Source organism: Mucilaginibacter sp. A5337, from assembly GCF_059690695.1.
This window is the reverse complement of record NZ_JCAWEC010000002.1, coordinates 980,415-1,038,085: the sequence shown is the minus strand read 5'-3', so window position 1 is coordinate 1,038,085 and position 57,671 is coordinate 980,415. Positions and strand designations below refer to the sequence as shown.

40 protein-coding genes and 1 other RNA gene (2 of these 41 cut by a window edge) are annotated in these 57,671 nt (G+C 42.3%); 14 read left to right on the top strand and 27 right to left on the bottom strand.

Features of this window, described 5'->3' with window-relative positions; genetic code table 11:
• The 4 genes from AC59JO_RS09125 to AC59JO_RS09110 all read left to right on the top strand — a co-directional run.
• On the top strand, nucleotides 1-1,163 hold the 3' portion of the coding sequence (locus AC59JO_RS09125; protein ID WP_413667780.1) for a TolC family protein. Its footprint begins 163 nt before the window's first position; the window shows 1,163 of its 1,326 coding nt (coding positions 164-1,326); its start codon lies beyond the left edge, outside the window; the stop codon is at nucleotides 1,161-1,163.
• A gap of 181 nt (nucleotides 1,164-1,344) precedes the next feature.
• The gene (locus AC59JO_RS09120; RefSeq protein ID WP_497304832.1) at nucleotides 1,345-1,932 is read left to right on the top strand and encodes a porin family protein; all 588 of its coding nucleotides are present in this window, start codon (nucleotides 1,345-1,347) and stop codon (nucleotides 1,930-1,932) included.
• Nucleotides 1,933-2,180: 248 nt separating this feature from the next.
• On the top strand, nucleotides 2,181-3,947 hold the full coding sequence (locus tag AC59JO_RS09115; protein WP_497304830.1) for a glycoside hydrolase family 9 protein: 1,767 nt from the start codon (nucleotides 2,181-2,183) through the stop codon (nucleotides 3,945-3,947).
• Between the two features lie 30 nt (nucleotides 3,948-3,977).
• On the top strand, nucleotides 3,978-6,263 hold the full coding sequence (locus AC59JO_RS09110) for a glycoside hydrolase family 3 N-terminal domain-containing protein (RefSeq protein ID WP_497304828.1): 2,286 nt from the start codon (nucleotides 3,978-3,980) through the stop codon (nucleotides 6,261-6,263).
• 228 nt (nucleotides 6,264-6,491) lie between these two features.
• Here the strand turns inward: AC59JO_RS09110 and AC59JO_RS09105 are convergent, their stop codons facing one another.
• From AC59JO_RS09105 to proB, 6 genes are all read right to left on the bottom strand, one after another.
• Nucleotides 6,492-12,101 carry an alpha-2-macroglobulin family protein gene (locus tag AC59JO_RS09105; RefSeq protein ID WP_497304826.1) on the bottom strand — a complete coding sequence of 1,870 codons (5,610 nt, stop codon included), beginning with the start codon at nucleotides 12,099-12,101 and terminating at the stop codon, nucleotides 6,492-6,494.
• Nucleotides 12,102-12,167: 66 nt separating this feature from the next.
• On the bottom strand, nucleotides 12,168-12,572 hold the full coding sequence (locus AC59JO_RS09100; protein ID WP_090525388.1) for a hypothetical protein: 405 nt from the start codon (nucleotides 12,570-12,572) through the stop codon (nucleotides 12,168-12,170).
• A gap of 103 nt (nucleotides 12,573-12,675) precedes the next feature.
• A complete protein-coding gene (gene topA, locus AC59JO_RS09095; RefSeq protein ID WP_497304824.1) occupies nucleotides 12,676-15,069 on the bottom strand; it encodes a type I DNA topoisomerase in 2,394 nt (797 codons plus the stop codon).
• 233 nt (nucleotides 15,070-15,302) lie between these two features.
• Nucleotides 15,303-16,391 carry a tRNA 2-thiouridine(34) synthase MnmA gene (gene mnmA / locus AC59JO_RS09090; RefSeq protein WP_413667786.1) on the bottom strand — a complete coding sequence of 363 codons (1,089 nt, stop codon included), beginning with the start codon at nucleotides 16,389-16,391 and terminating at the stop codon, nucleotides 15,303-15,305.
• Nucleotides 16,392-17,186: 795 nt separating this feature from the next.
• Complete coding sequence (locus AC59JO_RS09085) at nucleotides 17,187-18,434, bottom strand: glutamate-5-semialdehyde dehydrogenase (RefSeq protein WP_413667787.1); 1,248 nt, start codon at nucleotides 18,432-18,434, stop codon at nucleotides 17,187-17,189.
• A gap of 5 nt (nucleotides 18,435-18,439) precedes the next feature.
• Nucleotides 18,440-19,519, bottom strand: coding sequence for a glutamate 5-kinase (gene proB / locus AC59JO_RS09080; protein WP_413667788.1), 1,080 nt, complete (start codon nucleotides 19,517-19,519; stop codon nucleotides 18,440-18,442).
• A 338-nt stretch (nucleotides 19,520-19,857) separates the two neighbouring features.
• Between proB and AC59JO_RS09075 the strand changes: the two genes are divergently transcribed.
• Nucleotides 19,858-22,806 (top strand): TonB-dependent receptor, encoded by a 2,949-nt coding sequence (locus AC59JO_RS09075; protein WP_497304821.1) that lies wholly within the window; start codon nucleotides 19,858-19,860, stop codon nucleotides 22,804-22,806.
• 340 nt (nucleotides 22,807-23,146) lie between these two features.
• On the opposite strand, the gene AC59JO_RS09070 is transcribed toward AC59JO_RS09075, so the two are convergent.
• From AC59JO_RS09070 to AC59JO_RS09040, 7 genes are all read right to left on the bottom strand, one after another.
• Nucleotides 23,147-23,857, bottom strand: coding sequence for a phosphoadenylyl-sulfate reductase (locus AC59JO_RS09070; protein WP_413667790.1), 711 nt, complete (start codon nucleotides 23,855-23,857; stop codon nucleotides 23,147-23,149).
• Between the two features lies 1 nt (nucleotide 23,858).
• Nucleotides 23,859-25,352: a TSUP family transporter gene (locus tag AC59JO_RS09065; protein ID WP_497304819.1), complete on the bottom strand. Its 1,494-nt coding sequence runs from the start codon at nucleotides 25,350-25,352 to the stop codon at nucleotides 23,859-23,861.
• Nucleotides 25,345-26,130, bottom strand: coding sequence for a uroporphyrinogen-III C-methyltransferase (gene cobA, locus AC59JO_RS09060; protein WP_497304817.1), 786 nt, complete (start codon nucleotides 26,128-26,130; stop codon nucleotides 25,345-25,347). The genes AC59JO_RS09065 and cobA overlap by 8 nt, the downstream gene beginning before the upstream one ends.
• On the bottom strand, nucleotides 26,130-28,220 hold the full coding sequence (locus AC59JO_RS09055) for a ferredoxin-like domain-containing protein (RefSeq protein WP_497304815.1): 2,091 nt from the start codon (nucleotides 28,218-28,220) through the stop codon (nucleotides 26,130-26,132). The genes cobA and AC59JO_RS09055 overlap by 1 nt, the downstream gene beginning before the upstream one ends.
• A gap of 240 nt (nucleotides 28,221-28,460) precedes the next feature.
• A complete protein-coding gene (locus AC59JO_RS09050) occupies nucleotides 28,461-28,895 on the bottom strand; it encodes an RrF2 family transcriptional regulator (RefSeq protein ID WP_413667794.1) in 435 nt (144 codons plus the stop codon).
• 117 nt (nucleotides 28,896-29,012) lie between these two features.
• On the bottom strand, nucleotides 29,013-29,297 hold the full coding sequence (locus AC59JO_RS09045) for an Rdx family protein (RefSeq protein WP_413667795.1): 285 nt from the start codon (nucleotides 29,295-29,297) through the stop codon (nucleotides 29,013-29,015).
• Nucleotides 29,294-30,139, bottom strand: a complete 846-nt coding sequence (locus AC59JO_RS09040; RefSeq protein WP_497304813.1) for an MOSC domain-containing protein — start codon at nucleotides 30,137-30,139, stop codon at nucleotides 29,294-29,296. The genes AC59JO_RS09045 and AC59JO_RS09040 overlap by 4 nt, the downstream gene beginning before the upstream one ends.
• A gap of 191 nt (nucleotides 30,140-30,330) precedes the next feature.
• Here AC59JO_RS09040 and AC59JO_RS09035 point away from each other — a divergent pair, with 191 nt between their 5' ends.
• Nucleotides 30,331-32,040 carry a GMC oxidoreductase gene (locus tag AC59JO_RS09035; protein WP_497304811.1) on the top strand — a complete coding sequence of 570 codons (1,710 nt, stop codon included), beginning with the start codon at nucleotides 30,331-30,333 and terminating at the stop codon, nucleotides 32,038-32,040.
• Between the two features lie 136 nt (nucleotides 32,041-32,176).
• Nucleotides 32,177-32,893 (top strand): ThuA domain-containing protein, encoded by a 717-nt coding sequence (locus AC59JO_RS09030; protein ID WP_497304809.1) that lies wholly within the window; start codon nucleotides 32,177-32,179, stop codon nucleotides 32,891-32,893.
• A 124-nt stretch (nucleotides 32,894-33,017) separates the two neighbouring features.
• On the opposite strand, the gene AC59JO_RS09025 is transcribed toward AC59JO_RS09030, so the two are convergent.
• From AC59JO_RS09025 to AC59JO_RS09010, 4 genes are all read right to left on the bottom strand, one after another.
• Entirely contained in the window at nucleotides 33,018-34,277 is a 1,260-nt protein-coding gene (locus AC59JO_RS09025; protein ID WP_497304807.1) for a nucleoside permease, read from the bottom strand.
• 198 nt (nucleotides 34,278-34,475) lie between these two features.
• Nucleotides 34,476-35,075 carry a bifunctional nuclease family protein gene (locus AC59JO_RS09020; RefSeq protein WP_090526212.1) on the bottom strand — a complete coding sequence of 200 codons (600 nt, stop codon included), beginning with the start codon at nucleotides 35,073-35,075 and terminating at the stop codon, nucleotides 34,476-34,478.
• Between the two features lie 23 nt (nucleotides 35,076-35,098).
• Complete coding sequence (locus tag AC59JO_RS09015; RefSeq protein WP_413667800.1) at nucleotides 35,099-36,076, bottom strand: electron transfer flavoprotein subunit alpha/FixB family protein; 978 nt, start codon at nucleotides 36,074-36,076, stop codon at nucleotides 35,099-35,101.
• A 29-nt stretch (nucleotides 36,077-36,105) separates the two neighbouring features.
• Nucleotides 36,106-36,843 (bottom strand): electron transfer flavoprotein subunit beta/FixA family protein, encoded by a 738-nt coding sequence (locus tag AC59JO_RS09010; RefSeq protein WP_413667801.1) that lies wholly within the window; start codon nucleotides 36,841-36,843, stop codon nucleotides 36,106-36,108.
• A gap of 45 nt (nucleotides 36,844-36,888) precedes the next feature.
• Here AC59JO_RS09010 and AC59JO_RS09005 point away from each other — a divergent pair, with 45 nt between their 5' ends.
• Nucleotides 36,889-37,230 carry a tetratricopeptide repeat protein gene (locus AC59JO_RS09005; protein WP_413667802.1) on the top strand — a complete coding sequence of 114 codons (342 nt, stop codon included), beginning with the start codon at nucleotides 36,889-36,891 and terminating at the stop codon, nucleotides 37,228-37,230.
• Nucleotides 37,231-37,332: 102 nt separating this feature from the next.
• Nucleotides 37,333-38,532 (top strand): chromate efflux transporter, encoded by a 1,200-nt coding sequence (gene chrA / locus AC59JO_RS09000; RefSeq protein ID WP_413667803.1) that lies wholly within the window; start codon nucleotides 37,333-37,335, stop codon nucleotides 38,530-38,532.
• Nucleotides 38,533-38,643: 111 nt separating this feature from the next.
• Here chrA and dnaB read toward each other — a convergent pair whose 3' ends face one another.
• Complete coding sequence (dnaB, locus tag AC59JO_RS08995) at nucleotides 38,644-40,209, bottom strand: replicative DNA helicase (RefSeq protein WP_497304803.1); 1,566 nt, start codon at nucleotides 40,207-40,209, stop codon at nucleotides 38,644-38,646.
• Nucleotides 40,210-40,514: 305 nt separating this feature from the next.
• Here dnaB and rlmB point away from each other — a divergent pair, with 305 nt between their 5' ends.
• Nucleotides 40,515-41,285, top strand: a complete 771-nt coding sequence (rlmB, locus tag AC59JO_RS08990) for a 23S rRNA (guanosine(2251)-2'-O)-methyltransferase RlmB (protein WP_413667805.1) — start codon at nucleotides 40,515-40,517, stop codon at nucleotides 41,283-41,285.
• Between the two features lie 119 nt (nucleotides 41,286-41,404).
• Here rlmB and AC59JO_RS08985 read toward each other — a convergent pair whose 3' ends face one another.
• Entirely contained in the window at nucleotides 41,405-42,490 is a 1,086-nt protein-coding gene (locus AC59JO_RS08985) for a mannose-1-phosphate guanylyltransferase (RefSeq protein ID WP_497304801.1), read from the bottom strand.
• Between the two features lie 259 nt (nucleotides 42,491-42,749).
• On the opposite strand from AC59JO_RS08985, the gene recQ reads away from it, so the two are divergent.
• The gene (recQ, locus tag AC59JO_RS08980) at nucleotides 42,750-44,942 is read left to right on the top strand and encodes a DNA helicase RecQ (RefSeq protein WP_413671157.1); all 2,193 of its coding nucleotides are present in this window, start codon (nucleotides 42,750-42,752) and stop codon (nucleotides 44,940-44,942) included.
• A 193-nt stretch (nucleotides 44,943-45,135) separates the two neighbouring features.
• On the opposite strand, the gene AC59JO_RS08975 is transcribed toward recQ, so the two are convergent.
• Together AC59JO_RS08975 and AC59JO_RS08970 are read right to left on the bottom strand one after the other, a co-directional pair.
• Entirely contained in the window at nucleotides 45,136-47,040 is a 1,905-nt protein-coding gene (locus AC59JO_RS08975) for an OmpA family protein (RefSeq protein WP_497304799.1), read from the bottom strand.
• Between the two features lie 37 nt (nucleotides 47,041-47,077).
• Nucleotides 47,078-47,701, bottom strand: coding sequence for a 7-carboxy-7-deazaguanine synthase QueE (locus AC59JO_RS08970; protein WP_413667808.1), 624 nt, complete (start codon nucleotides 47,699-47,701; stop codon nucleotides 47,078-47,080).
• 294 nt (nucleotides 47,702-47,995) lie between these two features.
• On the opposite strand from AC59JO_RS08970, the gene AC59JO_RS08965 reads away from it, so the two are divergent.
• The gene (locus tag AC59JO_RS08965) at nucleotides 47,996-48,760 is read left to right on the top strand and encodes a hypothetical protein (protein ID WP_413667809.1); all 765 of its coding nucleotides are present in this window, start codon (nucleotides 47,996-47,998) and stop codon (nucleotides 48,758-48,760) included.
• Between the two features lie 24 nt (nucleotides 48,761-48,784).
• Entirely contained in the window at nucleotides 48,785-49,123 is a 339-nt protein-coding gene (locus tag AC59JO_RS08960; RefSeq protein WP_497304796.1) for a Rieske (2Fe-2S) protein, read from the top strand.
• A gap of 351 nt (nucleotides 49,124-49,474) precedes the next feature.
• Here the strand turns inward: AC59JO_RS08960 and AC59JO_RS08955 are convergent, their stop codons facing one another.
• Nucleotides 49,475-50,356, bottom strand: a complete 882-nt coding sequence (locus tag AC59JO_RS08955) for a bifunctional 5,10-methylenetetrahydrofolate dehydrogenase/5,10-methenyltetrahydrofolate cyclohydrolase (RefSeq protein ID WP_091206048.1) — start codon at nucleotides 50,354-50,356, stop codon at nucleotides 49,475-49,477.
• Nucleotides 50,357-50,741: 385 nt separating this feature from the next.
• Nucleotides 50,742-52,529 (bottom strand): translation elongation factor 4, encoded by a 1,788-nt coding sequence (gene lepA / locus AC59JO_RS08950; RefSeq protein WP_091206052.1) that lies wholly within the window; start codon nucleotides 52,527-52,529, stop codon nucleotides 50,742-50,744.
• Between the two features lie 92 nt (nucleotides 52,530-52,621).
• Between lepA and AC59JO_RS08945 the strand changes: the two genes are divergently transcribed.
• The gene (locus AC59JO_RS08945) at nucleotides 52,622-53,488 is read left to right on the top strand and encodes a fructosamine kinase family protein (RefSeq protein ID WP_497304793.1); all 867 of its coding nucleotides are present in this window, start codon (nucleotides 52,622-52,624) and stop codon (nucleotides 53,486-53,488) included.
• Here AC59JO_RS08945 and AC59JO_RS08940 read toward each other — a convergent pair.
• From AC59JO_RS08940 to rnpB, 4 genes are all read right to left on the bottom strand, one after another.
• Nucleotides 53,485-55,089, bottom strand: coding sequence for a hypothetical protein (locus AC59JO_RS08940; protein WP_497304791.1), 1,605 nt, complete (start codon nucleotides 55,087-55,089; stop codon nucleotides 53,485-53,487). The genes AC59JO_RS08945 and AC59JO_RS08940 overlap by 4 nt on opposite strands.
• Nucleotides 55,090-55,384: 295 nt before the next feature.
• Nucleotides 55,385-55,852, bottom strand: coding sequence for a DUF4488 domain-containing protein (locus AC59JO_RS08935; RefSeq protein WP_413667813.1), 468 nt, complete (start codon nucleotides 55,850-55,852; stop codon nucleotides 55,385-55,387).
• Between the two features lie 98 nt (nucleotides 55,853-55,950).
• Nucleotides 55,951-57,333 carry a sigma-54-dependent transcriptional regulator gene (locus AC59JO_RS08930; RefSeq protein ID WP_413667814.1) on the bottom strand — a complete coding sequence of 461 codons (1,383 nt, stop codon included), beginning with the start codon at nucleotides 57,331-57,333 and terminating at the stop codon, nucleotides 55,951-55,953.
• A gap of 183 nt (nucleotides 57,334-57,516) precedes the next feature.
• Nucleotides 57,517-57,671, bottom strand: an RNA gene (gene rnpB, locus AC59JO_RS08925) — RNase P RNA component class A (it continues 233 nt past the right edge of the window).

Here is a 57,671-nt window from a genome sequence, read left to right as displayed (position 1 = left end):
AGGAAATTGCCTATAACCAGGCACGCGAAAACCTGCTGCCGTCGCTTAATGGCAATGTGAGCCACAATATCAGCAACGGCCGTAGCCAGGACCCTACAAATTATAACTATGTAACACAGCAAATTACCTATGCCCAGTATAACCTGAACAGTAACCTGACATTGTTTAATGGCATGAGCCTTATCAACAATATTAAACGTTACTCACTGGCATACCAGGCCGGTAAAATGGACTTTCAACAAGCTAAAGATCTTGTTACGTTAAACGTGATTACTGCCTATCTTCAGGTGCTCGACAACGAGGACCTGCTGAAGGCAACAGATATACAGGTTGAACAGGCGCAGAGACAGGTAGACAGGCTGGTTATATTGAATAAAGACGGTGCCACGCCACCTGCTACGTTATATGATTTGAAAGGAACATTGGCAACCAGCCAAATTGGAGCTGTTAACACCAAAGCCGCAATGGGGATTTCAAAGATTAACCTGTTGCAGATCATGAATGTGCCGCTTAGCAAGGATATTAAACTTGCCCGTTTATCGGCCGATCAATTACCCGGCAGTTATGATAAAACGGCCGATGAGATTTATACCAAAGCGCTTAATGACCTGGCGTTGGTTAAAGCCTATGATCTGCGCTTAAAAAGTGCCGAAAAAGAAGTGAAATCTGCAAAGGGGGCTTTGTGGCCTACTATCTCGGCGTTCGGATCATTGGCAACCAACTACTCAAGCACCGGTAATACAGGATATTATTCGCAGTTGAAAAATAATTACAGTTCGGGCTTTGGAGTTGGGTTAAGCATACCTATCCTTAACTATTTTCAAAACCGTAACAAAGTGGCCCTTGCCCGGATCGACTTGCAAACCGCAAAATATAATAATGACTTTACACGGATCCAGTTAAAACAAAATATCGATCAGGCCTATATTAACATGACGTCGGCCCTTGAACGTTATCATTTGCTGCGCGATCAGGTGGATGCCTACGGCGAATCGTACCGTATTGCTGAAGTTAAATTTAATTCGGGAGCAATTACTTCGGTTGATTTTGTGATAGCCAAATCAAATTTCGATCAGGCTAATACAAACCTGATCAATGCCCGGTATGACTATTTTATCCGCACCAAAATACTTGATTATTACCAGGGGAATTTAGCGCTGTAACAACAGATTCTTTAAGATTAACAAAAGCCTATACTTTTATCTCAGATTATCAGTTAAATATCTGGTTGAACTTTTACCGAACTTATCGGTTAGGTTTAACCGGATATTTCTATTTTAGCGGCAGTTTTGCAAACAATATTGTTTTCATAAACTTAATACATCATCCAAACACCTAATAAATATGAAAAAATCAATTTTACTCTCATTATCTATTTTTTTATTGTCAATCGGCGTATCTAAAGCACAGGTAATCCCAAGTTTTTCTTTTGGCTTGAAAGGCGGTCTAAATTATTCAACTTTCCCGTCGAACGGAGTCTTTAACAATGATAACAAAGCCGGTTACCAGGCAGGTGCCTGGGCAAGGATTGGTGGCTTAGGCTTAATTTTTCAACCTGAGCTTTATTATACTGATAAAAGCGTAACTGTAAATTACGGAGGCGTTTCAAATAAACAAAGTTTTAAAAGCTTTGATGTTCCACTACTTGTAGGAGCCAAGGTTGGAGCTTTAGGTTTAGGTGGTCGCTTTTACGGTGGCCCGGTTCTTTCTTTTACTACAAGCAAGGACAACGCTTTTAAAGATGCAACAGCTTTACGATATAAAGATGCTAACTATGCTATACAGGTAGGTGCAGGTGTTGACATCAGCAGCCTTTCTATCGACCTTCGTTATGAAGGTGGTTTAAACAAAATAGCCTATGGTAATGATAACTCTCATACCCGTGTGAGCCTATTTAGCCTTGCTGTAGCTTACAAATTATTCTCATTATAATTCTTCGACCACTTCAAAATATACAAACGACCCGCCGGAAACGGCGGGTCGTTTTGTTCGAAATCAAAAGATGTAACTATTGTTCCGGGGTTTCGCAATCGATTGCATATTTAGTATCATACTTTAGCTTGTGATTGACAAAATAGTATTATACTTATTGTACAACGTACACCTATATTTATTTGCCATTTATGCACCTGTTATCTGTTTAAACGCGGATTATTGGTGTTTCCTAAAATTAAGGGCAGATGAAAAAGTATCTTCTCCATTCCATCAAATTTTTATTTGTGCCGCTGCTGATTACCGGCAATGCTTCTGCACAGCAAAAAGACACAACTTCGAAGCTTATCAGGCTAAATCAAATAGGATTTTATCCTGTCGCTGTAAAGAAGGCTATAGTTTTAAACGATAAGGAAGGCGACTTTTTTATCCAAACCGTTCAAAAGCAAACGGTATTTGCGGGGAAGCTAAAACCTTCGTTAAAGCCTAACTTTGCCGGGCATATTGTTCAATCGGCAGATTTTAGCGCGTTCACGAAGCCCGGTCGTTATGTACTATATGCTCCATCTGTTGGTTATTCTTATCCTTTTGAAATTAAAGCATCTGTTCATACCCCTGTGGCTGCAGCCGCTATTAAAGCTTACTATTTTATGCGTTCCGGCACAGCCTTGCCCGAAAAATACGCCGGCAAATGGCGCAGGGTTGAAGGGCATCCCGACACCGTAGTGCTGATCCATCCATCTGCCGAAAGTGAGGGGCGAAAAGCAGGTTCAATAATTTCATCGCCTCGCGGCTGGTATGATGCCGGTGATTATAACAAGTATATCGTGAATAGCGGTATTACTACAAGTACACTGCTTTCTTTGTATGAAGATTTTCCGGCTTACATGAAAACAGTCAGGCTTAATATCCCCGAAAGCAGTAACAAAATCCCGGATGTTTTGGATGAGGTACTTTGGAACCTTCGCTGGATGTTGACCATGCAGGATCCTGCCGATGGCGGTGTTTATCACAAACTTACCAATGCGGCTTTTGATAAGTTTGAGATGCCTGATAAAGATAAGTCACCACGCTATGTGGTGCAAAAAGGCACTGCCGCCACGCTTGATTTTACAGCTGTTATGGCCCAGGCTTCACGGATTTTCAGACATTATCCCAAAGAGTTACCGGGTCTGGCTGATTCATGTTTAAATGCTGCTCAAAAAGCCTGGGAATGGGCGGTTAAAAATCCGCAATCAGCCTACCGTCAGGAAGAAATAAACAAAAAGTTTGAACCTAAGATCACCACGGGCGCTTATGGTGATAATAATTTTACTGATGAGTTTATTTGGGCTGCATCGGAACTGGTAGCTACTACCGGCAACGCAGATTATCTTAAAAATATCAATCTTGTACCAGATAATAGGATGCCGGTGCCCACCTGGTCGCAGGTTAGGTTGTTGGGTTATTATACGTTGATAAAAAATAATGTTACCGACAAGGCTGTCCCTGCGATTTCCGAAATCACGAAAAATCTTATCAGTACAGCCGATGATATGATCAGCGGGGTTGATTCAAACGCCTATCAAACGGTAATGACAAAATCCATAAGGCATTTTGGCTGGGGCAGTACATCCGAAGCTGCAAACGAAGGGATCCTGCTTATTCAGGCTTATAAACTAACTCACAGCAAAAAATATCTGAATTACGCTTTGGCTAATCTGGATTACCTGCTGGGCCGTAACGGTTCTGGCTATTCTTTTGTTACGGGATATGGAACTAAAACGCCGATGCACCCGCACCATAGGCCATCGGCTGCAGATGGGATAGTTGATCCGGTGCCGGGTTTGCTGGTTGGCGGATCAAACCCCGGCATGCAGGATGGCATCCAGGTGCCGTCGAAAGTACCTGACGAAGCTTATATCGACGACGAACGCGCTTATGCTGCAAACGAGATAGCCATCAACTGGAATGCGCCGCTGGCTTACCTGGCTAACGCCATGGAAGCTTTACAACACGAATTAGATAACCATTGATCAACTAAATAAAACATAAAACCTCACGACATGAAAAAACTCTACATTACAATGATTGGCCTGGCCTTTCTCAACGGGCTGTGCTATACAGTGCAGGCTCAAAAGAAGCCGGTTGCTGTCAGTGCTACCGATAAAAAGGTTGATGCCCTGATAGCCAAAATGAGCCTTGAAGAAAAGGTCGGACAGATGACCGAAGTTACTTCTGATGTTGTCTCTAAATCAGGTGGCGGCGCTCATGAACTTGATCCTGATAAATTGAAAGAGGCTATCATGAAATATCATGTTGGTTCGATATTGAATGTTACCGGAACAGCCTATGAACGCAGCCATTGGTATGATGTGATCTCGCAGATTCAGAAAGCGGCCGATCAGGATCGTTTAAAAATTCCGGTTATCTACGGTATTGATGCTATTCACGGTGTTACATATACTGTTGGCAGCACTTTATTCCCGCAGGAAATAGCTTTGGCTGCAACCTTTAACAAAAGTCTTGCGCATAAAATGGGGGAGATCACTGCCTATGAAACCCGCGCAAGTTATATCCCATGGAATTACTCTCCGGTGTTAGACCTTGGCCGCTCGGCTTTGTGGCCGCGGATCTACGAAACGCTTGGGGAAGATCCTTATGTGGTAAAAACAATGGGTGCCGAAATTATTAAAGGATATCAGGGTAACGATGTAGGTGATAAATACCATGTTGCCGCCTGTATGAAACATTACCTCGGCTACAGTTTCCCGCTGAGCGGAAAAGACCGCACCCCTTCATGGATTCCCGATCGTTATATGCGCGAGTATTTCCTTCCGTCATTTGCCGAAGCCGTTAAAGCAGGGGCTAAGACGCTGATGATCAACTCGGGCGAGATAAATGGCGTACCCGTTCACGCAAGCAAATATCTGCTGACTGATGTTTTGCGCGGTGAACTGCATTTTGACGGTATTGCTGTAACCGACTGGCGAGATATCCAATACCTGCATGACCGTCACCATGTGGCCGCTACCCAAAAAGATGCTGTAATGATTGCTGTAAATGCAGGCGTTGATATGAGCATGGTACCTTATGACTATACTTTTTATACTTATCTGATTGAACTGGTAAAAGAAGGTAAGGTATCAATAGCCCGGGTTAATGAAGCCGTTCATCGTATTTTAAAGGTTAAATATGAGCTTGGCTTATTTGAGCGCCCGGTTGGCAACCCTGATGACTATCCTAAATTTGGATCGGATGAGTTTAGGCAGGCCAGTGTACAGGCCGCTAATGAGGCTATTACATTGTTAAAAAACAATAACCATGTGCTTCCGCTTAAAAAAGATATTAAAGTACTGGTAACCGGCCCTACGGCAAATACCATGCGTTCGTTAGATGGGGGATGGAGCTATACCTGGCAAGGCGACTTGTCGGATAAGTTTGCTGCCGGGAAGAACACGATACTGGAAGCTATCCAACAAAAAATAGGAAAGGATAACGTAACTTATGCAGCCGGGGCATCTTTCGACAGTCTTCAAAATATAGATGAAACCGTAAAAGCCGCTAAAAATGCTGATGCTATTGTACTTTGCCTGGGCGAACTTTCCTACACCGAAAACGTAGGTAATATTGATGATCTGAACCTTCCCGCTGCGCAAACTCTATTGGCTTTGGAACTTGCTAAAACAGGCAAGCCGGTAATCCTTGTATTAGCTGAGGGCCGCCCCCGTATTGTTACCGATGCCGAAAGTAAATCTGCCGCTACCATTATGGCCTATCTGTCTGGCAATGAGGGAGGGGATGCTATTGCCGGTGTTTTGTTTGGTGATGTAAATCCATCGGGCCGTTTATCAATAACGTATCCGCGTTATCCTAATGCGTTGGTTAACTACTACCGTAAAAATTTAGAAAATGGTAATCCCGACGATAAACACGGCTACAATCCTTTATATGAATTTGGTTACGGCCTCAGCTACACCACTTTTAGCTACAGTAACCTGCAAATCAGCAAGCCCGAACTTAAGGATAACGAAACGCTGACCATATCTGTAGATGTTAAAAATACCGGTCAGATGGAAGGTAAAGAATCAGTGTTGTTGTATATCAGTCAGCTTTATGCCAGTATCGCACCTGATACCAAACGCTTGCGTGCTTTTGATAAGATCAGCCTGAAACCTGGCGAAACTAAAACGGTTACCTTTAAAATAGCCCCGAAAGACCTGGCCTTTGTGAACGATGTAAGTAAAACAGTAACCGAGGCAGGAGAGTTTAAGATCCAGCTTGGTGATCAAACACAAAGTTTTAATTACGTATCTGCAAAAGATCAACCGTCAAGAACTGGCAGGTTGTAAGGGGGGGATTAGGATTATAAGAAAAAAGCGCTTCCAATCAGTTTTGGAAGCGCTTTTTTGCTTTTAAAGACTTACGAAGCTTCCAAAACTTTGTAAGTCTAAATTAATTTCTTTTGAAACTTGCGCTCGTTTGTAACGAGTGCTTAATGTGGGTTTGCGATTGTATCGCTTCCGCTTACGTTATAAACGTAAGCCCATGGTAAGCACTCGTTACACGAGCGCAAGAGCTTACTTCACCACCTCAACCCATTGGCCTTTTAATAAGCTGCTGATCTGGTTATTATACATAGCCTCGCAATAAACCGCCGGTAAATAGTATTTGCCGGTATAAGCCGCGTTAAGCATCACGTAATAAGTTGATTCCTGACCTTCGTTTAAGCTGAAATAAGTATTCACCCTGTCGTCACGAATATCGCGGTAATCAGATGGCGACGATTTAAATGCTTCATCACCAAGCAGGCGGGTATTCAAGATCTCCCAACCCGAAGGGAAGATCTGGGTGAGGGCGAGGTTGTCATATCTGCCGCGTTTGCCGGGGTTTTTGATGTTCACCTGGGCTACAAAGTCGGTACCCTGTTTTAACGATGAAGGATCTATCGGTTTACCTTTAAGCGAGAAATAGCCTACCCGCATTTGTAATACATCAGGATTGAGGATCGATTGGGTATCCTGTCCTGACGACGGCTGTCCTTTTTGTATTAGCCTTATGTACAATTTGTTATTGCTATTGTTTTTAAGGTAAACTTTACCGCCGTTGCCAGCCAATGCACCCTGCCATAAATACGAACTTGTGCTAATGGTAGCTTTAGCACTGCCGTTAGCATAGTTAAATTCAAGCTTGCCTGCTGGTTTGTTTTGCCCATAGAACTGCGCTAAAGCTATTAGTGAATAAGCTGTGGTTTGAGTGCTGTACCAATCATCCTGCGATAAACGTGCTGCGACAGTGTGCACCAGTCCGGCGGCCTTTTGTTTTTGCTCCAGCAGGGTAAGGGTTTCGAGTATCATTGCCTCGTCCCTTAAATCGGAGCCATAAGTGCCATAAAGACTATTATATGGTTTAACAGTGGTCGATAACTTTGCTATCATCCTTAATCCAACTTCAGGCTGGCCGGCGAGTTTATAAGCTGCGGCAAGGCGCCAGGCTGCTGCGTCACTCAATAATGCAAACTCACGCAGGCGGTTCATTGCACCCATTTCGGGTGAACGGGCGAGGGCCAGCAAGTATAAGCGGTAAGCCTGTGTAAGGTCATCCTCATAATAGTATGGTTGCTTGCGCGGTGCCCAGCTCAGCGCCTTTTCTTTCTGGTATTTTTTCCAGCGGTCAATAAAGCCTATTGGCATGCTGAATCCTTTTGCCTGGGCGGCCAACATGAAATGCCCGGCATAATTTGTTCCCCATTCATCGGCCTCGCCGCCGTAAGGCCAGTAACTTAAGCCACCGCCCTGCACCTGGAAGCCGTTGAGCCTGTTTATGGTGGCTTTGATATTACGGTCGGTTTCGGCCCTTTGTTTTGGCGAAAGATCAAGCAATTGGTTCAGGTACAATTGCGGGAATGCCGAAGAGGTAGTTTGCTCAACACAGCCATGCGGGTATTCAATCAGGTAATCCAAGCGTTTTGAGAGGTTTAACGGCGGGATGTAAGCCACCTCAAGTGTTGCTTTATTGGTACCGTTAATGCCAACAGGCTGGTAATCGATATTCCATACTTCACCAGGAGCAAGCTCTTTTTGAATAATGCGTGTAACCGGTGGATTAGGATTGCGCACATTGAGATCAACATCATAGGCTGCTGTTTCCGAACCGCTTTTGGCAATTATTTTTACTTTGCCTACGCCAACAAAATCCTTAACGTTCAAATCAAAAGTTACCATTTGGTCGCCGGGCTTATCAAAAGTAAGGGTTTTCTGGTTGTTGCCGCCGAGGTTGCTGAAAGCATTGCTCTGTACCTGTATGCTTACGAATTTAATATTGTTTTCCATAGCAAACACGGTAACCGGCAATTGAATGCTTTCTGAAGGGCCAAGCACACGCGGCAGGGTAGCCAGGATCATCAAAGGTTTTTTAACAGCTACAGATTTTTCGGCAATGCCGTATGCTCCGTTGTGTCCCGCCACTATCATCGCTTTAACAGAACCTACGTATTGCGGCAAGATAAAGCGCTGTGTTTGTTTTTCGCCGGCATCGAGGTGGAATGGTCCAAGGAATTTTACAACGGGCTTAAAGCGGTTTACAGACACGTTTTTGTTATTGCCGAGGTTCCCGTCACCACCTATGCTTAAGATACGCTCCAAGCCACCGCCAAATGCACCTATTACATAGTCAAACAGGTCCCAGGTTTTTACGCCTAAAGCCTCGTGAGCATAAAAAGTATCATGCGGATCAGGTGTTTTGTAATTGGTGATGTCTAACAATCCCTCATCAACAATTGCAATGGTGTAAGTCATTTCTTTGCCAGATGCTTCCGATACCGTAATGGCCGACTGTGTTTCGGGCCTGATCTTATCAGGCATATTGATGATAGGTTTCAGGATCGTTTCGGGGTTTTCAACCTGCAATGGGATGGCGCCATACATGCGGATGGGCAGGTCATTAACCGTTTGCGAATGTTTTTGCAACAGTGTAACGTTCACAAAAACGTTTGGCGCCATTGTTTCATCAACCGTAAATGTATAGCGGGTTTGCCCTTTCCTGGTATCTATCCACGCTGTTTTTAAAACTTTGCTGCCATTTTCAAAACTGATCAACGCGCGTCCGGACTCACCGGTTGGGATGGTCAAAGTAGCCTCATCACCAACTTTATAAGTTGATTTATCTGAAGTAAAAGATAACATCGCTGCTTCAGTAGGATTGGTTGATTGTAACCTTTCCGACCAGTTTGGCCAGTCAACGTAAATGATCTTACCTGTTGAATGGCCGGTTTGTTCATCTTTAACTTTAATAAGGTAACGGCCCCAGTCAGCTTTGTTGATGTGCAGGTTCCATTTGCCTGTGCCACCTGTAAGCCTCACGGTTTCTGTTTTGATGAGCTTGTTATATTTATCCTGTGTAAAGTTGCTCATTTCATTGCCGGTTTGATCCCACCACCAACGCCATTGCACTTTGTATAGCTCAACCTGTACATCGCGGCTGCCCGGCAGGGGGTTGCCGTTCACGTCAACATCGGCAATGTCAACTAGATGATCTTTATCAGTAACCAGCATTCCCGACAAGTCGCTGCCTTCGGGGGTTTTTATGCCCACGTAGCCCTGATAAACGTTATAAGGCATGCTAACCTGGTTTATGCTGAAGTTGCCGCCCGGCTCAAATACCTTAACCAGGAAATTTGCACGAAGCTGCCCCGGGGCTTGTTTCTCTACGTTTACATTTGCATCGACATCAGCTGTGCCGGTTTCACTCAGCTTGCCGTCAAAAACGGTTTGTACCTGGGTATTAAAGGCTAGTGTAGGATCGTCAAAAACATAATCCTTATATTTTTTGAAGCTTGTGTTTTGCGCGGATAGATAAGCATCAACTTTAGCTTTTAAGTTTTGTGCTGCACCGCCAAACAGCCATTGTGCGCTTAGTTTACCGTTGGCATTGTTGCCCTTGGTTAATTCTGCAGCTCCGCCGAACGACAGGCTAAGCTTGAGCCTGTTAGGCATTATGGTTTCAACCTTTATCTTTTTCTCAAACGTAGCACCACCAACTTTAACTTTGGCTGTCCAGTTGCCGGTAGGGGATGAGGTTTCGGTTGCCGTATGGAAACTGTAAAATCCATCTAAACTTTTAGTTTGGGTAATGCGCCTGTAAAGCTTATCACTTGGGTCATACAATTCAAATTCAACAGGATGATCGGGAGGCAGGGTTTTTAATTTGTCCTCGAGAATAAACGATGTATAAATGGAATCCCCCGGACGCCAAACGCCGCGTTCGCCATAAATAAATCCTTTGAGGCCGTTTTGTACTTCCTCGCCACCTACGTTAAACCTCGACAGAGGTAAAGAGCTGCCATCATCCAGCTTTAAATAGCCGCGTTGTGTACCTTTTTTTGCTACCAATAAGTATGGTTTTCTCTTCAGATTAAATTTGGCCAAACCGTCGCCATCGGTAGTGGTTTTGTAGATCACTTGTTTCTGATAGTCCAGCAGTTCGATATCTGCATTATTCATAGGCTCGGCACTCAGGATATCGGTAACGGCTATCAGCATGCTGTTATCATTACCCCGTTTGGCGATAAGGCCGATGTTTGATGAAATGATATTACGGGTAGCCCAGCGCTGTTTGCTGTAATACGAATCTGTACAGGCGTCGTCACGTTCCTGCCAGTTATAACCTTCGGGATAATAGTTGTCATAACGCTTCCAAAAGTCGTCGTCTTCATCACTTACTTTTGATGTATTATCGCTGTAATCACCACCGTAATAACCGCCTTCTTCGTCATCATCGCCATTATCTTTTTGAACCTTACCACTGTTGATCTTGCAGTTGAACAAGGAATATGATCGCCTGAAGCCGATAACCACCCGGTAGATGGCACCAGGTTCGGTGCGAATCATCTGGTCAAGATCGAGCATAAAACGATTCTTCTTGTGAAGGTTAAGACCTTTATCGGTGTCTAACCGGATCGTTTTTTGTACTATAGGCTTGCCAACTTGCCTTAATTCGGCACTGCCGTCAAGGCCATTGCTTTGAAAATATTGAGGTACGTTGTTTTCATAGATTTTGATGATCGTAACATCAACCGCATTGAGGTTAACTGCTTCAAATGGCATCATGATCCGTCCCGAATCGGGGAGGATAACACCTTTGCCGGGGATAGTAACAGCAGGCAGTCGGTTCTCAAAAAACAGGTTTGCGGTGTAGCCTCTGGTGATCCTTTTTAAAAGCGTGTTTTTTATCCCTTCATTTACGGTCACCGTATAATCACCTTGTAAGCGATCCGGGGCATAAACTTTTACCAGGCTCCCATCAATGCTGTATGCCGGATCAGTGATATTATTGATGCTGATAAGGCCGTTAAGTTCTTGTCCAACTAAAATGTTATCCGAAAACTGTACTTCAACGTATTGGTCGTTATCCTGAACGGCGCGGATATTCAAAACTTTGAAATCGCCAATTGCAGGAACTTCAAAATTTTGGCTGCCTTTTTTATCGACGCCAATGCTGCTGCCGTCCCAATTGATAACAAGCGGACTGGCTTTGCCAGCTATACGGGTTAAGCCGGTTATGGTAAAATGATGGTTTTTATGGGCTGCGTCATGCTCCCAGTTTATTTTAGCCGGCGAATCATAATTAGGTACGATAAGTTTATCAACAGCAGAGGGATCTTCAGCGTCGGCGGTTTGAATATCGCCTGTAAGCTTCATTTCAGTATTTGAAGTACTGCTGGCTGTTTGCATGCCAATAAATGACACGGTAAAATCGGGTTGGATAACCTGGAAGTTAAACTTAAAGTGCTCAAAATGGCCCGGCACTTCAATAAGTTTGCTTAATTTAAAATCAGCAGTGTAGTTTTTACCGGGATCGAGTTTTTCATCAGGCCTGAACTCGATGGTTCGGGCATCTGTCCAGATGGCTTTTCCTTTTATAGACGGAGAAAAGTTGAAAAGATCTTCGGTTATTTCTTCATTTTGCTGATGCGTTACCTGAACATCACTTGCCAGTCTGATCCGGATAGGGCTCTGTTTGGAAACAACGCCCGTTGTGTACGATTCGATATACTTACTGAATGCGGGATCAACAACCGTTTTTTTGTGACCACTCGCTATCAGGTATACAACGAGTAAAACAAGCGCAATGGTAGTAATAACAGTGATTAAGGTTCGGCGTTTGCGGAACTGACTGTATCCGTTTTCCATGAAATAGGTTTATTTATTATCAGGTAAATTATAAAATTTATGACAATAAATAATTTAAAGCGAAAATTATTTTATCATAACTCCGGGCTTATTTAAAACCGGGATCTTGATAAAATTCATCTCCACAATACTTTCAGGAAGGAAAATAAATTTCTTGTCGAAAATGTCTTTACCGATATAATAGCTTAGCCAATATTCGTTATTGAGGCCGAAAGTTTGCTCATCGATAGGCTCGATAAGCTTATACGCTTTACTGTCAACAACAGGGATCATATGCCGCAGGGTAGAGGTTTTTACCTGCTCGCCGTCCTTTTCACCATAACCTTTTGAGGTAATGAGCACATTTTCAATAGGCTCATTTTTAAGATTGATGAGATATACATACCATACCTTACTTTCTACACTTTCGCTCTCCAATGCTACTGCAATAGCAATATCCTTTACATTATTTTCGGGCAGGTCTTTTTTCATTCTTTTAGTTGGTTGGGTTGATTGAGTTGATCAGGTGAGTAGTTTTCAGCATGCCTACCAAACCATTCACTTAATCAACCCAATCAACCATGCACTTTATAATTTATTTTTTCTTCGGGGCCGCTTTCTTCTTTGCCGGAGCTTTTGTAGCAGCTGGCTTCGCTGCCGCGGCAGCTTTACCAAAGCGCCCTTTTTTAGCGTCCTTCGGTGTTGCATCAGCAAGTGCCTTGCATTCTTTGTAGGTAAGGGTTAAAGGGTCTTTATCTTTAGGGATCTTAACGTTCAGCTTGCCAAATTCAATATATGGCCCCCAGCGGCCGTTCAGTACTTTAACGTCCGGATCTTCATCAAAAGATTTGATCAACTTTTCAGCATCCTTTTTGCGCTTTAGGTTAATGAGCTCAATTGCTTGCTCTTCAGTAACATCATGTGGGTCGATTTCTTTAGGTAGCGACACAAAGGCACTGTTGTGGCTGATATAAGGCCCGAAACGGCCGATAGCTACTTTCATTACTTTGCCTTCATATTCGCCTACGACCTTCGGCAATTTAAACAGTTCAAGGGCTTCTTCAAGACTAATGGTTTCGATGCTTTGTCCGCTACGAAGACTTGCGTACAGCGGTTTTTCTTCGTTTTCTTCGGTAGCACTTTCACCAACCTGAACAAAGGGACCAAAACGGCCGATGCGAACAGAAACTTTCTTCCCGCTTTCGGGGTGGATACCTAATTCACGTTCGCCGGTTGCTTTGTCGGCCTTTTCAATAGTGCTTTCAACTTCCTTATGGAAGGGGTTATAAAAATCGTGGAGCATTGCAGTCCACTCTTTCATTCCCTGCGCTATTTCGTCAAATTGCTTTTCAACGCTGGCCGTGAAGTTAAAATCAACAATATCCTTGAAATATTGTACCAGGAAATCATTTACAACAGCACCGATATCAGTAGGGAACAGTTTCCCGCGTTCGGCACCTGTGTTCTCTGTTTTTTCTTCTTTTACAATGCTGCCTGCTTTCAGCGTTAATACCCTGAAATTACGTTGCTTGCCCTCGCGCTCTTCCTTAACCACATAACCACGGTTTTGAATGGTTGAGATAGTAGGGGCATAGGTTGACGGGCGACCGATACCAAGCTCTTCAAGTTTTTTCACCAGGCTTGCCTCAGTATAGCGGGCCGCCGGGCGGGAAAAACGCTCTGTGGCCGACATTTCCTGTAAAGCTAAACGCTGACCTTTGGTTAAAGGCGGCAGTATTGCATTTTCGCCATCCTGTTGTGGTTCGTCCTCGTCATCTTTCGATTCAAGATAAACTTTCAGGAAGCCGTCAAACTTCATTACTTCCCCGTTAGCTACAAGGTCTTCACTACGGGTGGAGATACCGATTTTTGCAGTGGTTTTTTCAAATTGGGCTTCGCTCATTTGCGAAGCAATGGCGCGTTTCCAGATTAGCTCATATAAACGCTTTTCTGCCGATTCGCCATCGATAGAATGATTATTGAAATATGTTGGCCTGATTGCTTCGTGCGCTTCCTGCGCACTGGCATTTTTAGTTTTGTATCTTCTTTGCTGATGGTATTTTTCGCCATAGGCAGATACGATCTCGCTTGCAGCTGAATTTAAAGCCAGTTCAGAAAGGTTTACCGAATCGGTACGCATGTAAGTGATATAACCCGATTCGTAAAGCCTTTGTGCAACCTGCATAGTGCGTGCTACGGAATAGCCCAATTTACGACTTGCTTCCTGTTGCAGGGTAGAGGTGGTGAATGGCGCTGCCGGCGAGCGTTTGGTTGGCCGGGTTTCTAACGATTTAATATCGAAATCCGCCGCGATACAATCATGTAAAAACTTTTCAGCTTCTTCCTGTTTTGCAAAGCGCTCGGGCAATTCGGCCTTGAAAGCTTCTTTGCCTCTGCCAAATATGGCTACTATTTTAAATGCTGCTTCTGATTTAAATTTATTGATCTCACGCTCACGATCAACAATAAGCCTTACTGCAACTGATTGTACGCGACCGGCTGAAAGTGATGGTTTTATCTTTTTCCATAAAACCGGCGAGAGTTCAAAACCTACCAGCCTGTCTAAAACACGGCGGGCCTGCTGTGCATTAACCAGGTTATAATCAATTTTACGCGGAGTATCTATTGCTTTTAAAATGGCCGGTTTGGTAATTTCATGGAATACGATGCGTTTGGTATGCGTATCTTTCAAATCCAGTGTTTCGTACAAGTGCCAGGAAATGGCCTCACCTTCGCGGTCCTCGTCCGATGCGAGCCAAACCATTTCGGCTTCCTTAGCTAACTTCTTTAATTCGCTAACTACCTGCTTTTTATCTGCAGGCACCTCGTATTTTTGTTTAAAGTTATTAGCTATATCAATTGCATCTTCTGACTTAACAAGATCACGGATATGCCCGTAGCTGGACTTTACTGTAAAGTCCTTTCCAAGGTAACCCTCAATGGTCTTAGCTTTTGCAGGTGATTCAACTATCAGTAAGTTTTTGGCCATTTAATCAGTTTTAGTTTTTGCAAATAAAACATAAAGTAAGCGAAACACCAATTAGTTTTTGGTAAAAGGTGTAAAAGTTGAAGGTAAATTATGTTTTAAGTTGAGATTTTTGCGCGAAAATGCCTCTGAAAATTATATTCTTGCAAAATAACTAAACTGATTTTAACAAAATGATAACAGGCGACTACGGCACCTCTTGTTTTTAAGTTCAAAGATTGCAAGGAAAAATTGTTTTACATCAGGAAACCGCCGCCAACGAGGTCATCTCCTTCATAAAATACAGCCGACTGGCCCGGTGCTATACCTGATACATTATGATGGAAGTCAACTTTCATATGTTCGCCCATTTGAAGAATAGTGCTTTGTGCTCCGGCATCTTTGTAACGTATTTTGGTAATGGCTTCAAGCGGCTCATTTATATTTTCATATTTAATGAGGTTGAGGTTTTTTACCCAGGCTTGCTTGCGTTCAAGCTCATCAGCAGTGCCTAAAATAACTGTATTGGTAGCAGGGTCAATTTTGGTAACAAACATAGGATGCCCTAATGCTACGCCCAAACCTTTACGCTGGCCGATGGTATAAAAAGGATAACCCTGATGCTTACCTACAACCGTGCCGTTGGTAAGTACAAAATTACCCGGGCCAATTCGCTCATCAAGGTCTTCAACCTTGTGGCGCAGAAATGAGCGGTAATCGTTATCAGGTACAAAGCAGATTTCGTAGCTTTCACTTTTACCGGCAAGCTCTATTTGTCCCATATCAAGCGCCATTTGCCTGATCTCGGGTTTGGAAAAACTACCCAATGGGAATTTAGTGCGTGCGAGATTCTTTTGAGATACCCCCCACAACACGTATGATTGATCTTTATTGGTGTCCTTGCCTTTTGATATCACGTAACGGCCGTTATCCTGTAAACGGATATTGGCATAGTGACCGGTAGCTATAAATTCGCAATCGAGTTTATCGGCACGTTTTAGTAATGCTTCCCATTTAATATGGGTATTGCACAAAACGCATGGGTTAGGGGTACGGCCCGCCAGATATTCATCAACAAAGTTATCGATCACAAAATCGCCAAACTCATTGCGGATATCCAATATATAATGAGGGAAGCCATAGCCAACAGCCAAAGCACGCGCATCATTGATACTGTCCAAACTGCAGCAGCCGGTTTCTTTTGAACTACCCCCCGAAGAGGCATAGTCCCAGGTTTTCATGGTTAAACCAATAACTTCATAGCCCTGCTCATGCAGCATAACTGCCGCTACCGAACTATCAACCCCGCCGCTCATTGCCACTAATATCCTGCCATGCTTACTCATAATGCTGCAAAGATACCTATTTGATGTTTATGTTAACATATGCTTGGTCAGTAAAGGGTAAAATGTGTTTTTATCGAAGAGTTTTGTTATTAATTAATGGTTAATTTGTATTTATAATCAGTTTGTTGTGAAGTTTATATTAAGTAATTATGCCGGTTGTTTGTAATCTATAAATTGAGGGGAATAGCCTGCAAATTATCATTCATACCGCTTTTCAGCTTCATTGTTTCATTAATATGAGTTAAATACTTAAACCATTATAAGCTTAACATTATATTAATATATATTATAATTAAACATGACGGGAGTAAGAAAGTAACAGGCTTAGTGTAATAGGGGAATAAAAGGATATGTAAAATCGGATATCGCTAAAACCAATTAAATCTTGCGTCTATATCGCCAAAATCACCATAAATGTTACATTGAAACGGGGTGTAAGTGATACACCAATTTCAACAGTAAGGCTTTTTTTTTGATAAAAGTTTAATTAATAAATGTAGAGCTGACTATTATAAAAACGAGTTACATTATTTATTAAAAATAATGTAAAAATGATACTGCCTATTGTAACAGACCTATTACATTATAAATTTGCTATATCCTAATTAATAAAAGAATGTTAACTCAATTGACTTTAGAACAAAAATTACAGGGCGTGATTTTAGTGATTATTTGCTTTATTGCTGCAGCCAACTACTTAATAAAGTAACGCTTAACAATACGAATAACACGTTTAAGGTGCTTACTACAGGTTGTAAGCACCTTTTTTATTATATAAGATTTTTAGCAGGTTGATTACGGATTGCGGGTTTGTCCGTTCCCTTTAACTATCCATTTGTAACTGGTAAGTTCTTCCAGGCCCATTGGGCCGCGGGCATGAAGTTTTTGAGTACTGATGCCAATTTCGGCTCCAAGACCAAATTGAGCTCCATCTGTAAACGCCGTTGAAACGTTGGCATAAACCGCCGCGGCATCCACGTCATTTAAAAATTTAGCAATATTTTCAGCATCTTCAGAGATGATGGCCTCGCTATGTTTTGAGCTGTTTACAGCGATGTAAGCTAAAGCTTCGGTAAATGACGCTACCGTTTTTATAGCCATTTTCATGGAAAGGAATTCAGTACCAAAGTGTTCCGGGTTGGCTTCATGTAAAAGACCGGCGGGGTACTCATTTTTTAAAGCTGCAAAAGCCTGTTCATCAGCAAATATCTCTACTTCTTTTTCTTTAAGAATCTGGGCCAGTTGCGGCAAATCCTTGAGGCGGGTCGAGTGGATGATCAAACAATCTAAGGCATTACAAACACTTACCCGGCGCGTTTTAGCGTTGGCTATGATCTCCGCACCTTTTTCAACATTACCCGATTCATCAAAATAGGTATGTACAATGCCGGCGCCTGTTTCGATAACCGGTACTTTACTGTTATCCCGCACAAAATCAATTAACGACTGGCTACCCCTTGGGATGAGCACATCAATGTAACCAATAGCACTTAATAATGCTGTAGTAGCCTCACGTTCGGCAGGGAGCAGGGTAACCACATTAACATCAACGCCATGCCTTCCCAATACTTTATGAATCACCGAGATTATGGCCCGGTTTGAAAAATCTGCGTCACTACCACCTTTTAATACACTGATATTGCCTGTTTTAAAACAAAGTGCAAAAACATCAAAAGTAACATTGGGGCGGGCCTCATATATAACACCAACAACGCCAAGTGGCACGCGTGTCTTTGATATCGATAAGCCATTAGGCATTTCAGTTGCCGAAAGTTGTTTGCCAAGCGGGCTATCCAGTTTAGCAACGCTTTGCATATCGCCGGCAATACCTTTAATCCTGTCGGCAGTGAGTTTAAGCCTGTCGTATTTAGGGTCTACCGGATCCATCCGGTCAAGGTCTTTCTGGTTTTCTGCCAGGATGTATTCGGTTTGGGCTATAGCCTCTGCTGCAACATCCTCCAAAATCCCGTTGATTACGGAAGGGGCAAGGGGGGCTTTGCGGCTTGCTTCACGTGCTTTATCAAAATAGCTGTTATATTTCATGGTGTTTAGCCTTGTAAATAAAGATAATCATAATGTACCAGTGCCTTTTGGTTTTTTTGGCCTATGCGTTCACGGGCCTTATCTGCGCCGTATTCAGCAATGCCTAAACCGATGAGCTTATCGGTATCATCAATCAGTTTAATAATATCACCTTTTTTGAAGTCGGTTATCACCCCAACAATGCCAACGGGTAATAAGCTGGTTGCTTTGTTTGAGATGAGTGCTGCTTTTGCACCGGCGTTAATCAGTACACTGCCAGTTGCTGATTTTTCGGAGTGGGCAATCCATTTCTTTTTGCCTGATGCTGTTTTATTTGGTATGAAACGGGTGTGCGTAACCTGGTTTTCCAAAACGTCGGTTAAGATCCGATCCCGTTTGCCATTGGCGATGTGTACCGAAATACCAAGCTGTGCCGTTTTTTGTGCCATGGTTGATTTTGTGATCATGCCACCCCGGCCAAATTGCGAACGGCCTGATGATACAAAAGTTGAAAAATCAAGTTCGTTACCGCTGACCTCATCTATCACTGCCGAACCGGCTGCTTTAGGATCGCCATTGTAAATGCCATCAACATTGGTGAGTATAATGAGGGCATTTGCGTTAAGCATAGAGGCTATCAAGCCTGCCAATTCATCATTGTCTGTAAACATCAGCTCGGTTACCGATACTACGTCGTTTTCGTTTACTACAGGGATCACCTCATATTGCAGCAAAGCCTCAAGGCAGTTTTTCATGTTGAGGTAATGCATCCTGTCCCTGAAATCTTCGCGGGTAACCAAAACCTGCGAACATAAGATCTGAAACTGTTCAAATAAATGCGAATAGGTGTTGATGAGTTTTACCTGGCCGATAGAAGCCAGCACCTGGCGGGCCGCAACAGCATCTGATTTTTCGGCGACCGTAATGAGGCTGCGGCCGGACGCTACAGCACCCGATGAAACAAGTATCACTTCAATGCCTTGCTTTTTTATCGCGGCTATCTGTTCAACCAAATGGGTTATCCTGGGTAGGTCGGGGAGACCGTTTTCCTGGGTAATAACATTTGAGCCGATTTTGATAACGATGCGTTGATAATTGAAAGCCATTAGTACAGTACAGATTGAGGCTTCAATATTACAAATTTGGGAGAAATTAGGCCTTGTTTATTTTGAAATATCCACTAAAGTGATGGATTTTATAGTGAAATGATGTAAAAATCGTCAAAAGTTTAAAAAAACATACCAGAAAGCTTGACACTCAGCTTTTAATTTATATTTTTGTCGACTAATTCTATAGACAATGTATCATTTTAATGCAATTGCCAATCAATCCATGTTAAAAATGCAGCTCCTAACTGCAGTGTGTTGTAGTTGAGCATAACTCAATCAACGATAATACACAGACCCAAAATCACAATTTTAATTACCACCACACCAATTACTTCATGAAAATTTTTACAAATTCAATTAGAATACTTGTGCTCTTCCTGGTACTATTGCCGGGCATAAGTTATGCACAGCTTAATGGCTCATATATATTGAGCGGAAAGGTTGACGATGACCAGGGCAAGCCGCTGGTAGGGGCAACCGTATCTATAAAAGGCACAACCAATAAAACATCAACAGATACTACCGGCAAGTTTTCTTTAACCACAAGCGCCAAGTTACCTTATACGCTTGTTTTTACCGCAATAGGTTATCAGCCACAGGAGTTTTATATAAAAAATGCTAACAGTGCGGTAAACATCACCTTAACAACACAATCATTATTGGTTAATGAGGTGGTGGTAACGGCATCTCGTAAGGAAGAGAAACTGCTCCGATCTCCGGTGGCAATCGAAAAGTTGAGCATTACGGCCTTAAAGCAATCGCCTGGCCCCAGTTTTTATGACGCCTTAGAGAACGTTAAAGGCGTACAGATGACTACAACCAGTATTACCCTTAAAGTACCTAATACACGTGGTTTTAATAGTCCAAACAACTTCAGGTTTATGCAGTTGGTTGATGGTGTCGATATGCAGTCGGCTACTTTAGGTGTGCCGCTTGGTAATGCTATTGGCCCAACCGAACTGGATATAGCCAGCGTGGAAATTACTCCGGGTGCTGCTGCTGCCCTTTACGGAACTAATGCTATTAACGGATTGTCGAATCTATTTACTAAAGATGCTTTTAAATATCAGGGCTTAAGTTTTTACCATCGTCAGGGCGTTAACCATGTGGGTAAAGATCGTCTTGGAGCAAGCTCACTTACTGAAGATGCTTTGCGTTACGCCAAAGCCTTTAACGATAAGTTTGCCGTTAAAGTAAACTTTAGCTATATGCAAGGTCAGGATTGGCAGTCAGATACCCGCCTTGATCAAAATCCAACCAACCTTAAATCAGCAAACCCTGCTTATCCTGAATTAACAGGCACCAGTAACGCGGCTTATGACGGCTGGAACAAATATGGTGACGACGCACTTGCCGGTAGTAATACTGTATCAATAAAAGGCATTACGGTTGATGGTAAAGCCCGTCCAAATCTTACTGTGGCGCGTACAGGATACAACGAGGTTGACCTGGTTGATCCGCACGTGAAAAACTTGAAGTTAGATGGTACGCTGGCTTATAAATTATCGCCGAGCACCGTAATATCATATACCTATCGTTATGGCAGGCTTGATGGCGTGTTTCAACGCGGTAACAAAATTTCATTACAAGGTGCAACTGTTCAGAACCATAAAATTGAGTTAAAAGGGAAAGAATTCCTGGTTCGTGGCTACGAATCGATTGAAAACACCGGCAACTCGTTTAACGTGAAACCACTGGCAGATAACCTTGATTTGAACCACGCCAGCAACTCAGCCTGGGCAACTTTATACGGTAATGCTTTAAAAGCTTATAATGGCGGTGTACTTACTTCGGCAAATCTCGCAGCGGCTGAGCAGGCTGCCCGCGCTGCTGCTGATAAAGGTAGGGTTGAGCCAGGTACTCCTGAGTTTGATGCTTTGAGGAAAACCATTATAGGCATTAATAACTGGGATATTAAATCGAGCCTGATCCCTAATGCTCCGGTTACAGGAGGTGCGGCCCTGGTTCAAAAAAGTCACATGTACAACGGTGAAGCCCAGTGGGATTTGAGCAGCAAAGTTAAATTTGCTGACCTGTTGGTTGGTGCGGATATACGTGTGTATAGCATTACACCTGATGGTAATAACTTCGTGGATTTTAGCCGCCCTATTGCAGACAGGAACACTCCATTGGCCGACGGTACTTTTGGTAAAGATGTGATCTACAAAAAATATGGCGCCTTTACCCAGGTTACCAAAACTTTTTTTGATGAGAAATTGAAATTATTCGGTTCTATCCGCTGGGACCGCAACCCGTACTTCGATCCTAAATTTACACCGCGTTTAGCTGCCGTTTACACCGTTAACCAAAATCACAACTTCAGGTTTACATTCCAGAACGGTTATCGTTTCCCTTCATTGTTTGAGGCTTTATCATACGTAAATAACGGCCGCGTAAAACGTGTAGGCAGTTTACCATTCATTAACGAAGGCTTAGGATATCTTGGTAATAGCTATACCCAAACATCAGTTGTGGCATTTAACGCAGCTGTGAATGCTGCAGGCGGCTCAGATCAGGCAGCTTTGGCTAATCGTAACCTGTTAAAAATAGCGGACCTGCCACCGGCACGTCCTGAACAGATTACTTCTTTTGAAGTTGGCTACAAAGGCATAGTGGCGGATAATAAAGTGTTCATTGATATTGATGCATACACTAACCGCTATGACGGCTTCCTTGGTCAGGTGCAGGTGTTTGTACCAAATGGTGCTACTGTAGGCTCGGATGCAGCTGTATTATCAATGCTTGATATTAACCGCGACCCTACAACGGGTACATCAACTAACGCTGCCAGCCAGGGTCAAAGCAGGTACCGTGTTTATACCAACGCCAAGAATATCTACCATAACTATGGTTCATCTGCAGGTATTACTTACAATTTTTATCAGCACTATACTGTATCAGGTAATGTGAGTTTTAACAAGCTGAAAGCCCAAACAGCTTCAGATATCTTTGTAACAGGCTTTAACACACCAGAATGGTCGGGCAACGTATCGTTCGGTAACCGTGAGGTGGTTAAAAACTTTGGTTTTAACGTGGTTTACAAATGGCAGCAGTCATACCTGTGGGAGAGCCCGTTGGTTACCGGTACTGTGCCGTCAATCAAAACAGTTGATGCTCAGGTTACTTATCGCGTGCCTTCATATTACGCCACATTTAAATTAGGCGCTACTGATATCTTTAACAAAAGGTATTATCAATATGCCGGCGGTCCAACCATCGGTGGCTTATACTATGTTTCTGTAACGCTTGATGGTTTGTTAGCAGGTAACAATAACAACAAGTAAGCGCTCTTATTACGTTTTATATTAGTTTGTAAGGGGATGAGGTGTAAAAACTTTATCCCTTTTTTTGACCGCTGATTTTTTAACTGTGATAGAAATAGATGATTGTAAGAGATATTAATATAAATAATCAAATCATTACAAAGCATAGAAAGTCATCAACGAAATCAATGTAATCAAAAAAATCAGCTTTAAAAAAAAGGCCAACCAATCTTTCGACTAATTGACCTACGTATAAAAAAAAGCGTCTTGAACCTTGATTTACATGATCAGAGGATTTTCATGAATTAGTTTGATAGGATCAACTTGCATAGTTTTCAAGCTAATCCTTAAATCCTATTCATCAGGGTTTTGCTGTTTCATGTAACCCACATTCTTTTTTAGATTGATCTTCCCACCACCAGCGGCCGGCACGGAAATCTTCACCTTCGGCTACCGCACGGGTACATGGCATACAGCCAATGCTTGGGAAACCTTTGTCATGCAGTGAATTATATGGAATGTTGTATTGTTTAATGTAAGCTTTAACTTCGTCAAGCGTCCAGCTAAAAATAGGGTGGAACTTCACCAGTTGATTTTGTTCGTCCCATTCCAGGTCATGCATATCATGGCGGTTAACCGACTGCTCGGCGCGGATGCCAGTGATCCAGATCTTATTACCTTTTAAAGCACGCTTAAGCGGTTCTATTTTACGAATCCCGCAGCACTCTTTACGGTTTTCAACCGATTCATAAAAGCTGTTAGGGCCTTTTTTGCTTACCATTTCTTCAAGCAACTCGTTATTGGGATAGTAAGCATGAATGGGCTTCTGATACCTGTTCATGGTAGCCGCCCAAACCGAATAAGTTTCGCGGAAAAGCCTGCCGGTTTCAAGTGTAAATACTTTGATAGGCAGGTTATTGGCAAATATCATATGGCTGATCACCTGGTCTTCCCAACCAAAGCTGGTTGAGAAAATCACCTCACCCGGAAACTGCTCTGCCAATTTGGTCAGAGCTTCAATAGGGGCGAGCCCGGCAGTTACGCCTTGTATTTGTTGTAATGCGGTGCTCATTTTATATAACCTTAGTAATAAACATGATAATAGAACGGATACTGATGAGGATAACGATTACCGAGACCGCCACCATGATAGTTTTTGCAGAGATCTTATTGGAGATCTTAGCAGCAATTGGTGATGCAAGCGCACTGCCTAAAATAAGGCCGCCTACAGCCTGCCAATGATCGCTGCTTACCATGGCAATAAAGGTTATTGAACCCATCATTGCCACAAAAAAACGAGAAAGCTTCACTGTGCCCAATGAAAAACGAGGGCTCCTTCCGCCGGCTATCAGGGTAGATAGTACGATTGAACCCCAGCCACCGCCGCCAACAGCATCAATAAAACCACCACCTAAACCAAGCAATGAAATGCGTTTTACTTTATCGGCCGATTTTTTCTTTTGTGTGTTGAATGCTTTTTTGAATATTACTATACCTAATATCAGTGTGTAAACAGATACAACAGGCTTGGTATACATGCTATAATGCTCAAGTGATGATAACAAGTAAGCCCCTGTTACAGCACCGATGATACCCGGTATAACCAGGAGTTTAAATAGCTTCCAGTTGATGTTACCCATGCGATAATGCATCCAGCCAGCTATACCGCAACTCATGATCTCGGAAAGGTGTACGCCCATACTGGCTGAGGCCGGAGGGATACCCATAGAAAGTGAGAATGTGGTTGAGGTAACACCGTACGACATGCCAATGGCTCCGTCAATCATAGCAAATACAAACCCGGCTCCTAAAAAGTAATAAAAGATAGGATCGATGCCGGTTACGAAGTGCTTAAAGTTAGGCTCTTTGAAATAAAGTGCGGTTATACCAATGGCCAGCGACACGATAATGGTTGACCAAATTAGCCAGATAAAATTTTTGCGGCTGGCAGCTTTAGGCTCAACCAGTACAGATGTTACGCTGTTCAGTTTCTTTACCTTGTCGGCAAAATCACCTTCAAGGGTATTTCTTAGTTCGCTCATTTGCTGCAAAGTGATATCAAGCTCGGCAGGAAGGCTTTCATTTAATACTTCTTTTAGTCGTTTGGCCACAGTAGGTGATTTTCCGTTGGTAGATATGGCTAATTTCAGATCGCCTTTTTGCACTATCGATCCTAAGTAAAAATCACATAATGCAGGCTTGTCCGCTACATTGATCAATAATTTACGATCATGAGCAGCGTTGCGGATGTAATTGTTAAGCTCGCTATCGTTGGTAGCAGCGATAACTATATCAGCTTCGTTCAGATCATCGTCAGTAAATGATTTTTGTACGATGCGGATACCGGGGTATTGTGATGCAAGCGTATGTACCTCAGACAAAAACTCCCGCGAAATAACGGTTACCCTCGCACTATTGCTGTTGTTAAGCACAGCGGTAAGTTTTTCCAAACCAACATTACCGCCGCCAATAAGCACCGTATGCAGGTCATTCAGCTTTAAAAAAACAGGGAAAAGCTGGTTGCCTTCCTGTTTTTCATCCTGAATATTGGTCAAACTTTTATCCACGGGCAACAACGTCATAAACTTCTTGTATCAGTTGGAATTTTGGATGAAGTGATACCACTTCGCCTAAAACAATGATAGCAGGCGATGAGATCCTGCTTTCTTGAACGGCATCAAGAATGGTATCCACAGTAGCAACGGCAATTTTCTCTTCAGCTGTTGATCCGCTTTGGATAACGGCTACAGGCAGTTTGTTCTTGCCTTGTAACTTAAATATTTCAGTGATCTCGGCCAGCTTGTGGATCCCCATCAATACAACCACAGTAGCATTTGAGCGTGAAGCATCAATAAGGTCGTTCGAGATCTTACCGTTAGCAGTAGTACCGGTAACTACCCAGAAACTTTCGCTTAATCCGCGGTGTGTAACAGGGATTTGCTGTAATTCGGGCACGGCTATCGAGCTTGAAATACCCGGAATAACCGAAGCAGGTATGTTATGCGCCGAGGCAACAATAAGTTCCTCATATCCGCGACCGAATACAAAGGGATCACCGCCTTTTAACCTAACCACATGGCCATAGTTTTTGGCATAATCAACCATAAGATTGTTAATTGCTTCCTGCGAAAAGGTATGGTCGCCGGAACGTTTGCCAACGTAAACTTTTGTGGAGTTTTCCGGAGCGTAATCAAGTAGCTCCTCATTAACCAAAGCATCGTACAAAACAACATCGGCTGTTTTTAAAGCTTTGATGGCTTTTACGGTTATCAGATCAGCATCGCCGGGGCCTGCGCCAACCAGTGTAATGCGCGGCTCTTTTATATTTTTATTAGTATCAGTCATTATTGTACAAGCGCCTCTCTCTTATCCTTACTTCTGCTTAAAAATTCTGTAGCCTGTGCTAAATATGCGGTGGCAAATTCCTGTGAAGGCTCGTTTTGATTGAGCTGTAGTGCCAGGTCATTAAATGTTCCGTTTAACTCAAACTCGCCTTTTTCAACGTATTGCGCATCAAATTCGCGGATCACACCAATTTGTGTGCTGCTGTTAACGCCTTTATCGAGTAATAAAGCTTTTGCCGAACTTACGAAAACATTGTAGGCATGGTAAATAGCATCAGCCCAACGGCCGGCAGCATAGGCTTCATTAGCCCAACCCAATTTCTCTTCCGATTCAAACAGCAGGGTAGCTACCAGGTCGATGATCACACCGGCGCATTCACCTACACCAATGGCGGTAACAAAGGTTTCCTGGTGGCCCCAGTCAATATACTCGTCATCGGTAAGTGTAGTTAAATCAGCAAAAGGTTTCAACAAACGATAAAAATAATCTTTACCCTGCCTGTCGTAATATTCATGGTAAGTTTCACCTTCAGGCGAAAACTCTTTATAGTCGTTCAACAACCATCTTAAAACGTCGGTAGCACGTTTGGTAGGTACTTTAATTACCCTCTCGGCAGCGCGGCCAACGCCGTCGCCAACGGTACCGCCACCCAACATCACCTGTACCGATGGTAATACTTTAGCGCCCGCTTTAAGCGAACTGCCGTGGAAACCAATGTGGGCCAAGCCATGCTGACCGCATGAGTTCATACAGCCGCTTATTTTAATCTTAATTTCGCGGTTATAAATAAAATCCTCGTATTCGTTATAGATCAGATCTTCCAATACCCTGGCCATGGTCATACTGTTCGAGATACCAAGGTTACAGGTATCTGTACCCGGACATGTGGTAACGTCGGCAAGACTGTCAAAGCCGGGTGCAGCCAGCTCAAGCTTAGCTAATCCTTCATACAGGGCAGGCAGCGCTTCTTTTTGAACATATTTTAATAACAAACCCTGGTTTTGGGTGATACGGATCTCGTTGCCAACCAAAGGCTCTAAGGTTTTAACCAATGCACGGGCGGTATCAGATGATATATCGCCTACCGGTACTTTTATATATACACCATAAAAGCCTTCTTGCTTTTGTTCAAAAACGTTGGTTGCCAGCCATTGCTCATAACGGAGCGGATTGCTGATAGTTACTTCAGGATAACCATTTGTTGGCGGCAGCGCAGGAACATCAACAGCGTCGCGGTTAACAGGGTATGACTTTACCTTATTGGCTGTACGCTCGATTTTGGTTAAGCGCAGCACTTCATCCAACCCTAATTTTTGGATAAGATACTTCATCCGGGCTTTGTTACGGTTGTTGCGCTCGCCATAACGGTCAAACACACGGATCACCGATTCGATATAAGGGATCAGTTGGTCTTCAGGTAAAAATTCTTCAACAATGCTGGCTAAAATAGGCTGCGCACCTAAACCACCACCAAGCATGATCTTAAACCCACGCTCGCCGTTAGCATTTATTTTAGGGATGGCGCCAATATCATGAATGTATGAAAATGCGGTATCCTCATCGCTTGATGAAAAAGAGATCTTGAATTTGCGGCCCATTTCCTGGCATATTGGGTTGCGCAGAAAATAATCAAAGGTAGCATATGCATACGGCGAAACGTCAAATGGTTCTTTTGGATCGATACCGGCAGTAGGAGAGGCTGTAACGTTACGAACGGTATTACCACAGGCTTCGCGAAGGGTAATATCATCCTGCTCAAGCTTGGCCCAAAGCTGAGGTGTGCGATCGAGGCTTACATAGTGGATCTGGATATCCTGACGGGTAGTAAGGTGCAGGTTGCTGCTTCCAAATTCGTCAGAGATTTCGGCAATTTTTAACAATTGCTTAAAGGTAACCTTACCGAATGGCAATTTAATACGCACCATCTGTACGCCCGGCTGACGCTGGCCATACACACCACGCGCTAAACGCAAACTCCTGAATTTTTCATCATGAATTTTACCTTCACGAAAAGCGTGGATCTTTTTTTCAAGATCGATAATATCCTTCTCAACAATGGGATTCTCCAGTTCTGTTCTGAAGCTCTGCATATTCTATGTATTAATCTTTTATAAAAAAGCCCCTTTGGCTGTGGCTAAAGAGGCATATATTGTTAAATATTACGTTTATAGCCCCGATTTACCATTGCGCATCTGGCAACAGATCAGTTGGTTTTGGCAAGTAATATTAATGCTCTCACGATTCATTTCCCAAATATATATATAGTATACGGAAAAGGTAGCATTTAAATGAAAAAAACTGCGTTATGACAGTTTTATGAAGTTTTGAAATTAAACGCTGATGAGAGTACTTTCGCGTTTAATGATATCGGCGATACTTGTTTCGCTCAATATTTTAAGTGTGGCATCCCTTACGTCAACAAACACATCCCTTATGCCGCAAGTGCTTTCCTGGTGGCACTCATCACATTTGTGGTAAAAATTTAAGCTTGCGCAGGGTACCATGGCGATAGGTCCATCGGTGATACGCATAATACTTACCAGAAATATTTCTTTGGGGTCGCGGTTAAGGCTGTAGCCACCGCCAGCGCCTTTTTTACTATACAGAAATCCTGCATTGCGCAGATCAAGCAGTATTTGCTCAAGAAATTTCTTAGGGATCCGTTCAGTTTCGGCAATCTTCGAAATTTGCATAGGCGGCTGGTCCATGTTCTTGCCAAGAACCACAAGTGCCTTTATAGCGTACTTAGTTTTTTTTGAAAGCATTTTCTAAAATAAAACTCACAAAGTTAAAGAAAGATATCATCTAAATTAATTATTTTTTCGAGTAATATTATAGATTATATAGAAAGGATATTTTATACAGACATTGTTATATAAAAGTTACAATTGATGCCTGTCTGAATGGCCAAGACTTTTACCCGAATTTACCTTATCACGAACAGCCTGTTTTAACTCTTTAATCTCAGGGAAATGCCCATCGCGCTTGCGGTCAAACAGTGTTTCTTCATCAACGCTTATCGTATATCTACCACTTACTTCACTTGGTTTTAGGGTAACTCCGTTCACATCATCGGTAAAGGTAGTGAGCAACTCCTGCGCCATGTAAGCGGCGCGCATCATCCAGTTGCATTTAGGGCAATATTCAATAGTTATGGTTGGCTTCATGTGGTTGTTATTGGTTTTTTTACTACAATAAATCTTTCCTCGGTATGGGTACTTAAAACGTTAAGTTCATTTCCCACCGAAATTATGCCGGCATTTTCATGCACCAGGTTTTGTCCGAACATAATTTTATTGTTTTTCATGCGGTACGAGGCCAGGGTTTTTAGAGGCTCCTTAGCTTTTACAGCAGTTTGCTGATCAATAGTTGTAAGCACACAGCGGGCACAAAGTTTTGCGCCGTAAAAGGTAATGCCTGCTATATCAATCTCATTCATCAGGTCTTCGCAGTAAGCTTCCCCACCGGTGAAGACGATATTGGGGCGAAAACGGTTCATGGGCAATGGCAACATCATCCGTTTGTTAAGATCATCAAGCGAAGCCTGCCCGATGAGCAGGAAAGGATAGGCATCGGCAAATGAAGTAATCACTCCGGGTTTGGCATAACGCTGGTCAACCTCGCGTTCGCTGTCATCGGGCATGTAAATCAGCCTGCATTTCATATTAAGGGTTTTGCTAAACCATTGGTCAAACTCTTCGCTTACATATTGTCCAAAGCAGGTGTCGTCCCAAACGGCAAACTGTTGCAAAGGTTTTCTTTCGCAATTAAAAGGAATTAATAACGATCCGCTTGAATGATGGTGCACAGTTATCCCATCAGGCTCTACCATTACTTTTATTAAAGCCATCTGCGGAAACTCGCGCTGTGTTATAAAGTGCCCATGTTCATTAACCAGCATCCAGCGCCGGTCATGTTCTAAACCGCGACTGGTAACCACAGCGCTTTGTACAGCAATGCCACCTAATGATTTTATTGGGTAGATATATAATTCGCTTACCTGGAGCATGGCGTAAAAATAATAAAAGAACCTTGATTTTTAGGATTAGCGGATTTCATGAAGTCTGAATAAAACTTACTATCAAGGTAATCCATCAATCCCATAAATTATGGTTCATACTTTTCTTCACAATCGATTGCTATATCAATTTTTAATTAATATACTTGTTTTATCCAATCTCAAAACCAATTTTAAAACATATGCCATTAACTAATGTAAACGGCAAAGCCAAGGCTAATAATACTTATGACGCTATTGTAATAGGCTCGGGTATCAGCGGTGGCTGGGCGGCAAAGGAGTTATCAGAACTGGGTTTAAAAACCATTATGCTTGAACGGGGCCGAAACTTTGAACATATCAAAGATTATAAGAGCGCCAGCCAGAATCCCTGGGACCTTCATCATGCCGGAAAGCCAACTCAGGCGCAGCGTAAGCAGCGCCCGGTGATATCACGTAATTGGGGCGCTACAGAACCCATTATGGATTATTGGACAGATGAACAGGCTGCGCCGTACACCGAGATCAAACCCTTTAATTGGTGGCGTTCATACCAGCTTGGTGGCCGCTCCATTTTATGGGGAAGGCAAAGTTACCGCTGGAGCGATTTTGATTTTGAGGCTAACGCTAAAGATGGCTGGGCTATAGATTGGCCTATCCGCTATAAAGACCTTACTCCATGGTATGATCATGTAGAGAAGTTTGCAGGCATCAGCGGTTCATTAGAGGGCTTACCACAACTGCCTGATGGTCATTATTTACCACCAATGGACATGAACGTGGTGGAAAAGGATGTCGCCGCGCGCATCAAGAAAAATTACAACGGCAGCAGGCATATGATTATTGGTCGCTCGGCTAATTTAACAGCCGCCATTCCGGGGCGCACGGCATGCCAGTTCAGAAACCGGTGCTGGGAAGGTTGTCCGTTTGGCGGCTACTTCAGTACTCAATCGTCGACATTGCCCGCTGCTTTGGCTACCGGTAATTTAACGGTGAGGCCTTACTCTATCGTTACTAAAATATTGTATGATAAGGACACAAAAAAGGCCAAAGGGGTAGAGGTGCTTGATGCCGAAACCAATCAAACCTATGAATATTATTCAAAAATAGTTTTTGTCAACGCGTCGGCACTTAATAGCGCCTGGGTTTTGATGAACTCTGCTACAGACATCTGGCCCGATGGCTTAGGAAGCAGTAGCGGCGAGCTTGGTCATAACATTATGGATCATCATTATAATCTTGGTGCAAGCGGACTGGTTGATGGTTTTGAAGATAAATATTATTACGGCCGCCGCGCTAATGGCATTTATGTAGTCCGGTTTGCCAACCTGTTTGGCGATAAACGCGATTACCTGCGCGGCTTCGGTTACCAGGGTGCTGCAAGCCGCCAGGGCTGGAACCGTGAAATTGCCGAATACAATATTGGGGCCCAATATAAGGATGCGCTTACCGAACCCGGTCCATGGACAATTGGTATTGGCGGTTTTGGTGAATTGCTGCCTTATCACGAAAACAAAATCACTCTTGATAAAACCCGCAAGGACAAATGGGGGCTACCAATATTAGCGATGGACGCTGAGATAAAGGAAAACGAAAAGAAAATGCGTATTGATATTGTGCGGGAAGCCAAAGCCATGCTAGAAAGTGCTGGTGTAAAGAACATCGAAACGCATGACCGCGGCCATAATGTTGGTGATGGCATCCATGAAATGGGTACCGCAAGGATGGGGCGTGATCCTAAAACTTCGGTGCTTAACGGCAACAACCAGGTATGGGATGCCAAAAATGTTTTTGTTACCGATGGCGCTGCCATGACTTCGTCCGCATGTCAAAACCCTTCGTTAACTTATATGGCTATGACGGCCCGCGCTGCTCATTTCGCCGTAGATGAATTAAAAAAAGGAAATTTATAGGTTGGTGATTAGTGAGTGGTTGATTAGGTGAATTGTTCAGTTCTATTTTCCCCAAAGGCCAACCACTCACTCAATCAACCCAATCAACCAAACAATAACCATTCACTTAATCAACATAATCAACCACTCACCAACCATGAAAAAACTACTAACCATATGCCTCTTAATAGGCGCATCTATTACCCAAGTACTTGCTAAAGATAAAGTACTTGTATTTTGTAAAACGGCTGGCTTTCATCATAACTCAATAGCGGTAGGTGTACCTGCTATTATGAAATTAGGTCAGGAGAATAATTTTGATGTGGATAGCACCACCAATGCTGCAAAGTTTACTATTGATAACCTAAAGCAGTATAAGGCTGTGATATTTTTAAGTACCACTGGTGATGTTTTGAATGATACCCAGCAGGCTGCTTTTGAGCAATACATTAAAACGGGCGGTGGCTTTGTTGGTGTACATGCCGCAACCGATACAGAATATGACTGGCCATGGTATGGCAAATTGGTAGGTGCCTATTTCAAAAGTCATCCAAAGCAGCAAGAGGCTACTTTAGATGTAGTCGATCGTAATTTTATAGCTACCAAACACCTTCCTGAAACCTGGAAACGCTGGGACGAATGGTACAACTACAAATGGATAGGTGATGACCTGCATGTGCTAATTAAAATTGATGAAAAAAGCTATACCGGCGGCGAAAACGGCGACAATCATCCGATGGCATGGTACCATAACTTCGATGGAGGCAGGGCTTTTTATACAGAGCTTGGACACACTGATGAATCATATGCTGATCCGTTATATTTAAATCATCTGTTAGGTGCCATTAAGTATGCGATGGGGCGGAAAAACTGAACCATGATTTTTAGGATTTGGAAATTAACAGAATTAAAAAGCCTTGCAACGTTTCAACATTGCAAGGCTTTTTAATGTGAGTGTTCTGAAAATTCTTTAATTCTGAAAATTCTGATTCAGACAATTATGCATGCTGTATCGCTTCAACAAGCGCCTTATTGTGTTTGTATCTGAATACGAACGGGAAGATAATAGCGATTACCAAAGCATAACCGGCAAACGTAAGCCAGATGCCGTGCCAGTCTTTTTCTCCACCAGGCAGCAGGAAGAAATGATCGATAATGAGGCCACTCGCAATGCTTCCAAAAAAAGCCCCGAAACCGTTTACCATCATCATAAAAAGGCCTTGTGCACTCGCCCTGATATCGGGAGTGGCTTGCGTTTCAACAAACAGTGAGCCTGATATGTTAAAGAAGTCGAAAGCCATGCCATAAACAATGCATGATAAAACAATCATCCATAAACCGCCTGCGGGGTCGCCAAAGGCGAAAAGGCCAAAACGTAGTACCCAGGCCAGCATACTGAACAGCATCACATATTTGATGCCGAATTTACGCAGGAAAAACGGGATCAATAAGATGAAGAATGTTTCGGAGAACTGGGATATCGACATGATGATAGCTGGATATTTTACGCCTACAGAATCTTTATAAATAGCTATATTTTTAAAATCCTGTATAAAGGTATCGCCATAAGCATTGGTAAGTTGCAATGCTGCCCCCAAAAGCATTGAAAAGGCGAAGAAAATAGCAAACTTCGGGTCTTTGAACAGTTTAAAGGCGTTTAACCCCAATGAGTCGACAAACGATTTGTTGTTTGCCTTAGCGGAAAGCGGAGGGCATTTGGGAAGACTGAATGAATATAGTCCGAGCGCTAGTGCTACTGCTGATGCTATATAAAACTGGTTAGGCGATGTTTCATTATGGGTAAGGCTCACTGTCCATAAGGCAGCGATAAAGCCGATAGTTCCCCAGATGCGAATAGGAGGATAGTCTTTAACTACATCTTTGTTGCTGCTTTTTAATGCCGAATATGCTACAGTTATCGAAAGCGAAAGGGTTGGCATATAAAAGATCATATTGATGAGTATTACCCAAAAAAATGCAGAAGGGCTGGTAATTAAAGGCAGGGTAAATAATGATGCTGCACCAAATATGTGCATGATGCCATATAGTTTTTCAGCGTTAATAAACCTATCAGCTATAATACCGGTAAGGGCTGGCATAAATATAGCCGAAATACCCATGGTGCTAAAAATAGCCCCAAACTGAGCGCCCGACCAATGTTTGTCCTGAAACCAATATGCACCAATGGTAAGCAACCAGGCCCCCCAGATAAAAAATTGCATAAAATTCATCAGTATTAAGCGGAACTTAATATTCATATGGGTACCCGGTTTAAATAAAATTTAGTCAGTGTTAAATTAAAAGCGGAAAGTAGTGAAATAAATGTGAATCAGAAAGCTACAAGTGTAGAAATTACGATTGTTAAACAGAAACCCAGGGGCTGAGTTTCTGTTATATTATATGCAATAAATTATCTTTTGGCAAATCCGAAATCGAAAATCCGGATTCCGAAATTATTAGGATGCTTTACGTTTATTCAGTTCGTCGCGGATCTTCGCCGCTTTTTCGTACGATTCTTCGGCAAGGGCTTCCTGTAGTTTGGTTTTGAGCTCTTCGGTACTGATAGAAGCGTAACCGCTAACCGATGCGCTAACCGATTTCTCCTCAGGTGCTTCGTTGATATTTTCTAAATACACGAAGTCATTACCTTCAATAACAATGCCCGCTGTTGAAAGGATAAATTCATATGTGAAGATAGGGCAGTCAAAACGTACGGCTACAGCGATGGCGTCAGAAGTGCGGGCATCTATTTCTACAGAACGCTTTCCGTCACTGCAAACCAGCTTGGCGTAAAAAATGCCATCAACAAGATTGTAGATAATTACTTCCTGAACTTCAATTTGATAAGCCTGGGCAAAGCTCTTGAACAAATCATGCGTAAGCGGGCGGCTTGGGGTCATCTTTTCTATTTCGATGGCAATTGCCTGGGCTTCAAAGCTTCCGATGATAATAGGCAAACGACGACGGCCGCTAACCTCGCCCAAAACAAGTGCGTACGCGCCGGATTGAGTTTGACTGTATGATAAGCCGACAATATCAAGCTTTATTTTTTTCATGTTATTCCCCATCACACCTGTATTTATGCTGAAGCTTTATATTCTTTAACGGCTGCAATTAATTTAGGGAGTACTTCAAACGCGTCGCCAACAATCCCGTAATCCGCTACCTTAAAAAACGGCGCTTCAGGATCTTTGTTTATTACGACGATGACTTTTGATGAACTTACCCCGGCCAGGTGTTGAATAGCACCTGAAATACCGACTGCAATATACAAATTTGGACTGACAGCTATACCGGTTTGTCCAACGTGTTCACTGTGTGGTCTCCAGCCAGCATCTGATACCGGTTTTGAGCAGGCAGTAGCAGCACCTAAAAGCTCGGCAAGCTCTTCTATCATGCCCCAGTTTTCCGGGCCTTTTAAACCGCGACCGCCCGAAACAACAATTTCAGCATCAGGCAATGAAACTTTATCAGTTGAGCGAACGATTTCTTTAATCATGGCTTTAAAGTCGGATGCTTTAGGTTCAACATTAAAGTCCTCAACCTGAGCGGTGCCACCTGTTTCAACTACTTTGTAAGAGTTGGGTACAAGCGCAATAACTTTAATAGCCGACGTAAGCTCAACCGTAGCAAAAGCTTTCCCCGAAAAGGCGGTTTTCTTTACCTTAAAAGAGCCTCCTGCCTGTTCCGGTAAGGCAACCGCTCCATCAGCTACGCCTGCTTCCAGTTTTACGCCAACCCTTGGCGCCAATCCTCGGCCCGAAAAAGTATTTGATAATACTACAACTGCCGAGCCTTCTTTTTTAGCAGCTTCAGCTATAACAGAGGCATAGGCCTGGTTTACAAAGTCCTTTAATTTATCTCCTGATACATTAAGTACCTTATCTGCGCCGTATTTACTTAATAAAGCTAATTCGGTTGCATCAACGTTGCCAATTGACACAGCAGTAACAGAAGTATTACTTTGATCGGCAATAGCACGGGCATAAGAAACAGCTTCAAAAATTGACTTTTTGAATTTGCCCCCGGCATTTTCCGCATATATTAAAACTGACATATTTATCTGTAAGTGATTTAGATCATAAATTAAATAACACGCGCTTCTGCATGCAGCAGTTCAACCAGTTTTGCGGTATCATCGGCAGGAACAAGTTTAACCTGGCCACGAGGGGCTGGTGTTTCATAACCGGTGATTTCTGAAAATGTTTTTACATCAACAGGTTCTGCAACAGCAAGCGGCTTAGTCCGTGCCGACATAATACCACGCATATTAGGGATTTTGGGTTCAGCCACACCCTCGGCAGTACCCGCCACAAATGGATAGGGTATGGTCAAAACTTCTTTACCGCCTTCTATTTCGCGTTCAACGGTTGCTTCGATGTCACCAGCATCTAATTTTTTGATAATGGATACCGATGGCAAATCAAGCAGTTCGCCCAGCATGCCTGCAACTTTTGAGCCGTTATAATCAATGGATTCGCGGCCGGTAAGGATGAGATCGAAGGGATTTGCTTTTACATATTGTGCAATTTGATAAGCTACATACCACGCATCGTGCGGTTTAGCGTTTATGCGCACAGCATCGGTAGCGCCAATGGCCAGGGCCTTGCGTATAGTGGCTTCGGTATTTGCCTCACCAACGTTTATTACAGTTACTGTGCCCTTACCGCCGTCGGTTAACTCAATGGCGCGCGCAAGTGCAATTTCATCATAAGGGTTAAGTATGAACTGTACCCCGTTTGTATTAAATTGCGTGTTATTATCAGTAAAAGTTATTTTTGTGGTGGTATCAGGAACATTACTTACACATACCAGAATCTTCATATCAATAGGTTTTTGCAAATTTAGTTAAAAAAGATAGAGTTTAAAATGGAGTTGAACAGATTGAATAAGCTGCTGGAATTTATAAAAAATGAACCGGATGACGAGTTTCTGAAGTATGCCCTTGCAACAGAATATCTGCGTCTGAATGAGACAGATAAGGCGCTTGCTTATTACGAAGATTTAGTGAATAACCATCCTGGCTACACCGGTACCTATTACCATTTAGGTAAGCTTTATGAAGCGTTGAACCGTAAAGATGATGCTATCAAAACCTACGAAAACGGCATGAAAGTAACCAAAGAAAAACGCGATAACCACGCTTTTTCTGAATTGCAAGCAGTATACAGGCAGGCAATGGGCTTTGAAGAAGATGACGACGATTATTAGTTTTTTGTTAATAGTTGATGGTTCATAGTTCATGGCTTTTTATTTTCCCTGATTAATTTTAAGATGAACTGTTTTAAACCATGAACTGAACCTCTTTAAAGAATGAAAAAACAGCAACTTATATTCCTTCGGGATGTGCTGATATATACCTTCACTGCTTTTGGCGGACCGCAAGCCCACATCGCCGTTTTACTGCGGGAATTTGTTGAGAAACGAAGATATATTACTGAAGATGAGTTGATGGAGCTTAATGCCTTATCGCAGGTTTTGCCGGGGCCTTCATCAACCCAAACACTGGTTGGGATAGCCTGGAAAGTAGGCGGGCTCAGGCTGGCCATCATTACATTTTTGATCTGGGTCCTTCCTTCGGCCACTATCATGTGCATGGCTGCCATAAGCTATAATATGTTTGCCAATAAGGCCAAATTTGCGCATGTGATCAGTTATGTACAACCCATAGCCGTTGGCATAGTTGCTTACGCCACTTATACGTTTGCCAATAAATTTCTGAAAACAAGGATCAGTACTATGCTGGCTATCGGCTCATTGATCGTTACACTGATCCTGCAAAATGCATATGCTTTCCCGATCCTGATATTGCTTGGCGGTATCATATCATCGGCTATGGAAACCCAGCAGCATGAAAACGAATTAAGGGTAAAGTTATATTCAAATGTAAACCCTAATAAGGTTGCTTATTTTATTGGTATCTTGCTTTTCTTTGCGGCTTTGGGTGCTGTTGTAAATCAAACATCGCCATTCAGCCTGCCTATCCGTTTATTCGAAAACTTTTACCGTAATGGGATTTTAATTTTTGGAGGAGGGCAGGTGCTTGTGCCGCTCATGTATACCGAATTTGTTGAGGTTAAACATTATCTGGGCAGGTCGGAGTTTTTGTCGGGATATGCCCTGCAGCAGGCTTTGCCCGGACCCACATTTTCGTTTACATCTTTTTTGGGTGGCATAACACTTGGCAATAAAGGCTATAACATTTGGGGACAAATAATTGGCAGCCTCGTTGCTGTTATTGGCATCAATACCCCCGGGCTTATCCTTATTCTTTTTATCGTGCCTTTCTGGGAGGATCTTAAAAAAATCACCAGGATAAAGAACTCATTGAGCGGGATAAATGCCGTAGCTGTAGGTTTTATGGCGACAGCGTTGATTTTACTGGTAAAGCCTTTTGGTTTAAACTGGTCAGCCTACGCATTGATGATAGGTACGTTCCTGGTGCTGCATTTTACCAAAATAAAAACACCGATAGTGATTATTATCGGTGTGGTTTTGGGAATGATATTTTAGCCCCCCTGCCCCCTAAAGGGGGAGCTTACTTGCAATGTTACAATGAGTAATTCCAATTCCTTTGTTTTAATATTATCTATTTGAAACTCCCCCTTTAGGGGGCCGGGGGGCTTAAAATGGTGCTTCGTCATCCATGTCGTCCATTCTTGAAGGGCGAATGATGAAGTTACTCTGCTTTTCAAAATCCTGTGAAGGAGCAAGGCCCGCGAAAGCATTACCCGCAGGTGGAGGGAAGCCGTCCATACCTTCTTCAAGGTTAGCAAATTTCACATATTTACCAACAAATTTCAATCGTACAGTACCTGTTTCACCGTTACGGTGTTTGGCTATAATAACCTCGCCTACACCCTGGGTTGGGTTACCGTCTTCATCTTCCGTTAATCCGTAATATTCAGGACGATATAGGAACAATACCATGTCGGCATCCTGCTCAATAGCGCCAGATTCACGTAAGTCTGAAAGCATTGGCCTCTTAGAGTTACCCGGCCTGCTCTCTACCGCACGACTTAACTGAGATAATGCAATTACCGGTACACTGAGCTCCTTGGCAACTGATTTTAATGCACGTGAAATACTGCTGATTTCCTGCTCACGGTTACCACCACCACCTTTGCCCTCGGCCTTGCCATGCATCAGCTGTAAGTAGTCGATGATGATTAACTGGATGTCATACTGGGATTTTAAACGGCGACATTTTGCCCGGAACTCAAAGATGTTTAGCGCAGGAGTATCATCAATGATGAATGTAGCTTTCTCAAGTCTGCCAATTTTGGAGTGTACCTGTTGCCATTCCCATTCTTCAAGTGTACCCTTACGTATTTTTTCCTGCTCAATTTCCGCTTCGCCGGCAATCAAACGGTTAACCAACTGTACGGATGACATCTCCAGCGAAAATACTACCACTGGCTTGTCAAAGTCAACGGCGGCATTGCGGGCGCAACTTAACACGAAAGCTGTTTTACCCATAGCCGGACGGGCAGCGATAATAACCAGATCGGATTTTTGCCAGCCCGAAGTCATCCGGTCGAGGCCAGTAAAGCCCGAAGCAACGCCCGTTAAGCCATCTTTTTTATCTTTCAGGGCCTCAATATCCCGTAATGCTTCGTGAACGAGGTCGTCCATGTTGCGGGCATCACGGCGTAGGTTGCTTTGTGCAATTTCAAACAGGTTTTTTTCGGCCATATCCAGCAGGTCAAATACATCGCTGGTATCTTCATAAGCGGCGTTGATCACTTCGGTAGAGATCCGGATCAGTTCGCGCTGGATAAATTTCTGGATAATGATACGTGAGTGGAACTCGATATTGGCAGCGGAAGCAACACGGCTGGTAAGTTCTGTGATGTAGTAGGCACCACCAACCATTTCAAGCTCGCCTAATCTGCGTAACTCGGCCGTAACTGTAAGAATATCTACAGGTTGTGTTTTTTCAAACAGTATTTTAATGGCAGAAAATATCTTCTGATGATTAGTTTGATAAAAAACTTCGGGTTTTAAAACATCTATAACTGACGAAAGGGCATCCTTCTCCAGCATAAGGGCGCCTAAAACTGCCTCTTCCAAATCGGTAGCCTGAGGCTGCAATTTGCCACCTGCAATAAAGGGAGTTGGATTGGGAACTCGGCTGCGTCGCTCAAAAGTATTCGGCTTGTTATACTGGTTGTTATTCTCAAAACTCATAAGGGTACAAAAATATACAAAAAATGTTGCGACGGGCAAAGGAAACACCTAACATAGTGTATCGGCATTTTAAAATAATCATACACAGGGCAATAAATTAAAGCTTTTTAATAAACATCGGAGTGTTGATAACTTTTTAACGAAATATGGATAGGTTGATTTTCAGGTAATTGAACCGATGTTAATAAAGTTTTGGAATGTTGATAGCAATTGCACTCAAAGGCTGTTAAACCCAAAAGGGTTATCAGTTCAATAACGGCTTAATCAATTAATATAGCTACTTTTGCCAAAATTCAAATCATAAAATGGCATTTAATTCAAGGCCTCAGCGCGAAAGCAATCAAATGGTTTTTGGGATCAGGGCGGTAGTAGAAGCTATCCGTTCGGGCAAAGAGATCGAGGCATTATTTATACAACGAGGTATAGGCGGCGGTCTTATTCAGGAGCTTAAAGAGTTGATGAACGAGTATCAGATAACCGCACAACAGGTTCCCGTTGAAAAACTCAACCGCATTACACAAAAAAATCATCAGGGGGTCATAGCCGTGATCTCGCCCATTGTTTATCAAAAAATAGAAAACATCATACCCGATGTATTTGAAAAAGGGGAGACACCGTTGATTTTGGTTTTAGATAGCATTACCGACGTGAGGAACATGGGCGCAATTGCCCGGACTGCCGAATGTGCAGGCGTGCACGCTATTGTAATTCCGGCAAAAGGCTCAGCGCAGATCAACCCTGATGCTATTAAGACATCGGCTGGCGCGTTATATAAAATTCCGGTTTGCAGGCATGATAACTTTATGCAAACTGTGCGCTTTTTGCAGGAATCTGGCTTGCAGTTGGTTTGTTGTACTGAAAAAACTCAGGATGATATTTATAAACCTGATTATACCGTACCAACGGCTATCGTTATGGGTTCGGAGGAGGATGGGATCCGTAACGAGATCATCCGCATTTCAGATCATTTGGCAAAAATCCCCATGTTTGGAGAAATTGAATCTTTAAACGTGTCGGTGTCAACGGGGGTGATTTTGTATGAAGCGATAAGGCAGAGAACCCCCCCCGCCCCCTAAAGGGGGTGCTTACTTATGGCAAGCTTTCAATATTGTTAAACAAGAAAAGCTTTGCACCGGCAAAGCTTTTCTTGTTTATATATCTTTATCATTGGTACTCCCCTTTAGGGGCAGGGGGGTTAAATATACTTCGCTCCAAACTTATTTTTCACATCAGTCACAACCTGCTTGATATTTTGTTCCTGATCACGCGGGCAAATAAGCAGCGAATTGTTTGATTCTACAACAATATAATCATGCAGGCCCTGTAGTATTACCAGTTTTTCGCCTGGCACGTTTACCATACAGTTTGATGAATCATACATGATCACTTTTTCGGCAGGGATAACGGCATTGCCTACATAATCTTTTTCGGCCAGGTCATATATCGATGCCCATGTGCCCAGATCACTCCAGCCAAAATCCGAAGGTAGTACATATACATTATCTGCCTTTTCCATAATACCGTAGTCTATCGAGATATTGACGCATTGCTGATATGCCTTATGGACATAAGTTTTTTCATCGTCAGAGTTGTAAACAGGTCTTGCATCAGCAAATATTTCGTGCATTTCGGGCAAGTGCTGGCCAAATGCTTTAACAATAGCTTTGGCCGACCAAACAAAAATACCGGCATTCCATAAAAAATCGCCGCTTTGAATAAATGTCTTTGCTATTTCAAGCGTTGGTTTTTCAGTAAAGGTTTTTACTTTATGAAACTCGTCGTTAATAACATTATCGGTATATTGGATGTATCCATAACCGGTATCTGGTCTTGACGGTTTAATACCCAGGGTTATCAGGTAATCGTTTGAAGCCGCGGTTTGCAATGATTTTTCAATGGCGGTAACAAAAGCCTCTTCATCCAATATCTGCTGATCAGAAGGGGCCACAACAATGGCAGCGTCGGGATTAAGGCTTTCAATTTTGAAACAGCCGTAGGCTATGCAGGGAGCCGTGTTACGCATTACGGGTTCGGTAAGGATCTGTTGATCCTCCAAATCCGGCAGCTGTTGTTTTACCAGTTTGGTATAGTTTTCGTTAGTAACAATATATATATTTTCTTTTGGGCAAACTTTCAGGAAACGTTCGTAGGTGTTTTGAATTAAGGTTTTACCGGTACCAAGTATGTCGATAAACTGTTTAGGGTGCGATGTACGGCTTATCGGCCAAAAGCGGCTTCCAATCCCTCCTGCCATAATTATCGCATAATAGTTTTTATCCATGAGAAAGTAGAGAATTTTAATTTGGTATATCAACTGTAAAAATGTGTAATAATTTGTTAATTATCGATTAAGTGCATCTAAATAATTTAACAGGGCGCTCAATCACAATTTGTCTGGTTCTTTAAATGAACAAGTAAAGAAATTGTTTTTCATCTAATCATCATTTTTACATAAAATTTAAAAGTAAATCCAACGTTTATTTAGAAAATTTTGTTACTTTAAACTTTTAAATACAATTTAAGAATTTGTTAAAATAATGATAGAAACAAAGAAATCGCTATTTGACAATCTCCAGAATTTTTTCGGGTTTGATAATTTTAAGGGGGAGCAGGAAGCGATAATAACCAATATCCTGGCCGGCAATGATACATTTGTTATTATGCCTACCGGGGGTGGCAAATCGATGTGTTATCAGTTACCGGCTTTAATGAGCGATGGTACGGCAATCGTAATTTCACCGCTGATAGCCCTGATGAAAAACCAGGTAGATCAGCTTAGGGCTTTCGGAGGATCAGATAGTATAGCCCACTTTTTAAATTCGTCACTTACAAAATCAGAGATAGCCAGGGTTAAAGAAGATGTGCTTGCAGGAAAAACCAAGTTGCTATATGTTGCGCCTGAGTCATTAACCAAGCAGGAAAATATCGATTTCTTACGTTTGAACCAAGTATCATTTGTTGCTGTAGATGAGGCCCACTGTATTTCGGAATGGGGGCACGATTTCAGGCCCGAATACCGCAAAATACGTCAGGTGATCAGCAATATCGGCGAAAACATTCCTATCATTGCTTTAACGGCGACGGCTACTCCTAAAGTTCAGCAGGATATTCAGAAAAACCTGCAGATGAACAATGCAACCGTATTTAAATCATCCTTTAACCGCGGTAACCTGTTTTATGAAGTGCGTGCCAAGCGCAATGTTATAAAAGAGATAGTAAAGTTTGTAAAACAAAATCAGGGCAAATCAGGCATTGTGTATTGCCTTAGCCGTAAAAAGGTTGAGGAAGTAGCCGAGGTGCTTAACCTTAATGGAGTAAAGGCACTGCCGTACCATGCCGGGCTTGATCCTAAAGTACGTGCCGAAACGCAAGACAAATTCTTGATGGAAGATGTTGACGTTATTGTGGCTACAATAGCGTTCGGTATGGGGATTGATAAACCAGATGTTCGTTACGTAATACACCATGATGTACCCAAAAGCATGGAAGGATACTACCAGGAAACAGGCAGAGCTGGTCGTGACGGCGGTGAAGGTGTTTGTGTAGCCTTTTATTCTGAAAAGGACATTGATAAGCTTCAGAAATTCATGAAAGATAAGCCTGTTTCGGAACGCGAAATAGGTACCCAGATACTTAAGGAAGTTATTGACTACTGCGAATCATCGGTTTGCAGGCGTAAGCAGCTGTTACATTATTTTGGCGAAAACTTTAATGAAGCCGGCTGTAATAACATGTGCGATAATTGCTGCACGCATAAAGAGCATTTTGATGGCGAGGAACACCTGCACAGGGCGTTAAGTTTAATCAAGCATATTGGTGAGAAATTTGACGATCATCATATCATCAGCATATTAATGGGCGAGGAAAATGCGCAGATTAAAAACTATGAACACGACCAGCTTGATTATTATGGTGCGGGCAAAGATTTGGGCAAAAATCTTTGGAATTCGCTTTTAAGGCAGGCTTTGCTCAATAACTATATTTCAAAAGATATTGATCAATACGGGCTTTTAAGGCTTACCAAAAGTGGAAATGCTTTTATTGACAATCCGCATAGTATCCGGTTTGTTTTAAACAAAATCATGGAGGCTACCGATGATGATAGTGACGATGATGGTCCAAAACAAAGCGGGGGGGCGCTTGATACGCAATTGCTGCAAATGCTTAAAGAGCTGCGCAAAAAGCTTGCAAAACAAAAGGGCTTGCCACCATTTGTGATATTCCAGGATCCATCTTTAGAGGAGATGTGTACACACTATCCTGTTAATACAGAAGAGCTTAAACAAATTTCAGGTGTAGGTGCAGGCAAGGCGTTGAAATTTGGTAAACCTTTTACCGATTTGATCCAGAAATATGTAGAAGATAATGATATTGACAGGCCGATTGACATGGTGATTAAAAGCGCAGCCAATAAATCAGCCCTTAAGGTATTCATTATTCAAAATATCGACAGGCATTTAAATCTTGACGATATAGCCGCTTCAAAAGGTCTTACATATGAAGAGATTCTGAAAGAAGTTGAAACTATTGTTAACTCCGGAACTAAACTTAACCTCAACTATTATATTGACGAAGTTATTGATGAGGATAAGCAGGAAGAAGTGTTTGATTATTTCCGTACTGCCGAAGCCGATTCAATTGATGAAGCTTTAGCCGAACTGGGCAGCGACGATTACACCCGTGAAGAGGTACAGTTAATGCGCATTAAGTTCATGTCGGAATTAGGAAACTAAGAGAGGATATTGCTTAAAATATTGAAGCCTTCAGATTAAATTCTGAAGGCTTTTTACTTTCTGATCTTCTTCAATTAAAAGGCCCGGAATTTGCATTTATGTAGCCCGGTTGCTTTACTTTAAGCAACCCGTAAGTACAAGTATTAGTCTATTAACTTTAGGCCTTGCGCGTTCTGCTTTTAGCTTTTAAAGCTTACTTAGTAATGATCATAAACTCTGTACGCCTGTTTTTTGCCCTGTCTTCTTCGCTTGTGTTTGGCGCTATGGGCTGTGTTTCGGCGTAACCTTTGTAAACAAGCCGGGCAGGAGCAATACCATGTGATACAAGATACTGATAAACGGATTTCGCCCTGTTTTCAGATAGTACCTGATTACTTTGGTGATTACCCACGTTATCAGTATGCCCCGAAATTTCGATTCGTACAGTTGGATTTACGCCTAAAAATTCAATAAGCTTAAGAAGCTCGGCTTTTGATTCCTTTTCAAGATCAAACTTATTGGTATCAAAAAAGATATTCTTGAGTATCACCTTATTCCCAACTTCAATAGGTGATAACAAAGCCACAATATTAAACGGGTTCTTGGTTTTGTAATTTTTGAGTGAAAAGTTTTCGGAATAAAACAGATATCCGCCTTTTGAAATATTAAGCGCATAGTTTTTGCCAGAAGTTAAAGTAGCTAAAAAATCGCCCTTCTCTTCGTCGCTGTAATCCTGGTAAACCGCTAAATTATTTTCGAGGTCAATAATTTCAATGGCGGCTTCCAGGGGTTGTTTGGTTTTTGCATCTTTCACAAAGCCTTTAACATAGGTCACTAAGCGAGGTCGTAACTTTACCGGTAGCTCAAATTTGTAAATATCATAGCCGCCGAAACCGTTTAAATTATTCGACGAAAAGAAAGCATAATCACCGGCGGCGGTTAACGATAAGCCGCTTTCATCACCACTGGTATTAATAGGATATCCGAGGTTTTCGGGCTTTCGCCATTTGCCATCCTGGCCTAAGCGGCTAACAAATAGGTCTTTACTTCCTAAGCCGGGCCATCCGTCACTGCTGAAGTAAAGTGTACTATCGTCCGGATGTATAAATGGTGATTGTTCATTATACGGGGTGTTAACATTAGGGCCAAGGTTTTCCGGCTCGCCCCAGCCTTTTTCGCCTAATGTACTTTTCCATATATCATAACCGCCATAGCCCCCTTTGCGGTTACTTACAAAGTAAAGCGTGCGCCCGTCGAAGTTTATAGAGGGTTGAGACTCCCAGCCGGAAGTGTTTACCGGTGGGTTAAGGTCAACAGGTTTTACCCAGTCGTTGCCCTTTCTTTGAGCTATATAGATATCACACCGGCCTAATCCATCCGGACGGTTACAGCCGGTAAAAAACAGGTATTTACCATCCTGCGAAATGGATTGTGCGCCTTCATTATATTTTTCTGTGTTAATCTGGTTGCTTAGATAGGTGGCGGTAGTCCATTTACCATTTACCATTTCACTTTTATAAAAGTCTTCGTTGTTGTTGATCTTCCGGGTAAATATCAGTGTACTTTCATCGGCTGTAGCAACTGGCAGGTACTCATCGTTAGCTGTATTTATCTCGGGGCCGATATTTATTGGCTTAAAGGGTACAGGGTGTGATATAGCCTGTATACTGAATTTGGCATCGGCGAGCATCTTTTTTGCATAGGTAATGTTGTCAGGAGTCAAGTCGGGATAGGTAAGGTATTTTTCGAGATGCATCTGGGCCTGCGCATAGCTTGCATCATGAATTTCCATTTCTCCGGCCTTAAGATATGCCCCCCGATTAAATTCAGGGCTTAATGCAATGACTTTTTCATACTCTTCTACAGCGGGTTTATACATCCGTTTCATCCGGTATAAATCGGCAAGCAGGAGGTGGGCTTCTATGAATTTCGGATCCTGACCAATGGCCTTTAATGAGTTTTGAATGGCTTCATCATAAAGGTGCTGATCAAGATTTTGGTAAGCAGAAGCGAAGAATTTTATAGCTTCTTTATTGGATGACGAATATCGGGCAGGCTGCTGGGCACAAAGCAAAGCAGGTACACACAATGCAAGCACCAATAAAACTGCAATCTTCATTTTAACTTAGGATAATTAATATCGTAAGTTAAAAAAATTATGGAATATTCAGATACTTATGAGTTTGTAATGAAATTTCCCATTGTGGGTTTTCTTTCACATAGTCAACAATAAGTGGTGTCATCTCCTTTGATTTTGACCATTCGGGCTGTAAATAGAGCTTACAGTCGGGCGATACCATTTTGGCGTGATATTCGGCCCATTCAAAGTCAGATTTATTGAACACGATTACTTTTAATTCATGGGCGCATTCAGCAACATGTGGCGTTGGTGCCTTGAACTTTTTAGGGGAAAGACAAATCCAATCCCAATCGCCCGAAAGCGGGTAAGCACCTGAGGTTTCAATAAAAGTTTTTATTCCTTTTTCGTGAAGTTGGTGGGTTAAATAGTCGAGATTGTATATAAGAGGCTCGCCACCGGTTACTACAACAGCCTTTGCCGGATGAAGGGCAGCATTACTTACAATGGTATCGGCAGCAGTGAGTGCATGCAACTCGGCATCCCAGCTTTCTTTAACATCGCACCAATGGCAACCTACATCGCAGCCACCGAGACGAATAAAATATGCGGCTTTACCCGTGTTATATCCCTCGCCCTGTATCGTATAAAACTCCTCCATTAAAGGAAGCAGCGTGCCGTCGTCTGGTATTTGGTGTGCCATAGTTATTTAAGGGTGCAAAGGTACTGAAAGATAGGCGAAAGCTAAAAGGTGAAAGCTAAAAGGTTACACTAATATGGAAGTATCTTTATAAGGCCAAAGGTTAAAGGTTTTTCCTTTCATCAATTATGCACTACGCTATAGATGACGCGATAAACTACCTTTCGCCTTTTACCTTTATCCTTTTTATTTTCATTTTATAATTGTTATAATTACTTTTAATTTTAAGATAACCAATTAACCTTAAATTCGTAAAATGCAATAACTGTATCGGCGACGCTTAATTTATATCCGGAAATGAAAAAACTTTACTTTCCTTTAATTTTACTGGTAGTGCTTTGTTTTAGTTCATGTGTGGATATTGAAGAGCATTACGATTTTAAAAGTGACGGTACCTGTAAGGTAGCCTATGCTTTTGATATGAGCAGGGCCGTATCGGTACTGGTTAATCTGATGTCTGATTCAGTTAAGGAAACTCCACAATTTAGTTTGGTTAAAGATACAACGCTTAATTTTTATAGTGCAATACCCGACAGTGCCCAACAAAAACTAAAAACTGAAGAAGTTGAACTGGCCAAAAGCAGTGAGCTAACTGTTAATATGAACCTTAAAAAGAGTGTTATGAAAGTAACACTTAATCATACAGCAAAAAACGCAGCAGACCTGCAATATTATTTGCAAAATGTATCAAAAATTGCACTTAATACCCAGATAAGTGCTATAACTACTACCGATAAAACAAATAAGCCATTTGATGCACGGCAAATGGTAGGGGGGCAGGACTATTATTCGTATGATATAACTCCTCATAAATTTTACCGCATTATTGACAAGGCTAAATTTAACGCCTTTTTAAAGAAAACCCAGGCTACCTTCATGATGGCTAAAGCTATGCTGATTGATATGCCCTATAAAGTGATCCTGCGGTTTGCTCATCCTGTAAAGAAGGTCAATAATTCAAAGGCTATGCTCTCGGCCGACAGGAGGGAAGTTACGCTTGTTACCAGTATGGACGAGGTAATTAAAAATCCTAATGTAATGAATTTGAAGATCGATTTTTGAGCAAGGGTTTGCTATTAATTACTTATGACCTGGTATAAAGTTGACTCTCTATCCGATATTTCCGTTCCATTTATTAAAAAGGTTAAGGCCGGCAACAAAAGTATTTGCCTGGTAGGGTTTGAAGGTAAGCTCTACGCGGTATCGGCTAAATGCCCGCATGCCGGTGCGGATATGAGTGAAGGACTATGCGTAAAAAAGCTTATAGTTTGTCCGTACCACCGGTATACCTACGATCTTGAAACAGGAAAAGGGGGCGAAGGCCAAAATGATTTTATTGAAACTTATCCGGTTGAAGTAAAGGAGGATGGAGTTTACGTTGGCGTAGCCTCCATTTGGGATAAGTTAAGGCAAGCGTTTAAGTAGAAGGTGCTTTTTATTAATTCCGTCATTGCCGAAGTACGAAGCAGTCCCAAACTATAAAGGGCGGACCTACTTATCGGGGATTGCTTCGTACCTTATAATGATGTGATCGTAAGTTATTGATTATTAAATGTGTTTTTTTTCTGTTTTACAATATGGGCGTTGCCTGCGGCCGGGCTATCCGCTGCAAGTCCTCGCCTTTCCTGCCCGCAAACCCAACCCGCGCTGTGGGCTTTACGCTGCTATCCCTAACGCGTCCCGCGCAACAGCCCTAAAATAGAGTTTACATGTCATCACAGTTTTTTCAGATTCCCTGATGGTTACAGCAATGACGATTTATATGAAAGCGGACTTCTATTTATAAACCTCTTTATTAGCGGAAGCCAATGTGTTTTTAAGCAAACCAACGATGGTCATCAGGCCTACACCGCCTGGTACCGGGGTGATCCATGATGATTTTGGTGCAACATTTTCAAAATCAACGTCGCCATACAGCTTGAAGCCCGATTTTGTTGTAGTTGAGGTTTCGCGGTTCATACCTACGTCAACTATCACAACGCCATCTTTTACCATATCGGCAGTAATAAAATTCTTTTTGCCGATAGCAACGATCAGGATATCTGCATCAAGTGTGAACTTTTTGATGTCGGGTGTGCGGCTGTGACAAATGGTTACTGTGCAGTTGCCCGGAGTGGTGTTACGCGCCATCAGGATGCTCATTGGCGAACCAACAATATTGCTGCGACCAACAACCACACAATGTTTACCGGCGGTTTCAATGCCGTATTCCTTAAGCATTAGAGTAATGCCATAAGGAGTTGCCGGTATAAACGACGGTAAATTACGCTGCATACGACCCAGGTTAACCGGGTGAAAGCCATCAACATCTTTGCGATGGTCGATGCGCTCGGTTACTTTTTCAGGATCGATATGTTTTGGTAAAGGAAGTTGTACTATGATACCATCGATATCGGCATCCGCATTTAGCTCTTCAACTTTCTTTAATAGTTCTTCTTCTGTAACGTCATCTTCATAACGTACCAGCGATGATTTGAAGCCAACTTTTTCGCAATTTTTCATTTTGCTGGCTACATAAGTTTCGCTACCGCCATCATGACCAACCAACACTGCCACCAAGTGAGGCTTCCTGCCGGTCTTTTCTAATATTTTAGCTGCTTCTTCAGCTATTTCAACCTTAAGTTTTTCTGAAACGTATTTTCCGTCTAAAAGCTGCATTATTAAATGTGTTTAACGAAGTGGTCAGGCAATGGCGGCAAGCTTAAGTTTACCGGCTCTGATTTTACTCGTACTTTTATAAAAGGCCTGTTGTCCAGGGATAATTTTAATCCGTGATTTTGATTGATCTTGCTAATGATACTTTCAATAGTTTCTGTTTTATTGTTCAGGAGCATTTCAAATATAACTTTATTTGAATCTGCGTCTTTATTGAAAGCATCAATATAATATTTCGGTTCGCCGGCATCGTACACAATCCATTTACCATAAACAAAGTCTCCTAAATGAATATGTTTAACAAACCCGTTTGCTGTAAAATATGTAACTAACCTGTACAGAATATATCAATTTACTCACCCCGATTCCGCTCAAAGGAATTAAGGGATTAATCCAACTTCAAAACTGCCATGAACGCCGACTGTGGTATCTCAACGTTACCTACCTGGCGCATGCGTTTTTTACCTTGTTTCTGTTTCTCCAATAATTTACGTTTACGGGAGATATCGCCGCCGTAACATTTGGCAGTTACATCTTTGCGTAAGGCCTTCACCGTTTCGCGGGCTATGATCTTGGCACCGATAGACGCCTGGATAATGATCTCGAACTGTTGACGCGGTAAAAGCTCTTTTAATTTCTCGCAGATCTTTTTACCAAAATCATAAGAGTTGCCCCGGAAAATAAGAGACGAAAGCGCGTCAACAGGCTCGCTGTTTAAGCGGATATCGAGCTTAACCAAATCCGACTGGCGGTAACCTATCTGGTGATAATCGAACGAAGCATAACCTTTTGAAATGGTTTTCAGCTTATCGTAAAAGTCAAATACGATCTCACCCATTGGCATTTCGAATATCAGCTCAACGCGCTCAGATGTAAGATATGACTGATTGGTAATAGTACCACGCTTTTGAATACAAAGCGACATTACCGGACCAACAAATTCAGATTTTGTGATGATGGTAGCCTTGATGTAAGGTTCTTCCACAAAATCAATTTTTGATGGATCGGGAAGATCAGATGGGTTATTTACCGTGAACGAGTCGCCTTTTGTAGTATGGGCCAGGTACGATACGTTGGGAACGGTGGTGATCACCGTCATGTTAAACTCGCGCTCCAAACGTTCCTGGATAATTTCCATGTGCAGCATACCGAGAAAACCGCAACGGAAACCAAAACCCAAAGCTGCTGATGATTCCGGTTCAAAAACCAGTGATGCATCATTCAACTGTAATTTTGCCATTGATTCGCGTAGTTCTTCATAGTCCTCAGTATCAACAGGGTAAATGCCTGCAAATACCATCGGCTTTACCTCCTCAAAACCTTGTATGCCTTCTTCGCAAGGGCGATCAACCTGGGTAATGGTATCGCCAACCTTAACTTCTTTTGCTTCTTTAATACCTGATATGATATAACCTACGTCACCGGTTTTGATCACGTCTTTAGCTAATGGACGTAATTTAAGTGTACCAACTTCATCGGCAAGGTATTGCTTTTCGGTAGCTACAAATTTTACTTTATCGCCTTTGCGGATCTCGCCGTTCACAACTTTAAAATAAGCTATGATACCACGGAACGAGTTGAATACCGAATCAAAGATCAATGCCTGTAGCGGTGCTTTAGGATCACCTACCGGAGCAGGTACACGCTCAACAATTGCACGAAGAATATCATGTACTCCCATGCCCGTTTTGCCCGATGCAGCAAGGATTTCCTCGCGTTTGCAGCCAATAAGGTCAACTATCTGGTCTTTCACTTCCTCCGGCATAGCACCTGGAAGGTCCATTTTATTCAGGATAGGGATAATCTCCAGGTCGTTCTCTAAAGCCAGGTACAGGTTGGAGATGGTTTGTGCCTGAATACCCTGTGCGGCGTCGACTATCAATAATGCACCTTCACAAGCTGCAATTGAACGTGATACCTCATATGAAAAATCAACGTGTCCGGGGGTGTCAATCAGGTTAAGCACATATTTTTGCCCATCAAGCTCATAATCCATTTGTATGGCATGGCTTTTAATGGTGATACCGCGCTCGCGCTCTAAATCCATATCGTCAAGCAATTGTGCCTGCGATTCGCGCTGGGTAATAGTGTTGGTATACTCTAATAACCTATCGGCAAGTGTACTTTTACCGTGGTCGATGTGTGCTATGATACAAAAATTACGAATGTGCTCCATTGAACCGCAAAAATAGCTTTTTAAACCGATAATTTGTACCGGCTAATAAATTAACTATTTTGAAATGTTTAATTTAATAATATTTCACAACAATGGCTATACCGATAAGCATACTAAGTGATATAGAATCAAGATTGAATACTGTTGTTAAAAAAGTGAGTGTCGTTAGCGGCGGCGACATTAATCAAGCCTATCTGTTGCAAACTACCGTAGGTAATTTATTTATTAAGATAAATGATAGGCATAATTACCCCAATATGTTTTCGAAAGAGCGACAGGGATTAGATGCTATTCGCGAAGCCAATGCAATTGCAGTTCCTGAGGTTGTTTTGCAGGGAGAGTTTGGCAATGATAGCTACCTTATATTAGAATGGATAAATATTGGTTCTGCTAACATGCTTGCATCTTCTAAGTTAGGGATGGGGCTTGCCCGTATGCATAAAAATACCAATGCCAGGTTTGGTTTTTATACTGATAATTATATGGGTTCGCTAATTCAAACTAATAATTGGTATACCAAGTGGAGCGATTTTTTTATTGAGCAGCGATTGCAGCCCATGGTTAAAATGGCGACAGATAAGAATGAACTTACCAGGAACGACGTTCACCAGTTTGATCGGTTTTATAAAAAACTCCCAGGTTTATTTACCGAAGAACCGCCAGCATTGCTTCACGGTGATCTTTGGGGAGGCAATTATTTGATTGATACCGATGGTAAGCCTTACCTGATCGATCCGGCGGTTAGCTATGGAAACAGGGAGTTTGATATAGCAATGACTACGCTTTTTGGTGGTTTCGATCCTGCTTTTTATGAGGCTTATAATAGCGAATTTCCTTTACAGGCAGATTGGCAACAGAGGCTAAAACTTTGGAACCTATACCCGTTGCTGGTTCATGTAAACCTGTTTGGAGCTAGTTACGCCAAACAGGTTAGAGAAAATCTTTCGATATTTATTTAGTTTACGCCTTGTACAAAGATTGGTGTTTCGGATACGTTTACGGTCAATTTCCCCTTAATCGTTTTAACTTGGGTTGTGATCACAGAATCGGCGCCTGTTTTTAAAGCATAAATGTTGGCTTTGGGCGTGCCGAGGTCAAGCGTATAGGCACCTGTACGGGCTCTAAAATCGGGAATTGTTAATACGTACATATTTTGCGAACCAGATACATATTTATCAACCAAAGGATCGGCATTAATGGTGCTGTTATAAGTATAACTACCCATTAGTTTTGATGTTTGCAGTATGTAATCGGCGGAGGGCCGGCGTTTACCATTTTCAGCTAAACCAGATGTTGCATATTGAACAGCAACATTGGGGGTATCGTCAAAAAGCTGGTAATAAAATACACGTTGTATACCATGTCTGATATAAAGTAACGAAGTTCTTAGAATCCAATCGGCCTGGGTGTTTTTAGGGGTATTTTTGCCCACGTATAGCGCCTTTTGATAGCTACCTTCGTTTATATCGTAGCCTGATTCGGTTACCCATACAGGAATAGGTTTAACAAACGAATCTGCATATTGAACAAACGAATCAGCAATTTGTCCCGCCATTGACAACTCGGGCGGCAGGCCAAAGGTGGCCGGCTGATGGGTCAAAATATTGCCATTATTATTGTAATAGTGATAGTTGATAATGTCAAAACATAAGTCGATGCTGCCGTCTGCCCTGTAACCACGGTTAGCACGGCACCATTCCACCATTTTCTTTACAAAATCTACGTCGGCTGTAGCCAAGCCCCCCATAACAACTTTCATGTTAGGATCGGCATTTTTTACACCCGCATTCTTTCCTAATTTGCCCTTGTCGCCATCATAAAAGGCCGACATATTGGCGGCATATTCTTCGGCAGTTTGTTGGGTAGACGGCCGTTTCCACCATTTGTCGCGCTCATTATCACATTCTATGTACGTAATAAACCCCATGCCCACTTTTACCTGGTTAGGCAGGTCATTTGGCCATCGTATGCTGGTATCAACCCTTATTAATGACTTGCTGATATTAGTATTATAGCCATACCTTGCTGCAAACTGAAAGGCCATATGCGCCTGGTCGATATAGCTTGCCGGATCTGCCTTATTTAAACCATAAATAAGAGGTGCATTTTCAAGATCACGCATATTGTTAGGATAGGTATCAACCAACCATGGCGGGCAATTTTTTATATCTGCTAAAACCAATATACCGTCCTGCTTACAACGGCTGTAAATTAGATCATAGTTCCAACTGCCTTCATGGGTTGGGTTGAAAGTGTAGTTGCCTTTAGTGCTTTCCATTCGGGCCCATCCTAAATAATGCCTTACCGCGCTGAATGACTTGATAAGGTTCATGTTTGTTTCATAAATGGTATTTTTGAGCTTTGGATTGGCGGGATCCTGCAAAAAATTCCATTCGTAAGCGTTTATGCCAAACATGTTTTTAAGCGGGATATTTGAAATAACCGGAGTGGTTTTATTATTTGTAATGCCTTCCGAACTTTTTTGCGGGCGACAGCGATTGAACGAAAAAGTAAATAATGATAGCATTAACAGTATCTTGTAGTTAAACAGCAGCTTCATTACTTTGCGTGGTTTTGCGTGTAAATTATGATTACAATCAGGGTTAATAAAAAGACTTCTTTCAATAAATTCCATTATGTATGTATAACATACTTAGTTAATTTTTTGCGAAGGTTTTTCAATAAAATTTGACTTTTTATAAACAGGGATAATTTAAGTTTTAACGAATAATTTATCGTAGTGGTTACGATTTTGTTGCTGTTGTGAAGGTATAAATATTGTAAGGCGATATTTAACAAAGCAGGGGAAAAAAAAACCGGCATACGCCGGGCTTTAAAAAATATAATTTTAAGGTTTATTTTACCCTTACATAGGTTTCAATGATCTCATGGTCAACTTTTAGGCTATCTATCTTTTCAATGCCTTTTTGTACTAATGTATCATTGCTCACCGTAAGTTTAAATTTAAAATCGCGGTTTTCCCAATCGCGTGCATCGCAGTAAGCCAGGTGTTCGGTATAATCGTCGCCCGATAGGGTATAGGTGCCGGCACCCGACGAGTAAACCGGTTTGGCTGTTTTGCCGTGTACAAGGTCGTGCGTAAAGAAGGCAAAGTTAGTTGCGTTAAACATCTTAAACATTTCCTGATCTTTTGGAGGGGTGGTTACAGTAGTATCTCCCTTAGTGATGCTTTTGCTTGATATCAGGTGCCATGTTCCATCAAGTTTACCCGCTGGTTGGGCCGTTTCTGTGGTTTGTTTTTGCGGATTGCTGCATGAGGCAAGCGCAAGCAATAAAAAAGATGCTAAGTAATAGGTTCTCATGGTATTAATAAAGGTTATTTGATATACAATAATAGCATAAAAAAAGCACCGGCTATCATATTTGCCGATGCTTTTTAAAATAATTTCAAAAGTTTGTGTTACTCGCCGCGCTTTAGGCCAAACTTTTCAATTTTACTGTATAGGTGACTGCGTTGAATATCGATGTCATCAGCAGTTTTCGAAACGTTCCAGTTATTTTTCTCCAGCTTAAATTTGATATACTCACGCTCTGCAAAGTCTTTATACTCCTGGAAGTTATTGAACTGATCAAAATCTGTTTGCGGAGCAGGGGCAGCTGTTCCCGCAGTAATGGCAACAGGTGCTGAAGGGTTTGCAAATGCCCTCACATCATTATCTGTAATAACTTTATCGCTTAGAATAATCAAGCGCTCAACCATATTACGAAGCTCACGGATATTTCCGGTCCATGGTAACGCTTTAAGCGCCTCCAGTGCGGCATCCGAGATCTTTTTAACCGGCATACCGTATTCATTGCAGATTTCATCTAAAAAGCTTTGCGTTAATAGCGATATATCGTCTTTACGTTCAATAAGCGGTGGTACATGGATCAGTATAACGCTTAAGCGGTGGTACAAGTCCATACGGAAATTACCTGCCTCAATTTCTTTAAGGAGATCCTTGTTTGTTGCTGCTACTACACGTACATCAACATCAATTTCCTTTTCGCCGCCTACGCGGGTTATTTTATTTTCCTGCAGTGCACGTAAAACCTTGGCTTGTGCCGACTGGCTCATATCCCCAATCTCATCTAAAAATAGCGTGCCGCCATTTGCCGATTCAAATTTGCCGATGCGCTGTTTAATTGCCGATGTAAACGAACCTTTTTCATGACCGAATAATTCGCTTTCTATCAATTCAGATGGGATGGCCGCGCAGTTAACCTCAATGATAGGTGCGCTTGAGCGATTTGATTTTTCGTGCAGCCAGCGCGCAACCAGTTCTTTACCGCTACCATTGGCACCTGTAACCAACACGCGGGCATCGGTAGGGGCCACACGGTCGATAGTTTCTTTGATCTTAACAATGGCCTGCGATTCGCCTAAAATAGGGCGTACCTTTGATACTTTACGTTTAAGTACCTTGGCTTCAACAACCAAACTTCCCCTGTCAAGCGCGTTGCGAACGGTGATCAGCAGGCGGTTTAGGTCAGGCGGTTTGGAAATAAAGTCAAACGCGCCTTTTTTACTGGCCTCAACAGCGGTTTCGACTGTGCCGTGGCCTGATATCATTATAAATGGAAGATCGGGTTTAATGGCGAGGCCTTCGGTAAGTACCTCCATGCCATCCATGCGGTTCATTTTAATGTCGCATAGTACCAGGTCATAGTCTTTTTTTTCAATCAACTGAAGACCGTCAACTCCGTTATCTACGTCTTCAACTTCGTAATCCTCATATTCTAAAATCTCGCGAAGCGTATTACGTATTGACCGCTCATCATCAATTATTAAAATTTTAGCCATGTTTTATAATTATGTACCGATAGTAATTGTTATTTGCTAATATATGGGTTTGTATAGAAAAACAAACACTTTTAATTTGCTATAAAGGTTTAGGGCAGGTAAATGTTTGCAACATTATGAATTTTATCGAAAATAATTGACATAAAATAAATAAAAAACCCCTCGCTTTACAGCAAGGGGTAATACAGCAGCAAACCTATAAGCCGGGTTCTGTTTTGCCTTGTTAAAGGGCAACTTCTATCATTTATCTGGCCCTGTTATCACTAACAGGTTTAAACAACCCACCCATCCTAACGACCTGCCTTGCGGCAGATACGGGAGCGAGCAACTCCGCTTTC

Coding starts and splice junctions, on each gene's coding strand:
- AC59JO_RS09025 (WP_497304807.1), bottom strand. CDS start 34,277: ATGAATATTAAGTTCCGCTTAATACTGATGAATTTTATGCAATTTTTT.
- AC59JO_RS09040 (WP_497304813.1), bottom strand. CDS start 30,139: ATGCTCCAGGTAAGCGAATTATATATCTACCCAATAAAATCATTAGGT.
- AC59JO_RS08970 (WP_413667808.1), bottom strand. CDS start 47,701: ATGGCACACCAAATACCAGACGACGGCACGCTGCTTCCTTTAATGGAG.
- AC59JO_RS09115 (WP_497304830.1), top strand. CDS start 2,181: ATGAAAAAGTATCTTCTCCATTCCATCAAATTTTTATTTGTGCCGCTG.
- AC59JO_RS08955 (WP_091206048.1), bottom strand. CDS start 50,356: ATGCAGCTTTTAGACGGAAAATACGTTTCAGAAAAACTTAAGGTTGAA.
- AC59JO_RS09100 (WP_090525388.1), bottom strand. CDS start 12,572: ATGAAAAAAGACCTGCCCGAAAATAATGTAAAGGATATTGCTATTGCA.
- AC59JO_RS09110 (WP_497304828.1), top strand. CDS start 3,978: ATGAAAAAACTCTACATTACAATGATTGGCCTGGCCTTTCTCAACGGG.
- AC59JO_RS08960 (WP_497304796.1), top strand. CDS start 48,785: ATGACCTGGTATAAAGTTGACTCTCTATCCGATATTTCCGTTCCATTT.
- AC59JO_RS09010 (WP_413667801.1), bottom strand. CDS start 36,843: ATGAAGATTCTGGTATGTGTAAGTAATGTTCCTGATACCACCACAAAA.
- AC59JO_RS09050 (WP_413667794.1), bottom strand. CDS start 28,895: ATGCTTTCAAAAAAAACTAAGTACGCTATAAAGGCACTTGTGGTTCTT.
- proB (WP_413667788.1), bottom strand. CDS start 19,519: ATGGCTTTCAATTATCAACGCATCGTTATCAAAATCGGCTCAAATGTT.
- AC59JO_RS08945 (WP_497304793.1), top strand. CDS start 52,622: ATGGCTATACCGATAAGCATACTAAGTGATATAGAATCAAGATTGAAT.
- AC59JO_RS08965 (WP_413667809.1), top strand. CDS start 47,996: ATGAAAAAACTTTACTTTCCTTTAATTTTACTGGTAGTGCTTTGTTTT.
- AC59JO_RS09015 (WP_413667800.1), bottom strand. CDS start 36,076: ATGTCAGTTTTAATATATGCGGAAAATGCCGGGGGCAAATTCAAAAAG.
- AC59JO_RS09105 (WP_497304826.1), bottom strand. CDS start 12,101: ATGGAAAACGGATACAGTCAGTTCCGCAAACGCCGAACCTTAATCACT.
- AC59JO_RS09005 (WP_413667802.1), top strand. CDS start 36,889: ATGGAGTTGAACAGATTGAATAAGCTGCTGGAATTTATAAAAAATGAA.
- chrA (WP_413667803.1), top strand. CDS start 37,333: ATGAAAAAACAGCAACTTATATTCCTTCGGGATGTGCTGATATATACC.
- AC59JO_RS09120 (WP_497304832.1), top strand. CDS start 1,345: ATGAAAAAATCAATTTTACTCTCATTATCTATTTTTTTATTGTCAATC.
- AC59JO_RS09070 (WP_413667790.1), bottom strand. CDS start 23,857: ATGAGCACCGCATTACAACAAATACAAGGCGTAACTGCCGGGCTCGCC.
- AC59JO_RS08985 (WP_497304801.1), bottom strand. CDS start 42,490: ATGGATAAAAACTATTATGCGATAATTATGGCAGGAGGGATTGGAAGC.
- AC59JO_RS08930 (WP_413667814.1), bottom strand. CDS start 57,333: ATGGCTAAAATTTTAATAATTGATGATGAGCGGTCAATACGTAATACG.
- AC59JO_RS09055 (WP_497304815.1), bottom strand. CDS start 28,220: ATGCAGAGCTTCAGAACAGAACTGGAGAATCCCATTGTTGAGAAGGAT.
- AC59JO_RS08940 (WP_497304791.1), bottom strand. CDS start 55,089: ATGAAGCTGCTGTTTAACTACAAGATACTGTTAATGCTATCATTATTT.
- rlmB (WP_413667805.1), top strand. CDS start 40,515: ATGGCATTTAATTCAAGGCCTCAGCGCGAAAGCAATCAAATGGTTTTT.
- AC59JO_RS08935 (WP_413667813.1), bottom strand. CDS start 55,852: ATGAGAACCTATTACTTAGCATCTTTTTTATTGCTTGCGCTTGCCTCA.
- AC59JO_RS09075 (WP_497304821.1), top strand. CDS start 19,858: ATGAAAATTTTTACAAATTCAATTAGAATACTTGTGCTCTTCCTGGTA.
- AC59JO_RS09085 (WP_413667787.1), bottom strand. CDS start 18,434: ATGAAATATAACAGCTATTTTGATAAAGCACGTGAAGCAAGCCGCAAA.
- cobA (WP_497304817.1), bottom strand. CDS start 26,130: ATGACTGATACTAATAAAAATATAAAAGAGCCGCGCATTACACTGGTT.
- mnmA (WP_413667786.1), bottom strand. CDS start 16,391: ATGAGTAAGCATGGCAGGATATTAGTGGCAATGAGCGGCGGGGTTGAT.
- lepA (WP_091206052.1), bottom strand. CDS start 52,529: ATGGAGCACATTCGTAATTTTTGTATCATAGCACACATCGACCACGGT.
- AC59JO_RS09020 (WP_090526212.1), bottom strand. CDS start 35,075: ATGAAAAAAATAAAGCTTGATATTGTCGGCTTATCATACAGTCAAACT.
- AC59JO_RS08975 (WP_497304799.1), bottom strand. CDS start 47,040: ATGAAGATTGCAGTTTTATTGGTGCTTGCATTGTGTGTACCTGCTTTG.
- AC59JO_RS09045 (WP_413667795.1), bottom strand. CDS start 29,297: ATGAAGCCAACCATAACTATTGAATATTGCCCTAAATGCAACTGGATG.
- dnaB (WP_497304803.1), bottom strand. CDS start 40,209: ATGAGTTTTGAGAATAACAACCAGTATAACAAGCCGAATACTTTTGAG.
- topA (WP_497304824.1), bottom strand. CDS start 15,069: ATGGCCAAAAACTTACTGATAGTTGAATCACCTGCAAAAGCTAAGACC.
- AC59JO_RS09030 (WP_497304809.1), top strand. CDS start 32,177: ATGAAAAAACTACTAACCATATGCCTCTTAATAGGCGCATCTATTACC.
- AC59JO_RS09035 (WP_497304811.1), top strand. CDS start 30,331: ATGCCATTAACTAATGTAAACGGCAAAGCCAAGGCTAATAATACTTAT.